At 36.9% G+C, this 57,671-nt stretch carries 45 protein-coding genes (1 of these 45 cut by a window edge); 23 read left to right on the top strand and 22 right to left on the bottom strand.

The window, feature by feature from the left end:
* Positions 1–83 precede the first annotated feature (83 nt).
* A complete protein-coding gene (gene gdhA / locus KFE94_09045) occupies positions 84–1,445 on the top strand; it encodes an NADP-specific glutamate dehydrogenase (GenBank protein UTW64832.1) in 1,362 nt (453 codons plus the stop codon).
* A gap of 128 nt (positions 1,446–1,573) precedes the next feature.
* Complete coding sequence (gene kbl, locus KFE94_09050) at positions 1,574–2,767, top strand: glycine C-acetyltransferase (protein ID UTW64833.1); 1,194 nt, start codon at positions 1,574–1,576, stop codon at positions 2,765–2,767.
* Positions 2,768–2,798: 31 nt separating this feature from the next.
* On the opposite strand, the gene KFE94_09055 is transcribed toward kbl, so the two are convergent.
* Genes KFE94_09055 through KFE94_09065 form a run of 3 tightly spaced genes read right to left on the bottom strand, consistent with a single transcriptional unit; the run spans position 2,799 to position 4,760 of the window.
* On the bottom strand, positions 2,799–3,467 hold the full coding sequence (locus KFE94_09055) for a hypothetical protein (protein UTW64834.1): 669 nt from the start codon (positions 3,465–3,467) through the stop codon (positions 2,799–2,801).
* The gene (locus KFE94_09060; GenBank protein UTW64835.1) at positions 3,467–4,216 is read right to left on the bottom strand and encodes an alpha/beta hydrolase; all 750 of its coding nucleotides are present in this window, start codon (positions 4,214–4,216) and stop codon (positions 3,467–3,469) included. Before KFE94_09060 ends, KFE94_09055 begins: the two co-directional genes overlap by 1 nt.
* A 55-nt stretch (positions 4,217–4,271) precedes the next feature.
* Positions 4,272–4,760 carry an LEA type 2 family protein gene (locus tag KFE94_09065; protein ID UTW64836.1) on the bottom strand — a complete coding sequence of 163 codons (489 nt, stop codon included), beginning with the start codon at positions 4,758–4,760 and terminating at the stop codon, positions 4,272–4,274.
* Positions 4,761–5,100: 340 nt separating this feature from the next.
* On the opposite strand from KFE94_09065, the gene KFE94_09070 reads away from it, so the two are divergent.
* Positions 5,101–6,027, top strand: a complete 927-nt coding sequence (locus KFE94_09070; GenBank protein ID UTW68246.1) for an Mrp/NBP35 family ATP-binding protein — start codon at positions 5,101–5,103, stop codon at positions 6,025–6,027.
* A 2-nt stretch (positions 6,028–6,029) separates the two neighbouring features.
* Positions 6,030–6,296, top strand: coding sequence for a NifU family protein (locus tag KFE94_09075; protein UTW64837.1), 267 nt, complete (start codon positions 6,030–6,032; stop codon positions 6,294–6,296).
* A 104-nt stretch (positions 6,297–6,400) separates the two neighbouring features.
* Here the strand turns inward: KFE94_09075 and KFE94_09080 are convergent, their stop codons facing one another.
* The 6 genes from KFE94_09080 to KFE94_09105 form a co-directional block, all read right to left on the bottom strand.
* Complete coding sequence (locus KFE94_09080) at positions 6,401–6,703, bottom strand: hypothetical protein (GenBank protein UTW64838.1); 303 nt, start codon at positions 6,701–6,703, stop codon at positions 6,401–6,403.
* Between the two features lie 183 nt (positions 6,704–6,886).
* Complete coding sequence (locus KFE94_09085; GenBank protein ID UTW64839.1) at positions 6,887–7,492, bottom strand: phosphatase PAP2 family protein; 606 nt, start codon at positions 7,490–7,492, stop codon at positions 6,887–6,889.
* Between the two features lie 38 nt (positions 7,493–7,530).
* Entirely contained in the window at positions 7,531–8,829 is a 1,299-nt protein-coding gene (locus tag KFE94_09090; GenBank protein ID UTW64840.1) for a TolC family protein, read from the bottom strand.
* Between the two features lie 19 nt (positions 8,830–8,848).
* The gene (locus KFE94_09095) at positions 8,849–11,995 is read right to left on the bottom strand and encodes an efflux RND transporter permease subunit (protein UTW64841.1); all 3,147 of its coding nucleotides are present in this window, start codon (positions 11,993–11,995) and stop codon (positions 8,849–8,851) included.
* Between the two features lie 3 nt (positions 11,996–11,998).
* Positions 11,999–13,117, bottom strand: coding sequence for an HlyD family efflux transporter periplasmic adaptor subunit (locus tag KFE94_09100; protein ID UTW64842.1), 1,119 nt, complete (start codon positions 13,115–13,117; stop codon positions 11,999–12,001).
* Position 13,118: 1 nt separating this feature from the next.
* Entirely contained in the window at positions 13,119–13,568 is a 450-nt protein-coding gene (locus KFE94_09105) for a MarR family transcriptional regulator (GenBank protein UTW64843.1), read from the bottom strand.
* Positions 13,569–13,721: 153 nt separating this feature from the next.
* Here KFE94_09105 and KFE94_09110 point away from each other — a divergent pair, with 153 nt between their 5' ends.
* Complete coding sequence (locus KFE94_09110) at positions 13,722–15,590, top strand: Nramp family divalent metal transporter (protein UTW68247.1); 1,869 nt, start codon at positions 13,722–13,724, stop codon at positions 15,588–15,590.
* Between the two features lie 28 nt (positions 15,591–15,618).
* Positions 15,619–16,350 carry a phosphodiester glycosidase family protein gene (locus KFE94_09115; protein ID UTW64844.1) on the top strand — a complete coding sequence of 244 codons (732 nt, stop codon included), beginning with the start codon at positions 15,619–15,621 and terminating at the stop codon, positions 16,348–16,350.
* 1 nt (position 16,351) lies between these two features.
* Here the strand turns inward: KFE94_09115 and KFE94_09120 are convergent, their stop codons facing one another.
* A complete protein-coding gene (locus tag KFE94_09120; GenBank protein UTW64845.1) occupies positions 16,352–17,641 on the bottom strand; it encodes an anthranilate synthase component I family protein in 1,290 nt (429 codons plus the stop codon).
* Positions 17,642–17,765: 124 nt separating this feature from the next.
* On the opposite strand from KFE94_09120, the gene KFE94_09125 reads away from it, so the two are divergent.
* Positions 17,766–18,437 carry an ABC transporter ATP-binding protein gene (locus KFE94_09125; protein ID UTW68248.1) on the top strand — a complete coding sequence of 224 codons (672 nt, stop codon included), beginning with the start codon at positions 17,766–17,768 and terminating at the stop codon, positions 18,435–18,437.
* Position 18,438: 1 nt separating this feature from the next.
* Here KFE94_09125 and KFE94_09130 read toward each other — a convergent pair whose 3' ends face one another.
* The 3 genes from KFE94_09130 to KFE94_09140 all read right to left on the bottom strand — a co-directional run bounded on the left by KFE94_09130 (position 18,439) and on the right by KFE94_09140 (position 20,972).
* A complete protein-coding gene (locus KFE94_09130; GenBank protein UTW64846.1) occupies positions 18,439–19,125 on the bottom strand; it encodes a M15 family metallopeptidase in 687 nt (228 codons plus the stop codon).
* Between the two features lie 62 nt (positions 19,126–19,187).
* Positions 19,188–20,204, bottom strand: a complete 1,017-nt coding sequence (locus KFE94_09135; GenBank protein ID UTW64847.1) for a cytochrome-c peroxidase — start codon at positions 20,202–20,204, stop codon at positions 19,188–19,190.
* Positions 20,205–20,216: 12 nt separating this feature from the next.
* Positions 20,217–20,972, bottom strand: coding sequence for a hypothetical protein (locus KFE94_09140; GenBank protein ID UTW64848.1), 756 nt, complete (start codon positions 20,970–20,972; stop codon positions 20,217–20,219).
* A 168-nt stretch (positions 20,973–21,140) separates the two neighbouring features.
* On the opposite strand from KFE94_09140, the gene tilS reads away from it, so the two are divergent.
* The 7 genes from tilS (at position 21,141) to KFE94_09175 (ending at position 40,811) form a co-directional block, all read left to right on the top strand.
* Positions 21,141–22,472: a tRNA lysidine(34) synthetase TilS gene (gene tilS, locus KFE94_09145; protein UTW64849.1), complete on the top strand. Its 1,332-nt coding sequence runs from the start codon at positions 21,141–21,143 to the stop codon at positions 22,470–22,472.
* A gap of 66 nt (positions 22,473–22,538) precedes the next feature.
* Entirely contained in the window at positions 22,539–23,216 is a 678-nt protein-coding gene (locus tag KFE94_09150; GenBank protein UTW64850.1) for a queuosine precursor transporter, read from the top strand.
* Positions 23,217–23,358: 142 nt separating this feature from the next.
* Positions 23,359–25,812 (top strand): thioredoxin family protein, encoded by a 2,454-nt coding sequence (locus KFE94_09155; GenBank protein ID UTW64851.1) that lies wholly within the window; start codon positions 23,359–23,361, stop codon positions 25,810–25,812.
* 102 nt (positions 25,813–25,914) lie between these two features.
* Positions 25,915–26,487 carry a D-sedoheptulose 7-phosphate isomerase gene (gene lpcA, locus KFE94_09160; protein UTW64852.1) on the top strand — a complete coding sequence of 191 codons (573 nt, stop codon included), beginning with the start codon at positions 25,915–25,917 and terminating at the stop codon, positions 26,485–26,487.
* A 212-nt stretch (positions 26,488–26,699) separates the two neighbouring features.
* Positions 26,700–36,536: a T9SS type A sorting domain-containing protein gene (locus KFE94_09165; GenBank protein UTW64853.1), complete on the top strand. Its 9,837-nt coding sequence runs from the start codon at positions 26,700–26,702 to the stop codon at positions 36,534–36,536.
* 168 nt (positions 36,537–36,704) lie between these two features.
* Complete coding sequence (locus KFE94_09170; protein ID UTW64854.1) at positions 36,705–39,206, top strand: gliding motility-associated C-terminal domain-containing protein; 2,502 nt, start codon at positions 36,705–36,707, stop codon at positions 39,204–39,206.
* A 69-nt stretch (positions 39,207–39,275) separates the two neighbouring features.
* Positions 39,276–40,811, top strand: coding sequence for a YifB family Mg chelatase-like AAA ATPase (locus KFE94_09175; protein ID UTW64855.1), 1,536 nt, complete (start codon positions 39,276–39,278; stop codon positions 40,809–40,811).
* Here KFE94_09175 and KFE94_09180 read toward each other — a convergent pair.
* From KFE94_09180 to KFE94_09190, 3 genes are all read right to left on the bottom strand, one after another.
* Positions 40,808–41,215 carry a 6-carboxytetrahydropterin synthase gene (locus KFE94_09180; GenBank protein UTW64856.1) on the bottom strand — a complete coding sequence of 136 codons (408 nt, stop codon included), beginning with the start codon at positions 41,213–41,215 and terminating at the stop codon, positions 40,808–40,810. The two genes, KFE94_09175 and KFE94_09180, sit on opposite strands and share 4 nt — an antisense overlap.
* Before the next feature lie 2 nt (positions 41,216–41,217).
* Entirely contained in the window at positions 41,218–41,736 is a 519-nt protein-coding gene (idi, locus tag KFE94_09185) for an isopentenyl-diphosphate Delta-isomerase (GenBank protein ID UTW64857.1), read from the bottom strand.
* Between the two features lie 72 nt (positions 41,737–41,808).
* On the bottom strand, positions 41,809–42,783 hold the full coding sequence (locus KFE94_09190) for a hypothetical protein (protein ID UTW64858.1): 975 nt from the start codon (positions 42,781–42,783) through the stop codon (positions 41,809–41,811).
* 41 nt (positions 42,784–42,824) lie between these two features.
* On the opposite strand from KFE94_09190, the gene KFE94_09195 reads away from it, so the two are divergent.
* Positions 42,825–43,013 carry a hypothetical protein gene (locus KFE94_09195; GenBank protein ID UTW64859.1) on the top strand — a complete coding sequence of 63 codons (189 nt, stop codon included), beginning with the start codon at positions 42,825–42,827 and terminating at the stop codon, positions 43,011–43,013.
* A 26-nt stretch (positions 43,014–43,039) separates the two neighbouring features.
* Here KFE94_09195 and purD read toward each other — a convergent pair whose 3' ends face one another.
* From purD to KFE94_09225, 6 genes are all read right to left on the bottom strand, one after another.
* Positions 43,040–44,314, bottom strand: a complete 1,275-nt coding sequence (gene purD, locus KFE94_09200) for a phosphoribosylamine--glycine ligase (GenBank protein ID UTW64860.1) — start codon at positions 44,312–44,314, stop codon at positions 43,040–43,042.
* Between the two features lie 146 nt (positions 44,315–44,460).
* On the bottom strand, positions 44,461–45,804 hold the full coding sequence (gene accC, locus KFE94_09205; GenBank protein ID UTW68249.1) for an acetyl-CoA carboxylase biotin carboxylase subunit: 1,344 nt from the start codon (positions 45,802–45,804) through the stop codon (positions 44,461–44,463).
* Between the two features lie 64 nt (positions 45,805–45,868).
* Entirely contained in the window at positions 45,869–46,393 is a 525-nt protein-coding gene (gene accB / locus KFE94_09210; GenBank protein ID UTW64861.1) for an acetyl-CoA carboxylase biotin carboxyl carrier protein, read from the bottom strand.
* Between the two features lie 101 nt (positions 46,394–46,494).
* Positions 46,495–47,493, bottom strand: a complete 999-nt coding sequence (locus KFE94_09215; protein ID UTW64862.1) for a ketoacyl-ACP synthase III — start codon at positions 47,491–47,493, stop codon at positions 46,495–46,497.
* A 214-nt stretch (positions 47,494–47,707) separates the two neighbouring features.
* Positions 47,708–47,899 carry a 50S ribosomal protein L32 gene (gene rpmF / locus KFE94_09220; GenBank protein ID UTW64863.1) on the bottom strand — a complete coding sequence of 64 codons (192 nt, stop codon included), beginning with the start codon at positions 47,897–47,899 and terminating at the stop codon, positions 47,708–47,710.
* 27 nt (positions 47,900–47,926) lie between these two features.
* On the bottom strand, positions 47,927–48,448 hold the full coding sequence (locus tag KFE94_09225) for a DUF177 domain-containing protein (GenBank protein ID UTW64864.1): 522 nt from the start codon (positions 48,446–48,448) through the stop codon (positions 47,927–47,929).
* A 144-nt stretch (positions 48,449–48,592) separates the two neighbouring features.
* Between KFE94_09225 and KFE94_09230 the strand changes: the two genes are divergently transcribed.
* The 8 genes from KFE94_09230 to KFE94_09265 all read left to right on the top strand — a co-directional run.
* Positions 48,593–49,504 (top strand): LD-carboxypeptidase, encoded by a 912-nt coding sequence (locus KFE94_09230; protein UTW64865.1) that lies wholly within the window; start codon positions 48,593–48,595, stop codon positions 49,502–49,504.
* Positions 49,504–49,866 carry a YraN family protein gene (locus tag KFE94_09235; GenBank protein ID UTW64866.1) on the top strand — a complete coding sequence of 121 codons (363 nt, stop codon included), beginning with the start codon at positions 49,504–49,506 and terminating at the stop codon, positions 49,864–49,866. The genes KFE94_09230 and KFE94_09235 overlap by 1 nt, the downstream gene beginning before the upstream one ends.
* Positions 49,867–49,994: 128 nt before the next feature.
* Complete coding sequence (locus tag KFE94_09240; protein ID UTW64867.1) at positions 49,995–50,984, top strand: rRNA pseudouridine synthase; 990 nt, start codon at positions 49,995–49,997, stop codon at positions 50,982–50,984.
* 32 nt (positions 50,985–51,016) lie between these two features.
* The gene (locus KFE94_09245; GenBank protein ID UTW64868.1) at positions 51,017–53,710 is read left to right on the top strand and encodes a hypothetical protein; all 2,694 of its coding nucleotides are present in this window, start codon (positions 51,017–51,019) and stop codon (positions 53,708–53,710) included.
* Positions 53,711–53,732: 22 nt separating this feature from the next.
* Entirely contained in the window at positions 53,733–55,301 is a 1,569-nt protein-coding gene (locus KFE94_09250) for a HAMP domain-containing histidine kinase (protein ID UTW64869.1), read from the top strand.
* A gap of 1 nt (position 55,302) precedes the next feature.
* On the top strand, positions 55,303–56,433 hold the full coding sequence (gene hemW, locus KFE94_09255; protein ID UTW64870.1) for a radical SAM family heme chaperone HemW: 1,131 nt from the start codon (positions 55,303–55,305) through the stop codon (positions 56,431–56,433).
* 34 nt (positions 56,434–56,467) lie between these two features.
* Entirely contained in the window at positions 56,468–57,223 is a 756-nt protein-coding gene (locus KFE94_09260) for a cyclase family protein (GenBank protein ID UTW64871.1), read from the top strand.
* A 10-nt stretch (positions 57,224–57,233) separates the two neighbouring features.
* On the top strand, positions 57,234–57,671 hold the 5' portion of the coding sequence (locus tag KFE94_09265; GenBank protein ID UTW64872.1) for an Lrp/AsnC family transcriptional regulator. The gene runs 36 nt beyond the window's last position; 438 of the gene's 474 nt are visible here — the first part of the coding sequence; the start codon lies at positions 57,234–57,236; the stop codon falls past the right edge of the window.

A 57,671-nucleotide genomic window follows, 5' to 3' on the forward strand; every position in this document is an offset into this window, starting at 1 on the left:
TCATAAAAATTTATCCTCAAAATTGAAAAAAATATGAATTTAAAATGATTAATTTTGCGCACTAAATTTTTAACAAACAAATAATGTCAGCAAATAAATACCAAGCTCAGATTGATGCATTCATGAGCACTGTTGCCGCTAAGAACGGGCATGAAAAAGAGTTTCTTCAAGCAGTTGAAGAAGTGATGGAATCAGTTATTCCATTTGTTGAGGAAAACCCTAAATATCAAGGGAAAGGTCTTTTAGAGCGAATGGTTGAGCCAGAAAGAGCAATTCAATTTAGAATTCCTTGGTTAGATGACGAAGGTAATATTCAGGTAAACCGTGGTTTTAGAGTTCAGTTTAACTCTGCAATTGGACCATACAAAGGTGGTATGCGTTTTCATCCATCTGTAAACCTTTCAATTTTGAAATTTTTAGGTTTTGAGCAAGTATTTAAAAACTCATTAACTACACTACCGATGGGTGGTGGTAAAGGTGGTTCTGATTTCGATCCTAAAGGAAAATCAGACAACGAAGTAATGCGTTTTTGCCAATCATTAATGACTGAATTATCTAAGCACATTGGTGCGGATACTGATGTGCCAGCTGGTGATATCGGTGTTGGTGGTCGTGAAATCGGTTACATGTTCGGTCAATACAAAAGATTACGTAATGAGTTTACAGGTATCCTAACTGGTAAAGGTTTAGAATTTGGTGGATCTTTGATTCGTCCGGAAGCTACGGGTTATGGAGCTGTTTATTTCATGAATGAAATGTTAATTAAAGCAGGAAAATCTTTCGAAGGTAAAGTGGTAGCAGTTTCAGGTTCTGGAAACGTGGCACAATACGCAATCGAAAAATTAACGCAATTAGGTGGTAAAGCTGTTACTGCTTCTGATTCTTCTGGTTGTATTTATGATCCAGCTGGAATCGATGCAGAGAAATTAGCTTTCATCATGGAATTGAAAAATGTGAAACGTGGTCGTATCAAAGAATATGCTGACAAATATGGTGTTCAGTTCTTTGAAGGAAAACGTCCATGGGATGTAGTAGAATCTGCTGATATCGCAATGCCATGTGCGACTCAAAATGAGTTAGACGCGGATAACGCTGCAAACTTGATTAAAGCAGGTATCATCGGTGTAGCTGAAGGTGCAAATATGCCTTCTACTCCAGAAGCAATTCACGCATTTGAATCAAACAATGTAATGTTTGCTCCGGGTAAAGCTTCTAACGCTGGTGGTGTAGCTACTTCAGGATTAGAGATGTCTCAAAACTCTCTACGTTTATCTTGGTCTTCTGAAGAAGTAGATACCAGATTACATAATATTATGAAAGCAATTCACGAATCTTGTGTAAAATATGGTACCAGAGAAGATGGTTCTGTTGATTACGTAAGAGGTGCAAATATTGCTGGTTTCGTAAAAGTAGCAGACGCTATGTTAGCTCAGGGAGTGGTATAACTCTTAAGGCATATAATATATTAAGAAAGAGACTCCTTTAGGGTCTCTTTTTTTATGCGCTAAACTCAGCTTGATCATGAATATTTGAACCGTAATCAGTTATATTTGTGAACCTCAAAACAAAGATTATGTACGGAAAATTAAAAGACTCTTTAACTCAGGAATTGGCTGAGATTAAAGATGCAGGATTATATAAAAGCGAAAGAATAATTACTACTCCTCAGGGGGCTGAAATAAAAGTAAGTACTGGCGAAGAAGTATTGAATTTTTGTTCGAATAATTATTTGGGTCTGTCCTCTCACCCACGAGTGATTGAAGCTGCACACAAAGCTTTGGATTCTCATGGATTTGGTTTGTCTTCTGTCCGTTTCATCTGTGGAACACAAGATATTCATAAGGAATTAGAAGGTAAAATAGCTGAGTTTTTAGGTACAGAAGATACAATTTTGTATGCTGCTGCTTTTGATGCCAATGGAGGTGTATTTGAACCTTTATTAGGGAAAGACGATGCGATTATTTCGGATTCATTGAATCATGCTTCTATTATTGATGGTGTACGTTTATGTAAAGCGCAACGTTTCCGTTATGCCAATAATGATATGGCAGATTTGGAGGCGCAATTAATCGAAGCTTCAAAAACTGCAAAGAATAAAATTATTGTTACTGACGGAGTATTTTCCATGGATGGCTATGTAGCGCAAATAGATAAAATTTGTGATTTAGCAGATAAATATGATGCATTGGTGATGGTAGATGAATGTCATTCAACAGGTTTTATTGGTAAAACCGGAAGAGGTACTCATGAATTGACCGGAGCAATGGGAAGAGTAGATATCATTACCGGAACTCTAGGAAAAGGTCTTGGTGGTGCAATGGGAGGTTTTACAACAGGTCGTAAGGAAATTATTGATATGTTACGTCAAAGATCTCGTCCGTATTTATTCTCAAATTCATTGGCTCCTGCAATTGTTGGTGCGTCTATTGAAGTTTTAAATATGCTAAGTGAGACAACAGAATTAAGAGATAAATTGCATGCCAATGTAGCTCAGTTTAAGTCAGGAGTTAAAGCTGCTGGTTTTGATATTAAAGATGGGGATTCTGCTATTGTTCCAATTATGTTATACGATGCACCTTTGGCGCAGAAGTTTGCTAACATGCTTTTAGATGAAGGTATTTATGTAATTGGATTCTTCTACCCGGTGGTACCAAAAGGGCAGGCTAGAATTCGTGTGCAGCTTTCTGCAGGACATGAACCGGAACATATTGATAAAGCCATCGCAGCCTTTACAAAAGTGGGTAAAGAGCTTGGCGTGATTTCGTAATCAAAAGAAATTTTAGTTGAGAATCCCTATCCTATTTGGATGGGGATTTTTGTTTTAAGTAAGTATATAATTGTTCAAATTTGGCTTTGTTTTGAATTAATTCACCTCCCGATATTTTGGCTTTTTTAATACTGTTCAGGTTTGGAAAACGTAGCTTGCCATTGGCTACAGAATACATCCATAACAAGTCTGCATAATTAAACATAATATTAGCCTTTTCAGCAAAGTTTGCGTTGGTGATTTTAAAACCCAGATTCTTTGCGGTACGTTCACTAAAGAAATAAGAACTCCCTGAAATCTCCACAGTATGAGGTAATTCCTCATTTTCTATAAGTTCAATAATCTTCAAGAGTCCGAGTAGGTAATATTGTAAGATTTGATTTTTTATTTCAGCTCCGGCTTTAGCATTAGATAAGACCATTAAATAATCAAATGAAGTGCCGTTATGCAGGTCATATTTTTTTGCTGAAGGGTTGTATACCAACAACATTGGTGAAAGATATTTATATGTCCCAATTAGAGTGAAAAAAGGAGTGAGTCCGAATTGCATAACTGGAGCCAGAATAGGCATGAGGAGGATATAGGCTAGAGATTTATCCAATGATCTATACCATAATGCACAAAAACCAAAAACGATAATGAGCAATAATAGAGCAACTGTCCATTGGTATAGTTTATTCTTTTGGTAGAATGGGTTCATTATAAGAAATGAAGTGTGAGGAATTCAGTTACTGCATTCCAATATTCTTGATTGCCTTGATTTTGCGACCACAAAGCTTTTGAGCCATGATACCCGTTATGGGTTGGTGTAAAAGTGACTTTTTCAGGAATCGGAATATTTTCATAAATAGGTTTCCATGAATTGACCTCACTTTTCGAAGATGTTATGAAAATTGGGCAATTCACTTCTATGGCATAATCTGCGATTTTCATAAAATCATATTCGAAATATTCACCTGGAGAGAAACATAATATTCCATCAATGTCAGCTGTATGTTTTTGCGCCAATATGAAATTTAATGAAGCAGAATAAGAACTTCCCCAAATAATGATTTTGCTATTTGGGTATTGACTTTTTGCATAGGCTAATGCGGCTTCTAAATCAGGAAGTGCATCTGGGTAACCGGTTGGAAGTTTATTGTCTACAGCTTGTTTATGGGTTTCATTTATAACTCCGTTAATCTGCCCACCTGAACGTTGATCGATCGCTAAACAATTGAATCCTAATGTGACCAATTTGGGTGCGATTTCGCGATATTCTCCACGGCTGTAACCTGCTTGATGAAACATGAGAATCACCGGATCTCCAGGGTTTGATTCATAAATATCCACATTAATATGTAACCCATCAGTACTATTAATGGTAGTGGTGGTAAATGGATTTGAAAATGAAAAAAGTGGAATGAATAGTGTCAGAGTCAGTATACCGAATAACGTTTTTATAGACATAATTTTTTACTTGTTTCAGGCTTCCAATTTAAGTAAAAAATCAGATCAATAGATTTTAAGAGGCGATGTTTTGTAAATCTTTCCAATGAATATTTTGCATGTGATCGATGTCAAAAGAGCGCTTAAAAAATCCCATAGACCCTCTGGCCTTACCTGAAACATGTAGTCGCAAGTTGTTTGTTAGAATTGCAAATCCAAGGGATGTAGCGATTTCGGCCATGCTTTTTTCCAGTTCCAGTTTCATTTTAAGATGAATTTGATGTTCACCGTTTTTAGGTAGTTCATATGGTTCCATTAAGGATGCTGTTCCCATTTTAATACTGTTAATAGAAATATCCACATCCGCATCAGTGAGTTTGATTTTCTGTTTGTTTGGATTATTGACTGTAAACTTTAGGATAATCTCGGCATCCTGCTCATGCATTTCGATCACTTCAATACCATCAAAAGAAGTGAGAGTAGGTTCTTGAAATGAACATGAGGTAATGTTCAAGACAATGAAAAACAATATTAAAATTCGAGGAAATACTTTGTTTATCTGCATGTGGCAATTTTAACGAAAATGGTAAAGTGATAATATTTACAAGGCGTTAAAATTTGTCAAGTAGCGGATAATTATCCGTTCTGATGTAAGAATTTGTAATTTATGGTTAAAAAAGTGTGTGGAACGAAACATATATCACTTTAGAATCATTCTAAATACTTTAATTTCGTTGCTCAAAATTTTGTGAGAGAAAATGATTACTGAAAATAGTGTAATGAAAGGGCTTTCCTATGTGATTGAGCCCGACTTGAAGAAGGATTTGGTAAGTGCAAATTTGGTTTCCGGGTTAAAGATTGAAGGAAATGTAGTTTCGTTTAATCTGAAAATAAATAACCCTGCAATGCATAGTAAGCAGAGAATGGAAGAAGCTGTTTTGCATTATTTGAAAATACATGTTTCTGAAGATGTTGAGGTGGAAATAGATTTTATTCCATTAGATAAGCACCAAAATAAAAGAGAGCCATCGCAAAGAAAGATGTTACACAGTGTCAAAAACATTATCGCTGTAGCATCTGGTAAAGGTGGTGTAGGTAAATCAACAATTACGGCAAATATTGCGGCAGGATTAGCGAAGAAAGGATATAAAGTTGGATTAATTGATGCGGATATTTATGGGCCGTCAATGCCATTAATGTTTGATGAAGCACAATCAGTTCCAGGTGGAATTTTAATTGATGGAAAGCAAAAGATGACTCCTGTTGAAAGTTCTTGGGGTGTGGATATCATGTCTATTGGATTTTTTGCACAAGCCAATCAAGCTGTAGTATGGAGAGGACCAATGGTAGATTCAGCATTGAAACAAATGGCAAATGATACCCACTGGGGAGATTTGGATTATATGTTGATTGATTTACCTCCAGGTACCGGAGATGTTCACCTAACATTAGTTCAAAATATTCCTTTGACTGGTATCGTAATAGTAAGTACACCGCAGCCTGTAGCTTTGGCTGATGCCAGAAAAGCAGTAGGAATGTTTAATATGGATGGAATAACTTCGCCTATTTTAGGTTTGGTAGAAAATATGAGCTATTTCGTACCGGAAGATATGCCTGAAAAGAAATACCATATTTTTGGTAAGGATGGTGCGAAGAATTTGGCAGAAGAATTAAATGTACCTTTGTTGGCACAAATTCCATTGGTAACCAGTGTTCGTGAAGCTGGTGATGCTGGGCGTCCGGCAGTATTGCAAAATGGAACTCCGCAAGCAGAAGCGTTCATGGATTTAGTAAATTCTGTAGAAAGTAAGGTTAACGAATTGGCAGAGTAGTCATGTCTGAGATCAAAGAAATAGAAGATAGAGTAAGAAATGTTTTAAATCAGATTAGGCCATATCTGATAGAAGATGGAGGTGATTTGGAACTGATCGAAGTATCAGAAGAGTTAGTGGCTAAAATCGAGTTAAAAGGAAACTGTACCAGCTGTTCTTTAAATAGTATGACATTTAAAAACAGTATCGAAGATTCTATATTTAGAGCGGTTCCTGAAGTGAAGAGCGTGGAAGCAATTAATTTCACGTTGATGAAACCTCAGATTTAAAACAGGTATAAGAATATGAAGAGGCTGAATTTATTTCAAGCCTCTTTTTTTGATATAAAAAAAGCTCCATAAAAGGAGCTTCAATTTTTTTAATTATACATTCATTAAGCTTGTAGCGCGAAGTCTACATTGATGTTTTTATGCGCCACATATCGGTCAATCCAATTGGCCTGACCAGCTAGAGGCATATTCCTTGCTTCTTCGTATCCAATTTCCAGTAGAACTGGATAATCTTCATTTTCATAATCTTTTTCTACGAAGTTTTTGAAGTCTACCTCAGTCAATCTTTCGACTTTAATAACTTCAAATTCTCTATGCTCAGTATACAATACAGAGTCGTCAGTGAGAACCATTAACTTAGGAGAATTAGAAAATATTGGTGCCGCATAAAAGAATCGTGCATTCATAGTGTTAGTGTTTATTAGTAAAAAATATTCTAAATTCTACTCTAAAAGTCATCCTAAAAGGAGTAGTGTTATACAAGTATACTTATTAAATATATTCCCCTCCAACTTTTATTTTTCGGTTAAAATAATTGACCAAATAGTGCTTAAGGCTAGAGAATTAGGGTCAAAACCTTTAACTATATATTAATCTTGAAGAACCCACTTTTTTTCGAAGTAGAAATAAACCGAACTGGCAATACACCCTGAAATGATTCCGATAACGGTTCCTCCTAAAATATCACCAGGATAATGAACACCTAAATAAATTCTGGAATAAGAAACTAAAGCTGCCCAGAAGATCATGAAGATCCACATTTTTTTGGATTTTAATAAAGAGGAAACGAACCATGCAATAGCAAAAGAATTAGCAGCATGAGAAGAAACAAACCCATATAAGCCACCCTTGTAAATGGAACCGTTAGGATCGGTAAGTAAGTGAACTTGTCCTAAAAGATCGGGAGAATGGGACGGACGTAGACGTTCAAAAAAAGGTTTAAAGAACCCGGATGAGATTTGATCCGCAAGAAGAATTGCCAAAGCAATCGAGCCAACTATAAGAGTGAACTGTTTGAGTGTCGTTACTCGGTCAGCTTTCTTTTTTTGAATAATTAGATATAAAAGGATTAGATAGAAAGGAATCCAGAAAGGCGCAGAGGACACCCACCACATAATAGAATCCCAAAAAGAATTGTGGAATCCATTCAACCATAGTAATAGTTGTTTGTCGTACGTGTCCAATGCTTCGATCATGCCCGCAAATGTGCAGAAAATAATTCAGTTGAGATCAATTAGAACTCTGCTTGGTTTAAATCGCCACTGATTTGTAACACGACCAATTCTGCATTTTTAGCGGAGTATTTTGCTTGATTTAATGCGAGTTGCGCATTCAGAAGATTTACTTGTGCCTGCCTGAATTCAATACTGGAAATTTGTCCTAATTTGTATTGATCGACACTTCTGTCAAAGTTGGTCTGTGCGGTTTGCAAATTCTTTTCCTGCGCGTCCTTTACAAAAAGTGCCGTTTGATATGCCGTCCACGCGTTACTCAGATTGCGTTCAATATTGAGCTTTTGTTTTTCTAAGTTGATGCTCTGGTTATCTAGTGCAATTTGGGCATTTTGTTTCTGAATACGTGTAGAACCACCATCATAAATATTCCAACTTAAAGTAGCTCCAACGGAAGGACCAATAGAAGAAGATTTATTGATGAAAGATGTAGCCCCCAAATAGTTTTCATTCCATCCGTAGTTGGCATTTAAATTCAATTTAGGGATGGCATTGGCACCAACTGATTTGATATCATAAGAAGCATTTTTCATGGCACTTTCTTCTTGTAAAATGGTAACGTTATTTTCTTTGGAGTGCACCAGTAAGGTTTCATACATCAATTGATCGTTATAAGTTAAAGTGGTATCTACACTGAAATTTATATTGACATCACGACCCAAAAGAAGATTTAAGTTTCTTTTTTCATTGGCTAGCAATTGTGTATTGGTCAAATAGGTAATACTATCATTATTGTAATCTACCTCAGCATTCAAAATATCTAGTTGTGTACCTTGTCCATAATCAAAATTGTATTGCGCTCTCTGCAATCTTATTCTTGAAATATTCAAGGTTTGTTTTTGATTGTTTACATCCTGTGTCAATCTTGCAATCTCATAGTACGAAGTAAAGATATTCAGGATGGTCGTTTCAACCATTTGACGTGCTTGAAGTTCTGAGATTCTATAATTTTCTTTTAACTTTTTATAAGTGTTACTTCTTCCAAAACCATCAAATATGGTGTACTGTAGACCCACAGATGCGTTGAGGCTTTGCGTTTCGTTATTGTCAAAGTCGTTTTCTTCACCTGATTTTTGTGTGACCGAACCTTCTGTATTAGAATAAGAACCACCGGCGGTACCACTTAAAGAAGGCAGGTATCTACTATTTTCAATACTGGCATTATTCATGGCAACATCCACATTGTTATTGGATAACTGAATGTCGAAGTTGTTTTCCATAGCTATGGTCACCGCTTCCTTTTTCTGAAGAAGTTCTTGCGCTATAAGAGGACTAATACTAAAAAGTATTAGTGAAAACATAATGGATTTAAAAAACATCTTAATCATGTTGTTCAGATTTTAATTCAATGACAGCACCTTCCACTTCTTCCGGTGAAGGTTTAATTCCGGTGGTATACCACTGCCATAAGACTTTGATATCATTACTCAATTTGAGCATAAGAGGCAACATTACCAATGTAAGTACTGTTGCTAATCCGATTCCATAAGCAATCGAAATAGCCATTGGAATCAGGAACTGTGCCTGACGACTTGTTTCGAAGATGAGAGGAGATAATCCAGCGATGGTCGTAATGGACGTTAAGAATATAGCCCGGAATCTTGATTTTCCCGCAGCAATAATAGCCTCATCGTATTTCATTCCTTCTTTAAGATAAGTGTTGAATTTGCTGATCAATACCAGGCCATCGTTTACAATAATTCCAATCAAAGCAATGATTCCAAGGAAGCTCAATACATTAATAGCAAATCCATGAATCCAGTGTCCCCAACCTACACCAATAAGCGAGAATGGAACCATTAGAAGTAATACGATGGGTTGATCAAATGATCTGAATGTAAATGCAATGACTACAAAAATTAAGAACAAGATCACCGGTAAAACCAAACCTGCAGAACCAGTCGTTTTTTCAGCTTCACGGTTTTGTCCTTCGAAAATGGCATTTACTCCGGGGTAACGTTCTTTCATTACCGGTAATAAATCAGATTTAATATCCGCCATCATGTCGGTAGCACTGGTGCTTGGATCTTTCAAATCCGAATCAATTCTAATTTCTCGCTTACCATTTAAGTGATTAATTGATATTTCCCCTCTTTCGATGGTATAATTTGCTACTTCACGAAGCGGCACACGGTCTCCGGAACCATTTACCAAACGCATGTCATCCAGTTGTTGGATTGAACTTCTTTCCTTCAAATCGTATCGGACCCAGACTTTAATCTCATCTTGTCCACGTTGGAAACGCTGAACCTGATGCCCAAAGAATCCACTTCTTACCTGACTGATGACATCATTTAATGTAAAACCCATTGCATAGGCTTCATCTTTTAAAGAGATATTGATTTCTTTGATCCCTTCCGGATCATTATCTGTAAGATCCTTTAACAAAGGGTTTTTCTTGAGCTCTCCTTTGATATAATCTTTAGCAGCTTTAAGTTCCTCAGTGTTGTTACTCATTAATGCCAACGAAACGGGTTTACCTCCAAAGTTTCCTCCTGATCCAAATTCAACAGCTTCTGCCTGATTGATATCTCCAACCATTTCGCTCAATGTGGTAGATACCACATATGATTTGAAGTTGCGTTTTTCTCCCGGGAGCAGGTTGATGTTTAAGGATGCTGTAGAACTTCCTGGTCCGATTCTTTTAATGACACTCTGAATAGGATCATCAATTTGATATTCTTCTTCTAATTTGTCATTCAGTAACCATGCTTGTTGCTCAATTTCAGAAATAATGGAATCGGTGATAACCTCATTGGTTCCTTGGGGCATTTTTAAAGTCACGATTACACGATCACTTGCAATTTGCGGGAAGAAAGTGAACTTAATAATTCCTCCACCGATGGCACCAAAAGTTAAAATCAACATGGCAATTGGTATTGCAAACCCGAGTAGTCTGTTTTTCATGAAGAATTCCAGATATGGACCATATAGTTTTTCTTTCATGAAATTCATGAAGTTGTCTGCCCATCTATTGAAACTATAAGTTTTTTGTTGATCCGTAAGTGCTTTGGAATGTGCTACGTGTGAGGGTAAAATCACTAAAGCCTCGATCAGAGAAACGGATAACGTAAGTACAACGATTATGGCTACTTCTCCAAAGAACTCACCTACACGACCATCTAAGAAGAAGAAAGTAGAGAATGCGATTAATGTAGTCAGAATGGCTGATGTAATCGCTGGTAAGACCTCTAAAGTTCCATCAATGGCTGATTGAATTGGTGACTTTCCTTTTTCGTGATGATGGTAAATGTTTTCAGCAATGACAATTCCATCATCGACCAGAATACCAATTACGATAATCATTCCGAAAAGAGATAGTACATTAATTGTAACATCAAAGTATCCGGCAAACATGAACATTCCTAAAAAAGAGATCGGTAAACCAAATGCGACCCAGAAGGCCAATCTAGGTTTTAAGAAAATCGCCAGAAAGAACAGTACCAATGCCATTCCTTGAAGTGCATTTTTGGTAAGTAGTTCTGTTCTTTGAATGATCGTCTCAGAAGCGTCTCTGGTCACATCTAATCTAACGTTTTGATGCGTTTCATTATAATGCTTGATATATGCTAATGTTTTTTCAGCTACTGTGATAAGGTCTTCACTATTGGTTGTGTTGACCTGAAATTTAATGGAAGGTTTACCATTGAAATAAGAACGATTTGGACTTTCAGACCATTTATCGGTCACGTGAGCCACGTCTTTTAAATATATTTTATTTCCGTTTTCAAGAGCTTTAACCACTACGTAATCCAATTCTCTACCATAATAAGATCGGTTTTTTACACGAATCAAAAACTCTTCTTCCGGAGTTTTGATGGAACCACCAGAAGATAGAATATTAGTTGCCGCTACGGCATTTGAAACTTCTCTAAATGTTAGATTGTATGCGCGAAGCTGGTCTTCATTTACGGCTATTTCGATTTCTTCATCAGGAAAACCACTCATTTCAACCTGAGAAATTCCATCTAAAGCTCTAATATCTGATTCGATATCACGACCCATTTCCTTTAAGGATTTAAGTGAAACATTGTCACCGCTTAGCACAAATGAAACTGCTTCAGTCCTGAAAATTTCCTTTGAAATAATAGGAGGTTCCATACCTACAGGAAATGATGGAACTTTATCTACCGCATTTTTAATATCATCTAAAACAGCAGAGACATCATAACCTTTAAGAACTTCTACCTTAATGCTTGCGTAGTTTTCTTGAGATGTCGAGGTAAATCGATCTACTCCGACCAAACCTTTAAGGTTATCCTCAATTTTTAACACAATACCTTCTTCCATTTCTGCTGGAGAAGCACCCGGATAGTTGATATTGATATTAATATTTCTAGACTCATTTAAAGGAAAGAAAGAGGAGTTTAGATTAGAAGCTCCCATCAATCCAAGTAAAACAAAGCCAACAATCACCACTGTTACGACAATGGGATATTTTATAAAGTGAATTATTATGTTACGCATAATTTACTCTTGAGTTTTAACTAAAACAGTCATTCCGGAATATGCGCCAGGAATAGGTTTGGTAATCATAAGCTCTCCATTTTGTACGCCCTGAATAATCACGTTTTTTCTGGATTTGTGGACTACATCAACATTTTTAAGCACAATTTGGGAATCGTTTTGAATCACATAAATCTGATGCTCGTCAACAAGTAGATTTCTTGAGATTTCAATGGCATTTAGTTTTTCCTGACCAGCAATAGTGGCTTCCAGGTACATTCCTTCTTTAAGATGTTCTCCACTTACTGCAACAAAGATTTGAACAGTCTGTGTAGATGGGTTTACTTTTCCATTAATTCGAGACACTTTTCCAGACCATGTTTGTGCTGGATTATCCGGATTAGAAACAATCACTTCTTTGCCAATTTGAATAGAGTTGATCAGGTTTTTGCTAATCGCTAATTCCAATTCATATACATCTGGATTGATAAACTGACCTAGTTTTTGACCATTACGTATGAGTGTCCCCGGGGTAACCAAAGCCTCCGTTAAAATTCCTGAATACGGTGCTGTTAGCGTATATTTTTTATAAATGATTTCCAGGTTCTTTGTGTTGTAATATGTGGTGTAAATGTTTTTGCCGGTAAGGAAGAATTTTTCCTTATCTGATCCAGGTTCTGGTAGAGGAGCAATAGGACCATCAATGCTAAAGTTCTTCAAATATTCATCCCATTTTGTATAAGCATCCGGATAATCCAATTTAAGATCTGGAAGAATACTCGTAATGAGGTTCTGTAAGACACTTTTCTGGGCTTGAAGATTGGCGCGGTAATCGTCATTTTTGATCTGAACCAATACTTCTCCTTTTTGAAATTTTGTGCCCGGTTTAAATTCTTTTGCCGTTGGTTGCATGACTCCCTGCACCTCTGCGTATAAATCTATTTGGTGTTTGGCAGTCAATCTTCCGCTTTCATTGATGCTAATTGGAATGATCTGATTTGAAACTGGAGAAACATAAGCGGTTGGTGTATTCTGGACAGCTTTAGGCGCTTTTTTCTTTTTGCTATTCGTTAAAGCTTTGGCTCCGTAAATAGCTCCTACCACTACAAGAATGGCAATTATTTTAGTGATTATCGGTCTCATATTAAATATTTGGAAACTGTTTTTTTTCTGATAATTTGGTTCGAATTTTTGTTAGTGTACATGTGAAGTTTTCACGTTCTTCATCCGTAATATCTTGTTCAATCTCTGAAATGATTTTTTGAATAATAGGTCTGGATTTTAAAATGTATTCCTTACCTAATGGTGTGATGTTTACAAGCTTATTTCTTTTATCAATGGGAGAAGGAGTTCTAGTTACAAGCCCTTTACGTTCCAAAGTATTGATGTTTCTTGTGAATGTGGTTTTGTCTCTCCCGGCAAGTTCGGCTAAAGAGCTTTGCGGTTGATCTTTGTTATTGTCAATAATTTTTAAAAAAATAAACTGAAGCTTAGTGAGCGGGATTCCAGCAAGTGCCAATTGATCTTCAATATAAAGCTGCAAGAATTTAACGGTTTTACCCAGTTGCGGTAAAATACTTTCTTCTATATCCATAATTAATAATTGCGGCAAATGTATGATTATTTAAATTAGATGTATATGCAACTAATTTTATTTAACAAATAATAAAACTTATTTACATATAGTTTTTTAGATGAGTCTAATTATATTTATTTGCACGATCAAAAAAATAATGGTGTGTCAGAAATAACTCCTTCATTAGAAGATATCAATAAATCAATAGATGCTCGCAACAAAAAGGGTTTCTTTAGAAAGCTGTTTGCATTTATGGGGCCTGCGTATCTGATTAGTGTAGGTTACATGGATCCTGGGAACTGGGCAACAGATATTGCCGGAGGTGCACAGTTTGGATATAAGTTGATTTGGGTATTGGTGATGTCCAATATCATTGCATTGTTATTACAAAGTTTAAGTGCACGACTGGGTATTGTTCGTGGACGTGATTTGGCACAAGCGTCAAGAGAAGAGTTTCCTAAACCAGTGAATTTAGGATTATACGTTTTGGCTGAAATTGCTATTGCATCTACCGATTTGGCTGAAGTTCTGGGAATGGCTATTGGTTTAAATTTATTATTTGATATCCCTTTATTATGGGGTGTGGTGTTGACCTTGTTTGATACTTTTTTACTGTTATTCCTGATCAATAAAGGAATGCGAAGAATGGAGGCTTTTATTTTGGCATTGATTGGAGTGATTGGAGCATCCTTTTTTGCCGAAATGATTTTTGCACAACCACATCTTCCATCCGTAATGGAAGGATTTATTCCATCCATTCCTAATACCACAGCATTGTTTATTGCCATAGGAATTATTGGTGCTACTGTAATGCCGCATAATTTGTATTTGCATTCTTCATTAGTGCAAACTCGAAATCATGACAAGACAGAAAAAGGGATGCGTACTGCAATTAAGTTCAATATCCTGGATACTACCATTGCATTGAATCTGGCGTTTTTCGTAAATGCAGCTATTTTGATTTTGGCAGCAGCTACATTTTATAACTCGGGAATGTATAATGTTTCTGAGATTGAAGATGCATATAAGTTTCTGGAACCTATGTTAGGAACAAAGTGGGCACCTATTTTGTTTGCGGTGGCATTGATAGCTGCGGGACAAAGTTCAACTTTGACAGGAACTCTTGCCGGACAGATTGTCATGGAAGGCTATTTAAATTTAAGATTTCAGCCCTGGGTGCGAAGAATTATTACGCGTGTAATTGCTATAGTGCCTGCGGTTATAGTAATTCTAATTTTTGGTGAAGGCTCTACAGGAACGCTATTGATTGTGAGTCAGGTCATTTTAAGTTTACAATTAGGGTTTGCTGTGATTCCTTTAATCCATCATGTAAGTGATAAATCTACGATGGGAACATTTGCTATTGGTCCATGGACAAAATTGGCTTCCTGGTCTTCTGCTTTGGTGATTGTGGCTTTGAATATTTGGTTAGTCATCGAAGAGTCATCAAACTTTTTAAGGGTTACCGAACACCCGGTTTTATGGGGGATTGTGATCACTATTCTTGCAATTTTGACCGTCAGTCTGTTAGTCTACGTAACGTTTGTGCCTATCTTTAAGCAACGCTCCATGCAAAAGCGTAGCGGAGTTCATCAGGAACAATTGCTTATTGATATTGATGCGCCAAAACAATACAATAAAATAGCAGTAGCAGTAGATTTTAGTACGGTTGATAACAAGGTGATTCAGCACGTGCTTACCGTAGCGAATAAAGACACGGAAATTGTCTTAATTCATATCGTGGAAAGTGTAGTGGCTCGAGTGTTTGGTGATACCGTTAATGATAGCGAAGCCCAGTCGGATGAGGTATTTCTGGAAAACTATAAACAACAAATAAGTGCACATGGATATAAGGTGCATACGGAACTGGGATATGGAAATCCAAAAACGACTATTCCGCAGATTGCGAACTCTTTTCATGCCGATTTGTTAGTTTTAGGGTCACATGGTCATGGTATTTGGGCGGATGTGCTGTTTGGAACAACTATTGATGCCGTGCGTCACAAAGTAGAAATTCCTGTATTTATTGTTCGGGAGTAGTCTTCTACTTTACGATTAAATACAGCAAATGAAAACCAATCGGATACTTTTATTTATAGGGATTCTGCTTAGTCTTTCCAGCTTCTATTTTGTGAAAGAAGCGGTGCATACGGTAGATGAATCCAAATTTATTTCCTATCAGGTAGATCCGGATAATATGGATTTACAGTTTTACTGGAAAGATGATCAGGGCCAGAATATCAAGAACTTTAAAAATCTCAAAACAAAATTGGCTGAAAACGATAAAGATTTAGTTTTCGCTATGAATGGCGGGATGTATTTGAAGGATCGGTCTCCACAAGGATTGTATATCGAAAAGGGCCAGCTTAAAAAAGCAGTGAACCAAAAGAATAGTGATTATGGGAACTTTTATATGAAACCAAATGGGGTGTTTTATATAACCGATTCTAAAGTTCCGGTAGTATGTGAAACTTCTCAATTAAAAGCTCTTCACGGAATCGAGTATGCAACTCAATCAGGACCTATGTTGCTCATTGATGGCAAACTTCATCCTCAATTTATAAAAGGATCTAAAAACTTGAATATTAGAAATGGCGTAGGGATTTTACCAAATGGGGATGTATTATTTGCTATGTCGAAGGAAAAGGTGAATTTTTACGATTTTGCGACCTTTTTTAAGCAAAATGATTGTCAAAATGCGTTGTATTTAGACGGATTCGTTTCCAGAACTTATTTGCCATCAGAGGACTGGATGCAACAAGATGGAAATTTTGGAGTAATCATTGGTGTCACTAATTAACTCAGTTGCCTGCCAAAACCTTTTTAATGGCATCTGCCTTGATTTCACATTCCTGATATTCATCTTCAGGAATGGAGTTATGCGTAATAGCACCTCCAACCATATATGAAAGATAGTTATTCAATTCATTGTATTGTAAGCTTCGGATAACCACATTAAAATCAAAATCACCTTCCGGAGTAATATAGCCCACAGACCCGGAGTAGATACCTCTTTGTGTATGTTCGAATTTTTCAATAAGATCCAGCGCCATAATTTTGGGAGCTCCGGTCATACTGCCCATCGGAAAAGCATTTTTGATGACATCTGTAAAATGGTACTCGGAATTCATTTCTGATGAGATCGTAGAGATCATTTGATGGACATTGGAAAAAGAATAGACTCCAAACAATTCGTCTACTTTAACACTTTGCTGCTTTGCAGTTCTGGAAAGGTCGTTCCGTACCAGGTCCACAATCATTACATTTTCAGTGCGATCTTTTTTGCTGCGATACAATTGATGCTTTAAATGTTCATCCAAAACAGGATCAGAACTTCTTTTAGCGGTTCCTTTAATTGGCTGAGAGATAATTTGGTTCCCGGTTTTTTTAATGAACCTTTCCGGGCTGGCACACATTAAATAGTTATGATTAAAACTATAAAAAGTTGAAAATGGGGTAGGTGATGTTTGTACCAATGCGGAGTACAATTCGAAAGGATTGGTTTGGATATTTTCCGCATAGAATTCCTGGCAAAAATTAGCTTCGTAAATATCCCCAATTTGAATATGATGCAATAGAGATTTTACTCCTCTGATATATTCTGCATGATGAATTCGAGATTGAATCTCAATTGGAGCACGATCCTTTTGTTGATTAATTGGTGTTTCTAAAATTTGATTGAGAATCTCCTCATGGTTTTCCTTAAGTGATGAGATAGTCAACAGTTCTCCCTGAATCGTAATTACAATTTCTGGCACAAAAAAATGAAGGTGCGGAACCCGATGATGATCTTCGTTTTTGGAAGACAAGTTTTCCAATTCATTTTTGAGGTCATAACTTAAATAACCGAATAACCAATCCTGATGTTTTTCATGGAAAAATTTCAATTTGTCAAAAGAGTTTTCATTAGATAGCAATTGATCGAATGCGCCAACTCCTATGATTAGATCATAAGATATCCCATTTGGATAATCTTGATTGTGAGTAGAGTGACTATCTAATATGGCGCAAGGTTTATGCGTAGATGCCCATTGGATTAAACGCTCTTTTAAAGAAGGTTTAAAAACATATTCCTTGCTGATTCTCTCCATTGGAACAAATATAGGTTGATACGAGTATATTCAAAGGATAGAACCATTAGTAACATCATATATCCATTGGTGTATTTGCATAGAGAAACGCCTGATCTTCATCTATTTTTGAAACATGGAATTGGTGATCGATCTAAAGGATATAAAACGTGAATTTGTTGTTGGGAAACAAATGGTAAGAGCGTTGCGGGGTGTTGACATTGAAATTCAGAAGAATGAATATGCTGCGTTGATGGGGCCTTCTGGATCGGGAAAGTCCACTTTAATGAATGTGATTGGTTGTTTAGATACACCAACTTCCGGTACGTATAGGTTAAATGGGAAGGATGTGAGTCGGATGATGGATGATGAATTGGCTGAAATTAGAAATATGGAAATCGGTTTTGTATTTCAGACATTCAACTTGTTACCCAGATATTCGGCATTAGAAAATGTGGCTTTGCCTTTGGTGTATGCCGGGTGGAGTAAGAAGGATCGTTTAGAGCGTGCGGCTGAAGTTTTGGAAATGGTGGGATTGGCGGATCGTATGGATCATAATCCGAATGAATTATCCGGAGGACAAAGACAACGTGTAGCCGTGGGAAGAGCTCTGGTAAATAAACCTTCCATCATTTTAGCGGATGAGCCAACAGGAAATTTGGATACCAAAACATCTCATGAAATCATGGCTTTGTTTAACGAAATCCATCAAAACGGAAATACTGTCATTTTGGTAACGCATGAGGAGGATATTGCTGAACACGCTAAACGTGTCATTCGTTTACGTGATGGAATAGTAGAGTCACAAGGGTTGTAGGTTATTCGATATCAAAATTGAAATAAGTATCTGGGAAAGGTTCATTCCTTAATGTAAAGTGCCACCATTCTTCATTATATGGCTTAAAGCCATATTTTATCATGATCTTTTGTAAAGTCTTTCTGTTTTTCTGAGCTTCCAGTGAAATAGCTGAGCTGGATGGCCAGGATTCAGGTCCAAAATAATCCCATGAAGTGCCCATGTCTAATTCATTTCCCTCAGAATCAACTAGTGTTAAATCTACCGTACTTCCTCTGGAATGTCCTGATTTGGATGCTATATATTGAAGTTTGAATAAATCAGACTTTTTGATGTTTGGATAGTATTTTTTCTTGGTTAACGTATCGTCTAAAACTTTTGCCCATCGAACGAAATGATCTACTGCTTTTTGTGGTCGATAAGCATCAAAAACTTTTAAGGCTAAGTTCTGTTGTTTCAATTCAGCCTGAACCTTTTGTAGTGAAGTTGTAGCCTCTAAACTCATGATGCCAACAGGCCTTAAATATCCATCAACAGGTTGTCCAACAAAGTTATCTACCCCGGCATATCTAATATCCAGAATGATATCGGGAATATGGTCCTGAATATATACAAAGCCCTGAGGTGGCTTTATTAGAATTTTAAAGCTAAGAATGGCCAGATATAAAAAGCCTATTAGAGTTAGATATACAACTGATCTTTTATGCATTGTTTGGGATTTTACTCGAAAATAACCCAAACAACTTGATTCTAAGAATAATCAAGGGAATATTAGAATGGACTAGCCAATTCAGGATTATTCAAAAACTCTTGATCTGTGAAGGTTTTTAAAAATGCGATGAGGGCCTCTTTTTCTTCCTGTGTTAGTGAAACACCTCCATTGTGTGCATAAACCATCAAAGGGTCAACGGTAGAGGTATTATGCACGCCTCCGCTGTAGAAATCGACAACTTCTTCCAAAGTATTAAACCTGCCATCATGCATATATGGTGCAGTGAGTTCAATGTTTCTTAAAGTTGGTGTTTTAAATTTTCCAAGATCTTTTGGATTTCCTGTGACCTCCATTAACCCGGCATCCGGGTTGGCATCCAGACCATTATTTCTTGGGGTAAAATCTGTAAGGAATATAGTGCCGTGACAATGAAAACAATCCGCTTTTTCAGTAAAGAATAACTGTTGTCCCTGAAGTTCCTGTTGCGTTAATAAAACTGCCCCGTTAATGAATTGATCAAACTTTGAATTGCCGGAGTTCATCGTTCGCGCAAATTGTGCCAACGCAAATGCAGCATCTTTAGAAGTAATAGAATCCACATTAAATGCTTTCTTGAAAAGTTCTCTATAGATCTTACTATTATTGAGTCGATCCATGTTGGTCTCAAAAAATACTTCGACTTCAAATATCATGACATCTTCCAATGTGCCATTAAAACCACCATTCCACATATAATTGGTCATCCATCCAAAATTGGCATGTGGTAAAACCTGTTGCGTTCCATTGTCAATTTGAAATGCTTGATCTTGATGATGACAACTGGCACAGGCACGGGCGCTATCTTTATCTAGAATACGATCATAGTATAATTTTCTGCCCAACGTAACCCCTTCAACAGTAAGTGGATTATTTTCAGGGATGACCATCTCAGGAAAACCCAGAGGTATTTTCAAATCATAAGGAGTCGTTTGATGTATGGTCGTTGGATAATCTGTAGGCTCCGGAATACTTCTTTTACAGTTGGACAAACTGATTACACCGAATAAAGCAATAAAAATGTATACAATTAATCTCATATCAAATGGTATTTAAGGATGAATGGAGGCGGTGAAAACATCATGTCCGTTTTTCTGAATGGTTTGTTGTGCCTCATGGTTTTGCATGATTGCAGCACCGAAATAAGAGAAGTCCCAGTTGACCGGGTTTTTGAACCAGTTTTGAATCTCCATGTTTAAATCGATTTGTACCTGATCGTTTTTCACCTGGAAGTTTGAATTGGCAAGTTGTATATGGATACTGTAGTCTATTTTATCTAAGCCTCCCGCGTGGAAATTGAAGAATTTTTTAATGCCATGATCTAAATACTGTCCTTCAAGTTTTTGATAATGGTAGCCTCCACCCATATTTTCAGGCCAAAACATCTGCATTTCGGGAGCTGTGGTAAACATATTGGATGTATTATCAGTATTGGTGAAACCAAATGTGAAACTGACACTCGAATATGAATCTTCCGGGATTAAATCTTTAAATATGTGAGTTAGAGATTCCGGAAGCTCCTGATCTACATAATGGAAATCTTTTAAAACTATGTCTGCCTTATTATCACGGTGAAAAGTGACTCTTGATATAAAGTATTTTATGGTGCGAATACTGAAAGTGTCGGTGTTTGAATTGACGTATTTAATGGTGTCCATTTCCACCGGATTATGGTTTAAAAGATGATTGAAATTCATTTTAACCATGATATTTGCAATCTCGTTAGGTTCAGGAATAGTATCTTTTTTACAATGGGAAAAGGTTAAAATACTGATGATAGCGAATAAACAAGTAAAACTTTTTTTCATGCTTTTGAATTTTAAAACTAGAAGCGATTCATCTTCAATGAAGTATGCCGGGTAAATGTGAAGAGGAAAAATGAATTATGAAATGACAAAAGTCATTAGGTTTTTGATGAAAATGGAATTTACAGTACTAATGAATCCTCAGGTTTTAGAATACATTTGTTAATGCATATGAAGAATTTACAGAAAAGCTTAAAAAGTATTTTGCAGGAATTGTGCTCTGGTAAGTCCATTCTGGTTGGAGTAAGTGGCGGTGCTGATTCTATGGCGCTTGCTGAAATTCTTCATAGAGCAGGTTATACCATTGAAATAGCCCACTGCCATTTTAATTTACGAGAGATTGATGCGGATTCTGATCAGGCGTTTGTGCAGAATTATGCGACTCAATTGGGTGTGCCTTTCCATACGATAAAGTTTGAAACTCAATCTTATGCGGATAAAAATCAAGTTTCTATTCAAATGGCGGCTCGTTCATTGCGTTATGAATGGTTTGAAAAAATCAGGGTAGAAAGAAGTTTAGATAAAATCGCAGTAGGGACCCATCTAACTGATAATATTGAGACTTTTCTATTGAACTCCATTCGAGGAACGGGATTGAGGGGACTTAGAGGGATTAAAATGGAAAATGGTCATATTATTCGACCATTGATCCAAACAACCAAGCAGGAGATTTATGATTATGTTAGATCTCAAGGATTGGATTGGGTAGAAGACCAATCGAATAAAAGTGTAAAATATCATCGCAACAAAATCCGTCATGATGTTTTACCGCATATGAAAGAGATTAATCCAAATTTGGAGCCCACGTTTAATCGAAATTTTAAACGTTTGGGAAGATTAGACGCGTTTGTAGAACAGGAAGTAGATCGAGTTTGGACATCCTGGGTGAATCATACTGATACCGCATTGGAGATTTCGATTTCAAAGATCAAAGCGCATGATTTTGCAGATGTAGTTCTAAATCGAAAGTTAGATGTATTTGGTTTTAATCCAACGCATGTGGATGATTTGTTGAATACATTAAACACAAATTTGTTTGTAGGAAAACAAATTAACTCTGATCAATATCTTATGACCGTTGATCGCGAGGTCATATATTTAAATTCAATTGAACCATTTGTTTTGGATCAGGAACTATTAATTGATCAAAATACTTCTAATTTGCAAGAACCATTACGATTGGAGTTTAAAAGGTCTAGCCGTAAAGATTTGAGTTTTAAAAGAGATCACTCTATAGCATATTTTGACCTGGAGAAACTCCGGTTTCCAATTAAACTCAGAAGGTGGCAAAAAGGAGATAGAATTCACCCGTTTGGAATGAAGGGCGTAAAAAAAGTTTCTGATTTGTTGATTGATAATAAAATACCCTTGCACAAAAAGGATCATGTTTGGGTGTTGGAGTCTCAAGAAGAAATTATTTGGGTTGTAGGTGTTCGAGCGTCTGAGCGATTCAAAGTAGATACAAATAGTAAAGATGTATATCAAATCAATATTTTGAAGTAAAGCTCGGATAGGGAGAACGGTTAGTGAAAAAATTACTTTCTTTACGTCTCAGGTCAATCAGAAAATATGAATCAGAAATTAAAGACTCAAGCAGATTTCTTGTATTTGACATTAGCTGCTTTGTTTATTGCCTCATTGGTTACCACGAATTTAATTGCGAATAAATTCGTTACGGTGGATTTAGGGTTTAAAGAATTTGTAATTTCTGCCGGCATGATTCCCTATCCATTTACTTTTTTGATTACGGATATACTTTCTGAGATTTATGGAAAGCGCAAAACAACTAACGTGGTAATTACTGGTTTTTTTGCCACACTATTTGTGTTACTGATCTTATGGTTAGGAAGTATATTCCCGGCTATTGAGCAGTCTCACGTCACCAATGAAGTATATGATACCGTATTTGCCAATTCTTATAGAGTGGTATTTTCTTCTATGTTGGCCTATTTAGTCGCACAATTTGCGGATCTAAGATTATTTCACTTCTGGAAGAATCTAACCAATGGTAAACATCTGTGGTTAAGAAATAATGCTTCAACTATAGTGTCCCAATTATTAGATACAATATTGGTTGTGGGAGTTTTGTTTATTGGAAAAATGACAGTCCCTGAAATGGCAGTTTTAGTAAAGGATGGTTGGATGTATAAAATTTTATTTGCCCTTGTAGATACCCCGGTGATGTATCTGGCGGTATTTGTTATCCGAAAGAAGTTTCAGCTGCAACCAAATGAGGAAATGTCGTAAGCCAGTCAGTTTTTATTCTATTCAAATCGTTATTTCGCCTGCAAAATAGAGGGAATTGACGTAGGTGTTAAAAGTCAGTTATTTGGGTTTCACCCATTGGACATATTTTATACATTTGGCGGACTTCAAAATAATCTAGATAATGGCTAAAAAATATTTTAAAATTTTTGCATTAAGCTTAGCAGTACTCTTTGTTGGGATTTCTAATCTTTCTGCTCAAGTGGTTAACCCTGTTAAGTGGGAGTTCAAAACAAAAAGTTTAGGTAGTAATGAGTTTGAGCTTCAGATTATTGGAGACATTGAGCCACATTGGCATGTATATTCTCAAACCGTTGGAGAACCGGTTATTCCGACATCCTTTATGTTTAAGCCATCTAAAGACTATGAATTAGTTGGTAAAACTGAAGAGCCTGAGGGAGTTACTGTGGATGATCCAGTGTTTCAAATGAAGTTGAAATACTTTGAGGATGAAGTGATTTTTAGACAAAAGGTGAAGTTGTTAAGCGCTAAAGCTACCGTTTTAGGTGATTTTGAGTTTATGACTTGCGATGATAAAACTTGTATTCCACCAGAAATTGTGGAGTTTGAGTTTAATCTTGAAGGAGATCGTAAAGAAACATCCGCAGAGCAACCTAAGGAAGAAAGTAAACCGATTACTATTTCAGTTTCAGGAGATCATCAACCTGAGCAAAATCAAGGCGTTTTAACTCCTGCAACATGGGAGTCTAAAGTAGTTGATCTAGGAGATGGTATGTATGAATTGCAGGCTATTGCTACTATTGATGAGCATTGGCATGTTTATTCAATGGATATTGATGGGCCACAAGCATCTGAGTTTAATATTTTGAAACCGGAGGGTTTAAAACCAGTTGAAGGACCAACAGAAAATGGGAAATTAATTGAGGAGATGGACCCTAACTTCGATATGGTTTTAGGATATTATGAAAATACGGTCACCTTTTCTCAAAAGGTAAAAGTAGAGGGCAGTCAAACCATTTTGGCAGAGGTTTACTTTATGGTATGTAATCAGGGTAAATGTATTCCACCAGAAGCAGTGGAGCTAGAATATAAGATTGGAGAGAAGAACGAAGTTGCCAATATTGATGGTAATGGAACTGAAGGGGCAGAAAAGGAAGAGGGTAGAAATTTATGGACACTGTTGCTGTTAAGTTTTGGAGGAGGTTTGGCAGCATTATTGACGCCTTGTGTGTTCCCAATGATTCCAATGACCGTAAGCTTTTTTACTAAGCAGAGTAAAACTAAAGCGGAAGGTATTAAGAAAGGAATTGTTTATGGTTCATCCATCATAATAATTTATGTTCTGTTGAGTGTTCCATTTCATATTTTTGATACCGTAAGCCCTGATATCTTTAATGAGTTTTCGACTAATCCGTATTTAAATTTCTTTTTCTTTTTAGTTTTTATAGTCTTTTCAATTTCATTTTTGGGAGCATTCGAAATTACCATGCCAAGTAGCTGGGTTAATAAAGCAGATTCGGCATCTGATAAGGGTGGTTTAATTGGAGTGTTTTTCATGGCTTTGACCTTAATTTTGGTATCGTTCTCTTGTACCGGGCCTGCAATTGGATTGTTGTTGGGAAGTGTACTGTCTACAGATGGTGGAGCCACAGCTCTATCTGTTGGAATGCTTGGATTTGGACTTGGAATTGGTTTGCCTTTTGGTTTGTTTGCTGCGTTCCCTGGATGGTTGAATTCATTACCAAAGTCTGGAGGTTGGCTGAATACGGTTAAAGTTATCTTTGGATTTGTTGAATTAGCATTTGCGTTTAAATTCTTATCTAATGCGGATTTGGTATTACAAGCACATGTTATAACAAGAGAGGTGTTTTTGGCTATTTGGATTGGTGTATTTGGTGCTATGGCCATGTATTTATTTGGAATGTTTAGGTTGCCACATGATTCACCATTAGAAAAATTATCTGTGGGTAGAGGTTTGTTTGCAATTTTTACTTTAGTCTTTACTATATATTTATTGCCAGGGCTTTGGGGAGCGCCTTTGAAATTAATATCAGGATTTCCACCACCAGCATTTTATAGTGAATCACCTAATGGTGTTGGTTTCAGTGGGAAATCTGCAGCAGTTATGAGTTCCGATGCTTCAAGTATTCCTGAAGGTACAGATCCAGATCATTGTCCACATAATTTGAATTGTTTTCATGATTATGAATTAGGTTTAGCTTACGCAAAAGAAGTAGGTAAACCTGTAATGCTTGATTTTACGGGATGGGCTTGTGTGAATTGTAGAAGAATGGAAGAGAATGTTTGGTCTGACCCACGAGTTTTGGAAAGACTAAGAAATGATTATGTTTTGATTTCGTTATATGTAGATGAAAAACAAAAATTACCTGAAGAAGATCAGTTTATTTCTGATGTAACCGGAAAGAAAGTAAAAACTGTTGGGAATAAATGGAGTGAGTTTCAAATCAGAAAATTTAAGTCTAATACGCAGCCATATTACGTAGTTTTAGACCATGAAGAAAAACAACTTCATGAACATGCGGCTTACGATCCGGATATTCCAAAGTTTATTGATTGGTTAGAAAGAGGAAAGAAAATTTTCGAAGAAGGAAAATAAAAACGAAGCCGAAATTGAATATTCAATTTCGGCTTTTTTGTTCTGGATCATTGACATAGATGAAATCTATTTTTGGTTAAATTTGCCGAAATAAATTAGAATATGAGCCAGGAATTTGTTCGCCAGATTTTTCAAGAATCACAAGATGTTTTAACCCAGTTTATGACGGATGAAACTAAATTATATGCGGTTGCACAGGCGGGCAAACTAATGGTAGAAGCTATCCAAAGAGGTAATAAGATCATTTCTTGCGGGAATGGGGGATCCATGAGTGATGCTATGCATTTTGCGGAAGAATTAACTGGTCGTTTTAGAGAGAATCGTAAATCATTACCAGCTATTGCGATATCTGATCAGGGCTATTTAAGTTGTGTCGCAAATGATTATGGTTACGATTATGTTTTTTCAAGATTTGTTGAGGGAATGGGGACCAAAGGTGATGTGCTTTTAGCCATTAGTACGAGTGGGAATTCTTCAAACGTAATTAATGCTGCTAAAGTCGCTAAAGAAAATGGAATTTCTGTGGTTGGATTAACAGGCAAAAAAGGTGGTGAATTGGCTGAGCTTTGTGATGTCGAGATCAGAGTTGACCATCATGGATATGCGGATAGGATTCAGGAAATACATATCAAGGTAATCCATTCACTAATAGGATTAATAGAGGAATCGCTTTAATTTGACTTTAGATAAAACAGGCAACCCGCATCATATTTAGGCGTTTGATTAAATTGTTAAATGTGATGAAATTTTAACCGTGTTTTCAAATTAATTTTTGAAACTCATTGATTAGGCGTACTTTCGTCTGTCTATTAACAAAAATATAAATATTTATCCTTGGAACTGGGTTTGGCATTTATATTGTTGCTGTAACTCGAAAACGACACATTATGAGGAAACTATACTTTCTATTTTTATCCGTAATCTTAATTTTTGGCATTCAAACAGGGTATTCACAATGCTCTATTCTGACCAATGCAATCCAACAAACCCCGACCCTGTCCGGGGGGAGTAGCTATACCAAATTTTCGGTTGCGCATAATCCGGTGAATAACGTTTATTATACCCTAAACGGTAATTACGTTCAAACACATAGTACATCAACAGGTGCGATGTTAACTTCTATGTATTCTTCCAACCTAAGATCAATTTGGTGGAACTCGAATACAAATGCATTAGAAGGGAATGGATATGGTTCGACTGGGATTGTTCAATTCACATTGAACGCATCTGGTTACCCTACTTCAAGATCAACATTGTTTTCCGGATCGAATCACCAACCGAATTCGAATTCTCAAGGAGCTTACGATAACGGGAATAATGAGATTTTCTATTTCTATAATGGCTATATCTATCGATATTCAAGAGTTACCGGGTTTTTACTTGGAACAACAGCAGTGAGTGGATTGCCGGTTACAGTAAGTAGTTTAACCAACTATAATGTCGTTTACACAGGGTGTTCAGGTAAAGAAGTTGGAGTGTATGATCGTGTAAATAGAAGACTATATTTTGTAAATAAATCAACAGGAGCTTATGTAGGTTATAGTCAACTTCCTGTAGGAACATCAACGCCATACTCATACTCTATATCTTTTGATGATGATAAGTTATGGATTTCAAATGGATATTCATGGACGGCTTATAAGGTATCTAACTATGGTCTTCAAACGTCTACCATATTAGGCCCATTTTGTGATAACTCAGCGGTGAGTGTAAACTTCACTGTGAACAGTTTAACTTTTAACTCTGGTAATGTATTTACTGCGCAGTTATCAGATGCCAACGGAAACTTTTCGAGTCCAACATCTATTGGTACCGTTACTTCAACAACAGCAACTACAATTTCAGCAACGATTCCAGCAAATACTCCAGCAGGAGGAAGTTATAGAATCAGAGTTGTGTCGTCTAACCCTGTTCAGGTAGGAGGTGATAACGGAACAAATATTACGATTAATGTACCGAATGTAAATCTGGGACCAAATGTGTCGATGTGTCCTGGAGATACAACAGTTTTAACCGCACCAGCTGGTGTTTTATCTTATAACTGGTCTAATGGGAGTATTAATCAGGTCATTAATGTTACATCAGCAGGAACTTATAGTGTGACGGTTTCAAACGGAGTATGTTCTAAAGCGGATACTATCGTAGTATCGACATTAACATCTCCATCTCCAACTTTACCGGATACGACTACTGTATGTGCAAATAGTACGATTTTAAACCCTGGGACATTTACATCTTATTTATGGAATACAGGAGCAACAAGTTCAACGCTTACTGCAAGTACTTCAGGATTATATAAAGTAACAGTTACTGGTTCAAATACATGTACAGCAGAAGATCAATCTTTTGTAAACTTATTGAAACCGGAAATTAATACTGGAGATACAGCGATTTGTGCAGGTGATACCGTAGATATGCAAACATTAACCGGATGTTATTTTGTATTGTCAAGTATGACCAATACCAATTACAATCAGGTGGGTGCAGGTAGTTATACTGGTGATGATAGAGGTGGTATTGCTGTGACACCATCCTATGTGTATTTAACAGGTGACAATGGAACAGCGAGATATTCTGCAAGTAACTTGTCTTCACCAATTCAGCTTTCTATTAGAGATGGAATGTTCAGTGATTTGTCAACAGGTCAGTTGTATTCATTTTGGAACTCGACTCAAAACAATTTTGGCCCGAATACAGTATACGTAAACAACATCAACTCTTTACGTTATATGGATGCTTCATTGAACTACACAGGAACGGTAATTCCATTAAGTCAGACTATTAACGCAGGGTATGGTTCTATGGTATTAGCCGGGTCAGGATATGTTGTACTATGGGCCGTAAACGATTATCATTTTTATAAAATTGAATTACCTTCAGGTCAGGTAACAGATTTAGGATCATACAATATGACTCCAGCTAGATATGGAGCTGAAAACTGGGCATCTTGGGGTATTGCAGAGTGTAATGGTACTGGATATAGTTTTGTGTTCAGAGCGAATGGTAATACCAGTTTAGGAACGAATGCCAATGAGATTACCAGATTTGATTTAACGACTACAACATTTAGTACCGCTTCAGCATTTACCGGACAGAACCTAAGTGATATGGCGAGTATTACGTATTCTCCTTGGCATAGTAGATGGTATTTCCACTCTGAGGGATACAACTTTGCAGGTTCTTATTCGGAAAATTTAGGTTATGCTGCAGCGAATCACAATGGAGCAGGAGGGAGTAACTCGTTTAATACATTTGCATGGAGCACTGGAGCATCAACACCTTCTATTAGCGTTTCTCCATCTACCACAACAAACTATTCTGTAACCGTTTCGCATGGTTCAATTTCTTGTTCGGATACTGTGACGGTTACCGTAAATGCAGTACCATCTTTTACCTTATCAGATACATCTACTTATTGTAATGCAGATTCGGTTCAGATTACAGCGACAGGAACGTATTCTTCATACGAATGGAGTACGGGCGCTACTACGCAGTCTACTTATGTTTCTAATTTAGGGACATATTTTGCCACGGTAACTAATTCAAACAATTGTTCGAGTTCGGACTCTACATATGTGAATCTATTAGATGCCAGAATCGATCAGGTAGATACGACCATTTGTTCATCAGATAGTCTAAGATTAGAAACCATGGGCTCTTGTGGGTTACAAGTGCAAGCTCTAACTCAGAATAACCTGACCAGTGCATATAATGTTTCTGGAGATGATAGAGGTGGAATTGCAGTAACTCCAAATTATGTATATGTGAATGGCGATAACTATTGTACAAGATATAATACAGCTTTAGGTGCTTCTCAAAGTTTTTCAAGACGTGATGGAATCTTTAGTGATTTAAATACGGGGCAGTTATATACATTATGGAGTACTGTGTATAATAACTTCTATTATAACAACAGTGTAATAGCGAATATCAACGCTATTAGAAAAATGGATGCGTCATTGAACTATGGTACAACCATTAATTTATCGCAATCAATTAATGCGGGATACGGGTCTATCATGTTAGCAGGAAACGGTTATCTGATCTTATGGGCGAATTATGACAACAACTTCTATAAGATTCATTTGGATGATGGATTTGTTGAGGTTTTAGGAAACTACGAATTAGATTATATCGATTATGGTTGTGAGAACTGGGCAACATGGGGTATTGCAGAATGTGGATCTAATGGACATTCAATAGTATTCAGAACAAACTACAACTTTGGTTCTGGAAATTACAATTCAATTGGACGATTTGTTATTTCGACAAGTACATTCGAAGAAGTTTCTTCATTTACTTATTTGAGCAATATTGATCTCGCTAACTTTACGTATTCTCCATGGAACAACAAATGGTATTTCACACATGAGTATTCGGCTACAGGTTTTGGTCAGTATTCTGAAAATGTAGGTTATGCTGACGCAGTCGTAAATAACTCAACCGGATTGAATGGTGGGGATTATCTATGGAGTACAACAGATACCACAGGGTTTATTGTTGTAAACCCAAGTACGACAACAAATTATAGTGTTACGGTGTCAAATGGATCTCATTCCTGTTCCGATACAGTAACAATTACTGTGATTCCTTCACCAACTGTTACAGATACTGCAAATGCATTATCATGTTATGGAGATACAAATAGTACAGCTACTTTAACCGTTTCAGGAGGAACAACACCATATTCTTATAACTGGTCAACTGGAGCCACTACAAGTTCGATTTCTAATCTTGGAACTGGAATGTATGTGTATACGGTAACAGGTGGAAATAACTGTCAGGTGATTGATTCGGTTGAGGTGACCAGTCCGACAGAAATCATTTCGACATCAACGATTAATTCTAGCGCTACTTGTTATGCCACCGCTAATGGTTCGGCTACAGTATCCGTAACCGGAGGTACTCCTGGTTATACCTATTTATGGCCTTCAGGATCTACAGATACAACTGACACACAAGTTTCAGGAGGTTGGAATGTAGTGACTATCACAGATGCAAATAGTTGTGTGGTGAATGATTCTGTATTCATGACATCTCCGCTTCAAATTGATTCTGCGGGACCGATTACATCAACAACGACATTCTATTGTCCTGGAACTTCTGGGAATTTAGTTGCGGCTAACTCAGGAGTAGGAACGGTGACAAATACGTATTCGAATACTTCAACAACGTTATCACCAACTCCATCTGCAACTTCTCCAATGTATTTTACTTTTAGTTCACTACCGACTACAAATGTAGCAGGAGGAACATTGAAGATTTATTTCCGTGGTGATTTTGATTCTTCAAATGAGTACCTGTACTTATATGATGAGAATGGTAGTTCAATCGGAAATACGTATTACCCATATTATGGTAGCTGTAATACATATACGGTTACAACGTTAACACTAACACAGTTGCAATTGCAAAACTGGTTAGCGGATGGGTCAATTACATTTCAAGCCACTCCAAGATATACGGTTAATGGAGGTACAACATGTCCGACTCAGGTATATATGGAGTTCACATATGATTATACAGAAAATGTAAAAACTTTTTGGTTCTCTTCAATTTCTACTGATACTACACAAGCTATTGGTTCGGGAGGAACATTAAATATTACTCCACAAACAACGACAACTTACTATGCAGCGAATTTCGCAAATGGTTGTAACAGTAGTTTTGATAGTATTACGGTAATTGTACCACCAGCACCGACTACATCATATGTGATGAGTCCAACATCAATTTGTCCGGGAGAATCAGCGACTATTAATGCTTATGGTGCTTCATCATATTCCTGGCCAAGTGATCCTACGATCTCAGGTTCGGGTTCAACTGCGACAGTGACTCCAACAACTACCACGGATTATTTGGTAACAATTACAAATGCATTCAACTGTTCGTATGTGGATACGATGACCATACCGGTATTGGATGCACCAAGTGGAAATATTCTTACGACAACCAACGTGTCGTGTTCTAATGCGAATGATGGACAAGCTGTGGTATATGCAACAGGTGGAACATCTCCATATGCTTATAGCTGGTCAAATGGTAATTCAGGAGCGCTACAGTTAGGATTGGGTGCTGGAACTTATTCAGTAACCGTAACAGATAACAATACATGTTCTGATACTATTGCCGTTACTGTAGGTGGACCAGTTCCAATGTATTTTAATGCAACAGTGAACAACGTACAATGTAATGGTCAGGGAAATGGATCAGTTACTTTAGCAACAACTGGCGGTACAGCTCCTTATAGTTATAGCTGGTCAACGGGGCAAACAGCTTCTTCATTGACTTCATTATCACCAGGTACATATTCTGTAACTGCTACGGATAATGTAGGATGTACTCATGATACAACAATTACGATTTCAGAACCTACAGCATTGGTAGCTTCAATTACCGGAACAACACCTGAGACATGTCCAGGTGTTGGTAATGGCTCGATTACTTCTGGTGTTACAGGAGGAACTACTCCTTACTCATATTCCTGGAGTAATGGTGGGGTAGCTGCAATGATGAATAATCTGAATGGTGGTTTATACAGTTTAACCGTTACAGATGCCAATGGATGTACCGCAACAACATCTGGTACGGTGACTACAATTCCGACTACATTATCTTTAAGTATTAATGGTGTGACGAATAACGTTTGTTACAATGGTACATCTGGTGCAGCGGTAGCAAATGGAACAGGAGGGTCATCTCCATATAATTACAATTGGTCTAATGGTTCAACAACAGCAAACCTGGCGAATGTTGCTTCAGGAACCTATTATGTTACGGTTACGGATGCAAACTCTTGTCAAAAAGTAGATTCTGTGACATTGACAGAGCCAACACAATTGGTTGTGACCAATAGTGTGTTCTCAAATGTAACTTGTTTTGGAACCAATACCGGTAGTGCAACGGTGACTGCTTCTGGTGCAACACCAGCGTATACCTATGCATGGCCAAATGGAGGAACTACATTTACAAATACAACATTATCTGCTGGAACACATATCGTAACCGTAACAGATGCTAATTCTTGTTCTGATACAACAACGGTAACGATTACTGAACCAACGCAAATGACAATGACAGCCATGGTAACGAATGTATCTTGTAACGGATTATCTGATGGTGCCATTGCGGTAATGGCTATGGGAGGAACTCCAACTTATAGCTATGCTTGGAATTCATCTCAAACCACAAGTACAATCACTGGATTAGCTATTGGAACATATACCGTAACCATTACGGATGGAAACAGCTGTGTAAAAGACAGTACGTTTACAATTACACAACCAAATACTTTAGATGCATCAATCAGTTCATCAACAAACATTGCATGTTTTGGTGATGCAACTGGATCAGCTGTTGCAACAGCAACCGGAGGAACGTCTCCTTATTCTTATGTGTGGTCAAATGCAGCAACTACTGCAACGAATTCTAATTTAAATGCAGGTTCATATGTGGTGACCGTAACAGATGCAAATGGATGTAATGACACAGCAAGTGTTGTGTTATCCCAGCCAGCAACACTGTTAAGTGTTTCTATTAGTGATACCACACATGTATTATGTAATTCAGCAACTACAGGTTCTGCAACGGCATTAGCTGTTGGAGGAGGAACACCTTATTCATATGCGTGGTCAAATGGTGTATTAGATTCAATTAATTCTAATCTGGCTGCTGGATCTTATGTAATAAGTGTAACGGATTCATATGGTTGTGTGAAAAATACGTCTGTGACGATTACGGAGCCATCAGCATTGTCATTAAGCGTAGGCGCATTAACTCATGTTTCGTGTAATAATGCCGGAGATGGTGCTGCGACTATTTATGCTACAGGAGGAACGATGCCATATTCATACTTATGGTCAAATGGATCAGCTACAAATACAATTTCAAGTGTTGGCCCGGGTAACTATGTGCTTACCGTGACAGATGCGAATAGCTGTTCTGATACAATATCGGTAACGATTACCGAGCCAACAGCATTAGATGCAGCAATCACAAATTCGCAAAACGTAGCTTGTAATGGTGCGGCAACCGGATTTGCTGTGGTAACAGGAACCGGAGGAACGATGCCATATTCATATTTATGGTCAACGGGTTCTACAACGGATAGTATTTACAATCAGTTATCAGGTTTCTATAGTGTAACTATTACAGATGCAAATGGTTGTGTGGATTCTGCATTAGCGAACTTAACGCAACCAACATCATTGGCATTGGCCCCAGGAACGATTACGAATAACTTATGTTATGGTGATGCATTGGGATCTGCACAAGTGGTAGCTACTGGTGGTGCTTCACCGTACAATTATAGTTGGCCAAATGGATCATTAGCGGATACAGCAAATGGTTTGGGTTCTGGAGCATATGTGGTAACTGTTACCGATGCAAATAACTGTCAGGACACTACATTAATTTCAATTACGGAGCCAGCGGAGTTAGTTACAACGATCGATTCTCAAAATGATGTGTTATGTAACGGAGATACAAATGGTCAGGTTATAGTGACAGTAACAGGAGGTGTTCAAAGTTATACTTACGCGTGGAGTAATGGTGACGTGGATACCGTATTAAATGATGTGGTCGCAGGAACCTATACAATTACGGTGACGGATAATAACAGTTGTATGGATACACTTTCTGTTACAGTAAACGAACCAGCGGCATTAGTAGCTTCATTATCTGCGACAAGTGCATTGTGTAATGCGGATACCAATGGAGTTATAGCTTCAACAGTAACTGGAGGGGTATTACCATATACTTATAACTGGTCAAATGGAGATACAACAGCAAATGCAGTCAATTTGGGAGCAAACACTTATACGGTAACAATTACCGATGCTAATGGATGTGCAGATACGCTGACAGAAGTAATTACTGAACCAGGAGTATTGGATATTACCGTTTCAAGTACAACTGATGTAGATTGTTTCGGTGATTTTACTGGTACAGCAACAACTTCTACAACTGGTGGAACCACACCTTACAATTATGTATGGTCTGGAGGACAAACTGTTGATAATCCAACAACTTTAGGTGCTGGATTAAACATAGTGACCATTACCGATGCCAATGGTTGTACAGATACAACATCAACAACGTTAGCAGCATTGTCTAATTTGGATCTTTCTTTAATCAGTATTACAGATATCCTTTGTAATGGGGATACTACCGCTGATATTACCGTAACCGCTACAGGAGGCGTTGGAACATTAAACTATACCTGGTCCGTTCCAGGATCTGATAGTGTATTAATGAATCAGGGAGCAGGTACTTATGTGTCTTATGTTTCTGATAACTTAGGGTGTATGGATACATTGAATTTTACAGTTACAGAGCCTGCCGCGATCGTTGGATATAGCGTAACTAATCAAGATCCATTATGTTTCGGTGACGCTACTGGTTGGGCTGAAGTGGCTGCTACTGGAGGTACAGGGACATTAAGTTATTTATGGCCGTCCGGTGATACTACAACTGCGGATTCATTCTTATTAAGCGGTACGCATGTGGTGACAATTACTGATACTAATAACTGTAGCAGTACTTATTCAGTATATCTTTCAGATCCGGTTCAATTAACGAATTCAGGTTTCAACGTTACGGATGTGACTTGTTATTTTGATGTAACAGGTACAGTCACGGTAAATCCAACCGGAGGAACATTACCATATGCTATGGCATGGTCAAATGGTCAGTCTGGAGCGAATGCGATTGGCCTTTCTGGAGGTGACTATGTGGTGACCGTAACAGATGCGAACGGATGTATTTTGATGGATACGGCAATAGTATCTTCAATTAATCCACTTGTTCCATCTATGTTGCCAGCTGATACATCAAATTGTGGATCTCCAATTGCGATTACAGCAAATTCAGCGTTTGTGAATTATAGCTGGTCCAATAGTCCGGTGACTTCGGCAACTGTTGTTGTGACAGCTTCAGATACTATTGCTTTTGCAGGTTTAGATGCAAATGGATGTACGACTTATGATACAGTGGTAGTAAATATCTATCCTGCAGCTTCAGTGAATCTGGGAAGTGATATTTCTAACATTTGTGAGGGTACTACTCAGAATATTGATGCTGGAAATGGATTTGCTTCATACATCTGGTCAAATGGTGATACGACATCGATGATCACGGTGACAACCAGTGGTAATTATGCGGTAACAGCTACGGATACAAATGGTTGTGAAGCCATGGATGATGTAGATGTATCTATGTGGGCACTACCGGTGGTGAATTTAGGTCCGGACACAGTATTATGTAAGAATCAGGGTGTGACTTCATACGATATTGATGCTGGTGCAGGATTTGTTTCATATCAATGGTCTTCTGGAGGATCGTCTCAAGTAGAAACAGTGACAACAGATGGTGATTATTCTGTAATTGTAGAAAATAGTAATGGCTGTTTTGGAACAGATACGATAAACGTAACATTCTCTATCTGTAGTGGAATTGATGAGCCTGGAACAGCATTAAGTATCTCTATGTATCCAAATCCAACTAATGATGATTTAAATATCAATTTAGAAGGATTTATGGGTGAGACTGTTGAGATTCAAATCATGAGTACAAACGGACAGTTGATTCAGACTAGAAAAATTGAGAGCAATAACCAAACAGAACTTAAGACCAAAATGGATTTAAGTCAGGTGTCTCAAGGTTTATATTTTGTAGTCATCAAATCCGGAGATCAAGTGAAAGTAGAAAGAATAACCGTCTACTAATCGCAATAATATATTAAACAAAAAAGGCTTCTTGTTTCAGGAAGCTTTTTTTGTTTTAGAGAGATAGTAACACCTTGGGGAAGCCGACTAAAAAGCAATTCATAATTATGATTATATTAGCGAGGAATTACATGTCCCGAGCTTGTAAGACTTTTATAATTATACGAGATGAAATATATACTACTACTGATTTTTTCGATTCTGTCCGGGTTTCTTTTGGCACAAGGTAAAATAGGTACAGTAGAGTACGAACAGTTAAAAGAAGCGGGTAAGCTGAATCCTGTTGGCAATTATAGAATTGTAAACTCTTCAACATCATCGAATATTGTGATTGCTCCTGATTTTGGACGAAACAGAAGTAGAGCTGCGGGAGATTGTAGTTGTTACATTGAACCGGATTCAACCTATACTTTGGCTGTGGGCCCGGATGACGATGGGAGTTCTCCATTGATTAACCTACCATTCAATTTTTGTTTTTATGGTACAAACAACAACTCGGTATATATAAATATCAATGGAAATGTTTCGTTCGGAACACCTTATTCCACTTTCTCGGGCACGTCATTCCCAAGTAACAACTTTGTTATGGTGGCTCCTTTTTGGGGAGATGTGGATACAAGGTTGGATGCTAATGGAGTTGCTGGTGGAGAGATTTGGTATAAAATCACACCAACAGCAATGATTGTTAACTGGGTGGATGTTGGATATTATAACAGAGAAAATGATAAGCGCAATACTTTTCAATTGATTATAACCGATGGTACCGACCCGCTAATTCCAAATGGAAATAATGTAGCCTTTTGTTATAAAGATATGCAATGGACTACGGGAGCAGCATCAAATGGAGTCAACGGATTTGGAGGGATTGCAGCAACTGTTGGAGCCAATTTAGGAAATGGTGTGGATTTCATTCAGTTTGGGCGATTTGATACCGCTGGAACGGCTTATGATGGACCATATAGCAACAATGATGGTGTTTCATGGTTAGATGATCAATCTATGTATTTTAATGCATGTAACAGCTCAAATACACCACCTATCGTAACCGGATTGAACTCTTGTGATACGATTGGTGTATGTAGAGGAGATACATTAAACTTTAATTTATCGTTTATTTCGCCAGAGCAAAACCAAATAACTGCGATTACTGTGAATACACCTTTCCCTGGACTCACAGTTGTAAATAATATAGCTGGAGTAAATGCATCATTAGATGCTTATGTAGTTGGTGGTCTGACAAATGTGGGATATCATAATTTACAAATCATGGCAATTGATAATGGGACACCTGCGGAAACAACATATGTGGATTTGGTCATATTTGTGGACAGTACAATTTTGAACCCGATTATAACTAGTAGTGATTCGACTTTATGCATTGGAGATTCAACCTTATTAGATGTAGGAACCGGATACGATAGTTATAAGTGGAGTACCGGAGCACTTGATACCAATTCAATTGTCGGTTATACCGGATTATATACAGTGACCGTTACAAAAGGGTTGTGTGAAAAGTCATCAGCGCAATACAATGTGGTAACCATTGACCCGCAACCGGTAATTAACGAAGATAAATTGTGTGCAGGAGATAGTTTGGAATTGTATACCTACCAACAGTATGATTCTGTGATTTGGAGTACTATGGATACCACAGATACCATAATGATTTCTTCACCTGGAACCTATAGTGTTCAGGTGATGTATTTCGGTTGTTTGGGGGTAGATTCTGTGAATATTGCCCAGGTCCCTTTGCCACAGCCAACAATTAGTGGTGATACTTTTTATTGTCATCAGGATAGTGTGTTATTAACCACTGAAAATTGGGTGTCTTACCTGTGGTCAAATGGTGATACTACAAGAACGATTAAAGCAGGAAGTGGGATGAATACGGTTACTGTTGTCGACACCAATGGTTGTAGAAATACTTCTGCTTCCTTTAATGTGATCCAATCTATTCCTGACGCTATTATATATGGAGATACAGTTATTTGTGATTCAAATCGAACTACTCTTGAAGGAGCAACGAACAATGTGACTTTTTTGTGGAGTACGTCAGATACAACAAGAACCATTACTGTAGATTCAGGAAGTTATGCTTTAACAGTTACAGATGTGTTTGGATGTATAGATTCGTCAAAAGTAACTGTAATTAAAGGGGTAAATCCTATTGCCCGGTTTGGTACAAATCCGTCAGGAGTCGCTATTGTTGGACAAGTAGTTAATTTTAATGACTCTTCAACGATCTCCTCTGGAGCAATTATCAATTGGCTATGGCAGTTTGGTGACGGAGATTCTTCTTTGGTTCAAAACCCTGCACATTCCTATTCAAGTACCGGAACTCAGAATATTGTTTTGTGGGTGCAAAGTGATTTGGGATGTTCAGATTCTACGCAAAGGTCATTACAAATAATTGAATCATTGGTGGGACCGAATATTATTACCCCAAATGGAGATTTTATTAATGACTTTCTAATTTTCCCGGCTTTAGAGTATTTTCCTCCCGCAAAGTTGGAGATATTTAACCGGTGGGGTGTGTTATTATATGAGTCTTATCCTTACTTAAATAATTGGGACGCATACCAAATTCCGGACGGAACATATTATTATATTTTGACAATACCTGAGATAGACCGTACCATTAGCAACAACTTTACGATTTTGAGAGAGTAAAGATTTTGAAGAATATAGTAACATAATCAGCTAAAATCTATATCTTGAGCATTCTAAAACCCAATACTTATGCTCGTAAAAACATATGGATCTGTCGTATATGGTATAGATGCGCAAAAAATCACTGTAGAAGTTAATGTAAGTGCCGGAGTCAACTTTTTTCTTGTTGGTCTTCCGGATAATGCGGTAAAAGAAAGTCAACAAAGAATAGATGCCGCTTTAAAAAACAATAAGTATAAGATTCCGGTCAAGGGAATTACCATCAATATGGCTCCTGCAAATATTCGTAAGGAAGGGAGTGCATATGACCTAACTATTGCGATGGGAATATTGGCTGCTACAGGACAAATAGATGCTCCGGATATTGATCAATACATTATAATGGGAGAATTGTCCTTAGATGGTGATTTAAGGCCTATCAGAGGCGCATTGCCCATTGCGATTCAGGCACAGTTAGATGGGTTTAAAGGATTTATTTTACCCTACGACAATGCAGAAGAAGCTGCAGTAGTGAAAGGTCTGGATGTGTATGGTGTGAAGAATATTCTGGAGGTTATTGATTTTTTCAGGTTTGGTAGTAATTTGGAACCTGTTCATATTGAATTGTCAGAAACGTTTAGTGTAGATAATCAAGTTTATAGTGTCGATTTTTCAGATGTAAAAGGACAAGAGAATGTAAAGCGAGGATTGGAAATTGCAGCTGCCGGTGGACATAATGTAATTATGGTAGGACCTCCTGGAGTTGGAAAAACTATGTTAGCCAAGAGGATTCCGACTATTTTACCTCCTTTAACTTTAGATGAAGCGCTTGAAACGACTAAAATTCATTCGGTTTCCGGATTATTGGACAAGTCTACTCCGTTGATCACGCAAAGACCATTTAGACATCCACATCATACGGTTTCTGATGTAGCTTTAGTAGGTGGAGGGTCAAATCCTAAACCGGGAGAAATTTCATTAGCACATAATGGAATTCTGTTTTTAGATGAGTTACCTGAGTTTAAGAGAACCGTATTAGAAGTCATGAGACAACCGTTGGAAGATCGATACGTAACGATATCCAGAGCAATGATTACCGTGGATTTCCCTGCTTCTTTTATGTTGGTAGCTTCCATGAACCCTTCACCAAGTGGCGATTTTTATGATCCGATAACTTCAACTGATAGTGAACAGTCGGTTCGGAGATATTTAAATAAAGTTTCAGGTCCATTAATGGACCGTATTGATTTGCATTTGGAAGTCAGCAGTGTGCCATTTGAAGAATTGAAGAACAGGGCAGAAGGAGAAAGCAGTCAATCAATTAGACAGAGAGTTGTGGCTGCAAGAAGTATTCAAAATAAAAGATACGAAGGTATTGAAGGAATATATTCTAACGCGCAATTGGAACCAAAGCAAATGCGTAAATGGTGTCAGATTGATGGAATGGGAGAGCAATTACTTAAGAATGCGGTAGAACGATTAGGCTTTTCCGCAAGGTCTTATAATAGAATTTTAAAAGTTGCCAGAACAATTGCGGATCTGGATGCTAGCGAGAAAATAAAATCTCAGCATATTGCTGAAGCGATACAATACCGCTCTTTGGATCGAGATGGTTGGTTGGGCTAGGCTGGGTATGAAACTGAATTTCTTTCGGTTTCAAACAATTGAATATGTAACTCTAAGTTTTCAGGAAGTACTTCTTCGATTAAATTATAGCAGACAATCACGATATTTTCTGCAGTAGGAATGAGGTTTTTAAATTCAGGTACATCAAGATTTAAGTTTTTATGATCCATTTTTTCGACAACCTTTTGATTAATGATGTCTTTTAGGATTTTCATATCGATAACGTATCCGGTATCCGGGTCAATTTCACCAGTAACTGAAACCACTAAATTATAATTGTGACCATGGTAGTTCGCATTATTACATAAGCCAAAAACAGCATCATTTTTTTCATTAGACCAATTAGGGTTGTAAAGTCTATGAGCTGCATTAAAGTGAGCTTTTCTACTAACGCGTACCTTCATAATTAAGATTTTGATAAATGGGTTTCTACTTCTTTTAATGCAATTTGAAGCCAAATGGTATATTTCTCCGGTTCAAGTTCAATATCTTTTTTCAGATCTTCAATACTGATGTACTTCCAATCGGCTACTTCTTCAGGATTCATTACAGGAGCATCATCATATTGACCAAAAATCACATGATCAAATTCATGTTCGGTTAATCCGTTTCCAAATTCTTTTTTATAAGTAAAACTGAAAACTTCATTTAACTCCACGTCAAATCCCATTTCTTCCTGAAGTCTTCTGTGAGCAGCATCTAATGTGGATTCACCGTCTCTTTGATGACTACAGCATGTATTGGCCCATTCACCTGCTGAATGGTATTTAGTATGTGCACGTTGTTGAATAAGTAGTTCACCTTTGGAATTAAAAACGAAAATGGAAAAAGCACGATGCAATAGGCCTTTTTCATGAGCTTCCATTTTTCCCATAAGACCAATTTGATTGTCTTCCTGATCTACTAAAACGACTTGTTCTTCCATGTGCTTGGTTTAATTCATGCAAAAGAACAGAATTTTGATGGAATCCACATGAAACGAAAAAGATAATGTGAATTATGTATATAAATAGCTGGAAACAAGACTTCCAATCAAGGCAATGAAAAATAGATCACTTATCCACCAACGTTTAACTTCCAGATGAAATATGGTAAAAAGCATAGATAGTGGAATAATAATTGCGTTAACCATATTGGGAAACGGAGCAGAAAGAAAACCGTTGAATATGATTCCCAGAATTAAATACCAGAAAGATAAGTGTAATGCTTTGCGAATCTTGATAATTGATTTTGATACTGTTCGAAAGTAGATGAAGGATTGAAGTAGAATAAGTCCAAGAATGGTATAGGTCGCATAAGCTGGTAGATAGTTTTTCAAATCTAAAGGTTGGAATTGGTCCGACCAATAACTGAAAATGTATTCAACTGGAAGAGAGAAAGAAAATACGATAGTATCAAAAAACAAGGCTGGAGTACCAAATCCAATGACCGCTATAAAAAAGTGTCTCCAAGAGGTTTGGTTGAGATAAATCAAGCTCCAAATGAGAATCGCCAGTAGAATAGCAGAAGGAAAATAAATCATAGAAGCCAGACCGATAAAAAATGAGGCGTTAAAAACAATACTCATAGGGAGCATTCCTTTAAATTGGGTCATGATAAGATGATAGCTGAGTAATAACAGCGGAACAGCAGTTACAAAAGGGGATAGAATTAGATTTTCCGGATAAAATGAGATGAAAATCCCAAAAAGAAAAAATAATAAATAATGAATGCCGGAAACCAGATTCAGATTTTGGACAATTCGATTAAAGAATAACCCGGAAAATAAAATATAGATGGTAGATGTAATATGGGAAATCCAGGGAAACCCAGAACCAAATTGGTTTAGAATATTGCTAGAAATGAGCTTATTGTCGAACGACTGTTCAGATTCATAAAAAAAACTAAAGAGAACAACCCTAAGAATAGTGATCAAAACGATAATTAAAATCCAAGATAATGGCTGACTTGTTCTAAAAATTCGTAGCAACATATTGAATTAATTATAAATTTGCGGTAATTAAAATTTGACAGATGAATTCAAGTGATTTTTGGTACGCGGTAGGAGATTTTTTTACAGAAACTTTTAAAATTCTTCCAGTCTTAGGTGACTTCGTTAACTGGCTTTACATTTCAATTATTACAATTGCACTGATTGTATGGATGTTTATGCAACAGAAGTATAATTCAGCTGAAATGAAAGAAAGTGGTAAATTAAAATAAATCACCACTTTCTTAAGATCTTATCTTTACTTTAGATCGAAACCTATATCAGTTCGATAATTTACTTTATCGAACTTAATTTTTTCTACGTTTTTGTACGCTACGTCCAATGCTTCGCTCTGTGAAGAAGCTAACCCTGTTACAGCAAATACACGGCCTCCATTAGTAATTACCTGATCATTATTATTGGTAGTTGTTCCTGCGTGAAACACTAACGTGTCAGTTTCATTTAAACCGGTAACAGTTTTTCCTTTTTCGTAAGCTTCGGGATAGCCTCCAGATACCATTACTACAGTCGTAGCGGTTTTAGGACTGATTTCAAATTCTTTATCAGCCAAATTGCCTTGAGCAACACCTTCGAATAAATCCATCAGATCAGAATTAATTCTTGGAATTACGGCTTCCGTTTCAGGATCACCCATTCTCACATTATACTCCACAACAAATGGTTCACCATCTTGATTCATCAAACCAATAAAGATAAAACCTTTATAATCAAAACCTTCTTTATTTAATCCATCAATAGTAGGTTTAATTACCTTTTCCTCTACTTTACTTAAGAACTCACCTTGCGCAAAAGGGACAGGAGAAATTGCTCCCATTCCACCGGTATTTAATCCGATATCACCTTCACCTATTCTTTTATAATCCTTAGCTTCAGGAAGAATTTTATAAGATTTACCGTCAGTAAGTACAAAAACCGATAGTTCGATTCCGGCAAGGAACTCCTCAATAACCACCTTTTTACTGGCTTCACCAAATTTGTTTTTAGCTAACATAGCTTCTAACTCCAATTTAGCGATCCCTAAGTGTTCCAAAATTAAAACGCCTTTACCCGCAGCTAGTCCATCGGCTTTAAGAACATATGGAGGATTTAAGCTTTCTAAAAACTCATAACCTTCATCGATATTTTCTGAGGTGAATGAAGCATATCTGGCAGTTGGAATATTATGACGCATCATAAACTCCTTTGAAAATTCCTTACTACCTTCCAATTTAGCGCCTAATGCATTTGGGCCAATAACAGGAATATTCTTTAATTCTGAATCCGATTCAAAGTAATCTCTAATACCTTTTACTAATGGATCTTCAGGTCCTACAACGACCATTTCGATTTGATGATTAAGAACTTCTTGCTTAATAGCATCAAAATCGTTTACACCTACATTTAAATTTATTCCAACACTGGATGTTCCCGCATTTCCAGGAGCAATATATACTTGATTTACTTTCTCACTTTGAGCTAATTTCCACGATAAGGCATGCTCTCTACCTCCTGATCCTATGACTAATACATTCATAAACCCCTCCTTTTTTTATTTACTACAAATTAAGAAAAAGAAAGGAAGAAATCTATCGGGTTGGAGGGTTTTTGTTGTACGTATTTTCATCAAATAAAAAAGGCATCTGAACTCAGATGCCTTTTAATTTATGATTTAAAATTTTACTAAGCTTTAGTAAAATCCCATTCTTCCAAGAAAGCAGTGGTAAACTTACCCTCTCTGAATTGTTCGTTTTTCATCAGTTTTTGATGGAATGGAATTGTGGTTTTGACACCCTCAATGATGTATTCATCTAATGCGCGTTCCATCTTCTCAATTGCTTCTTCTCTGGTTTGTGCTACAGAGATGAGTTTTGAAACCATTGAATCATAGAAAGGAGGAATAGTATATCCAGCATAAACATGAGTATCTACTCTAATTCCATGACCTCCCGGAGCGTGATATGATGTTACTCTACCCGGACTTGGTCTAAAGTTCGCATATGGATCTTCAGCATTGATACGACACTCGATCGCATGCATCTGTGGATAATAATTTTTACCAGAAATTGGCTCGCCAGCTGCAAGTTTGATTTGCTCTTTGATCAAATCATAATTAACAACCTCCTCTGTAATAGTGTGCTCAACTTGAATTCTAGTGTTCATTTCCATGAAATAGAAATCATGGTTTTTGTCTACTAAGAATTCTACAGTACCAACACCTTCATATCCAATTGCTTCTGCCGCTTTGATACCAGCTTTACCCATTTTCTCACGAAGTTTCGCATCGATAAATGGAGAAGGAGTCTCTTCAACTAATTTTTGGTGACGTCTTTGAATAGAACAATCTCTTTCTGATAAGTGACATGCTTTACCAAATTTATCACCCGCAATTTGAATTTCGATATGATGAGGTTCCTCGATGAATTTCTCAAGGTACATTCCATCATTACCAAAATTGATCATTGCTTCCTGTTTTGCAGATTCGAATGCAGATTCAATTTCATCTTCACTCCATACCAAACGCATACCTTTACCACCACCACCGGCAGTAGCTTTAAGCATTACAGGATATTTAGCTTTTTTAGCCTCTTTTTTAGCATGTGCTGCATCTTTTAAAAGACCGTCAGAACCAGGAATACAAGGAACACCTGCTTTTTTCATGGTCGCCTTAGCATTCGATTTGTCTCCCATACTATCAATCATCTCAGCAGAAGCACCAATGAATTTGATATCATGTTCTTCACATGTTTTTGAGAACTTAGAATTTTCAGATAAAAATCCGTAACCCGGATGAATCGCATCCGCATTAGTAATTTCACAAGCTGCAATAATATTTGGAATCTTTAAATAAGATTCAGCACTACTTGCAGGTCCAATACATACTGCTTCGTCAGCAAATCTTACATGTAAACTATCAGCATCTGCACTAGAATAAACAGCCACCGTTTTGATGCCCATTTCTTTACAGGTACGGATAACACGTAAGGCAATCTCCCCACGATTAGCAATCAGAATTTTTTTAAACATCTGATTCTTTTTTTTGTCCGTTTTACCTAATCCAAACATATATTTAGATTTAAGCGTTTATAAATTATGATGGATCAACTAAGAATAACGGTTGATCATATTCTACTGGAGAAGCATCATCTACTAAGATCTTAACAATTTTACCTGAAACCTCAGATTCTATTTCGTTAAATAGTTTCATCGCTTCAATAATACATGTTACAGATCCTTCTTTGATTTGATCTCCTACTTCAACAAATAAAGGTTTCCCTGGACCTGAAGCTCTGTAGAAAGTTCCAATCATTGGAGATTTTACAGTAATGTAATTATTTTCTTCTTCTTTTTTCTCAGCCGCTGCTGGTGCAGGCGCTGCTGCTGGTGCCGCTGGAGCAGGAGCAGGTGCTGCTGCTGGCGCAGGAGCCGCTACAGGCGCTGCCGCCATTGGTTGCATCATTGGCATTTGTGCCTGGATGATTTGAGGCTCAGCTTTACCTTTTGCAGGCTTATCAGATTTGATCGTGATTTTAAACTCTTCGGTTTCTAGCTCAACTTCTGAAACACCTTGTTTTGATACAAACTTGATTAACTGTTGAATTTTGTCTATATCCATAATTTAAAAATTTATGTTCAATTTTAATAAGGAAGGATAAAAGTAAAAATTTAACCCAATCTACAATTTTTCTATCCCTTTAATTTATAATCTGTTGATTTTTATTTGCTGTCGTAAGCCCATTTAAGGTAAATGGAACCCCATGTGAATCCACCACCAAAGGCTGCTAAAATAAGATTGTCACCTTTTTTAAGTTGTGATTCCCATTCCCATAAACAAAGCGGAATGGTTCCCGCTGTAGTGTTCCCGTATTTTTGGATATTGATCATTACCTTTTCAGGTTCAATCTCCATTCTTCTTCTGGTCGCTTCAATAATTCTTAAGTTCGCTTGATGCGGTACTAAATAAGATACATCTTCCGGCTTAAGATTGTTACGATCCATGATGTCTCTCGAAACATCAGCCATTTTTGATACTGCCCATTTGAATACTGGTTGTCCTTCCTGGTATACATAGTGTAAACGGTTGGCAACTGTTTCTTGCGTTGGAGGGTTGGCTGAACCTCCCGCTTTTTGATGCAGATGTTTCCATCCTACACCATCACTTTGGAGAATAGAATCTTGAATTCCGTAACCTTCAGTGTTTGCTTCTAACATAATGGCTCCACCACCGTCACCGAAGATGACACATGTAGTTCGGTCCGTATAGTCAATGATAGAAGACATTTTATCAAATCCGCAAACAATAACCTTTTTGTATTGACCCGATTCGATAAATTTTGATGCTGTAGCCAATGCATATAATAACCCTGAACACGCAGCATTGATATCATAGCCAAAGCCATTTTTTATACCGGCTTTGTGCATAGTTAGATTAGCAGCAGCAGGGAAAATTAAATCTGCAGTAACAGTAGCAAAAATGAGTAGCTCAACTTCATCTGGGTTGGTGTTGGTTTTTTCCATGAGTTCGATCACTGCAGGAGCAGCCATATCACTTGGACCCATGTTCTCACCCTTTAAAATGCGTCTTTCCTTTATCCCGGTTCTCGATACAATCCACTCATCTGATGTATCTACCATTGATTCCAATTCCTTGTTGGTCAACACGTAATCAGGTAGAAAACCCTGAATACCAGTAATCGCTGCCGTAACCTTGCCCATTATGAAGATATATTTGAATGCTTTTTAAGCATAATTCGGAGACGAAAGTATTTAAAACACTTAAAGTAAAAAATGTTTTGGCTTCATATTGCCATAACATTGTTGTTAAAAAACTTTGCTTTATTAGGTAGGCCTAATAAAATTAATTGCTCCAAACAAAAAAAGACCCGCATATTAAATGCAGGTCTTTGAATGAAATTCGTTAAAAGACTAATTATGCCATAGTTTCTTTTTCCATTACTACTTTTCCTTTGTAGTAAAGTTTTCCTTCAAACCAGTGTGCTCTGTGATATAAGTGCGGTTGACCAGTTGTTGAATCAATAGCAATTGTTGGCATTTCAGCATTGATATGCGTTCTTCTTTTATCTCTTCTAGTTTTCGAAATTTTCCGTTTAGGATGTGCCATAATATCTCGTTTTTAATCTTTAACTTCTTACTTTAACTTTTTTAATTTGTCCCATACTGATGGGGTTTCATCTTCTTCTTCAGATTCATTATTTTCAGGATGTAATCTATTTATTACCTCCGGATTACAATCATTTTCATCATGTACTTTTCTCAAAGGTAACTCTAATGCGATAAATTCATAAAGGTATGGCGCGATATCAATTTGATAAGCATCAAAACCCAGGACAACCATTTCATCATTAGATTCATCAGTAGCCTCACTAAATTTAACAATCAACTCTTTTTCCGTTTCAACCGGAATATCCATGCTTTCCAAGCATCGGTCACATGAACTATGGAGTGTCCCGTTTAACTTAAATGTGAAATCCATCATATTTTCTCTTTTTGATAAAAGAAAATCTACATGGATTTGACCACCAGTAACATCTTCAATACTGAATCGTTCAAAGAACATATCCACTATATCGAACTCATATTCATGAAGACCTGGTTTCAATCCAGAGAACTGGATAACAAACTGTTTTAGATATCCTTCTAGTTTGGTCATGCCTTCAATAAAGTAATATCGTCCCAAAAGTGGGCTGCAAATGTACAATCTTTTTTAGAAACTCAAAGTTTTTTGAATATCAGATTGTTATTGTAAACGAAATGGATGCACATTTTTACTTTTGTGCGTAACAATTGCAATTATATGGGTAAAAATATTTCACCTTTAGAGAAAGGAGATTTGGTTCTAATTATTACGCCAGCAAAGGCGATTGAGAAAAAAGATGTAGATGCTGCGGTTACACTTTTTGAGAATTGGGGGTTAAAGGTTGAAGTTGGAAAAAATGCTTTGGGAAAGCATCATTATTTTTCAGCAACCGACCAAAAGCGAGCTGAGGATTTACAATGGGCCTTAGATCATCCAAAAGCCAAAGCTATTGTATGTGCTCGTGGAGGCTACGGAACCATTCGAATTGTGCATCAGGTGGATTATGCAAAGTTTTCAGAACTGCCTAAATGGATGATTGGATTTAGTGACATTACTGTTTTACATAATAAGATGAATTGTGATTTAACGCTTCCATCAATACATGCGGTGGCGCCTCTATATTTTGATAGGTTAGATGAAGGTGGTGAAACGCTTATGACACTTAAAAATGCCATGTTTGGAGAATCCTATAGGATAACTTTCAATTCAGGCGCAAGAAGTGTAAATGGAAGAACGGAAGGTGAATTGATTGGAGGGAATTTGGCGATTTTAGAAAGTTTAATAGGGACAAATCTAGATATAGAAACAAAAGGGAAGATTTTGTTTTTAGAAGATGTTTCGGAGTACGCTTATAAATTAGATCGTATGTTATGGTCTTTGAAATATTCAGGAAAACTGGATAATTTGAAAGGTTTAATTATTGGAGGGTTTACAGATATTAAAAGTGCTGATGAAACGTTTGGCTGTACAGTAGAAGATTTAATACTTGAAGTGGTCGGAGATAAAAACTATCCGATAGCTTTTGATTTCCCGGCAGGACATCAATTAGATAATAGAGCTTTAATATTGGGTAAAACGCATGTTCTTCAAGTGGAAGGAGAATTTTCATTTTTAGAATGTATTGAGTAATGGCTTCTCACAATGAACTTGGTAAAGCAGGAGAAAAAGTAGTGCAGGAATATCTTGTCGCCAATGGATATTCTATTTTGGAGTTGAACTATCGATTTGGACGAGATGAAATTGATATAATCGCTCAAGAAAATGAGTTTATTGTTTTTATTGAAGTGAAGACGCGCGCAACCTGCTTTTTTGAAACGCCAGAACAAGCTGTAAATCTGCAAAAGCAGAAACGGATCATTCGTGTTGCAAATCAGTATTTAATTGAAAATGATTTGGATAATGAAGCACGGTTTGATATTTTTGGTGTAACAATTAATCATAGCGAACAAAGTATTAATCATATTAAGAGCGCATTTGTACCTAGATGGTGATGACCCGAGGTTAGGACAGATGTTTGAGATAGCCGTTTTTTAACACTCTATGACATAAATTAGACAAGGGATATACAAATTAAACGTATTATTGCGCGCTAAATAAACACATACCAAATTTTTGAATTATGAGTCGGGACGATTTTAATAGTACAGAAAATAATAGTGAAGGCAGACCTGCCGGACAGAGAAGACGAAGAATAAGAATTAGCCAGGATTTTAATGAGAGTGATAGCGGGGTGGATGGAAACAGATATTCTGCAGATTCTGGAGGTGAAAGAGCTTATACCAAGGTTGATAAAAACGGATACCATCATTATAGAAAACAAGGCTATAAACCACGTAGAAAACAAAGTTTTATTCCAAAAGCACAAGGTATAGAGCGTGCTTTTAATGAGAAAGACGGAGAAAGACTTAATAAATATCTTGCGAATGCAGGGATTTGTTCCAGACGTGAAGCGGATAAACTAATTGCAGCAGGTATTGTCTCTATTAACGATAATCCTGTTACCACTCTAGGTACCCGTGTGATGAAAGGGGATGTAGTGAAGTTAGCTGGAGAAGAGTTGAAGATGGAAAGAATGGTGTACGTGGTTTTAAATAAACCAAAAGATACCATTACTACGTTAGATGATCCTCAAGGAAGAAGAACCGTAATTGATATTGTTAAGAATGCATGTAAAGAGAGAATTTATCCGGTTGGAAGATTAGATAGATATACTACAGGAGTGTTATTGTTAACTAACGATGGAGAAATGGCGACACGTTTGACACATCCTTCATTCGGAATTACCAAGGTGTATAATGTGAAACTGGATAGAGACGTGACTCCGGAAGATTTAAAACGTGTGACTGAGGGAATTGAACTGGCTGATGGAGTGATCAAAGCCGATTCAGCATTTTACTATAAAGATGGAGTTAAAGACAGCGTGAGATTGGAATTGCACTCAGGTAAGAACCGTGTGATCCGTAGAATTTTTGAATCTATGGGTTATAGAGTGGTTTCGTTAGAAAGAATTTCATTCGCTGGAATTACTAAGAAAAAATTAGGAAGAGGTAAATTCCGTTTCTTAGACCCATTAGAAGTTGGTAGCTTGAAAATGTTAAAAAGCAATTAATACTAACTGATTTTTACTATCGTTATCGCTAGATGCGAATCATAAAAAGACTATTCATTTATACCACCATTATTGGAGCATTAATGTTTTCAATTTTGGTGGTTTTTGGTTTTATATACCAGGATAAAGTAGTCGAAACAGTTAAAGCAGAATTAAATAAAACCCTAAATGCGGAAATAAACGTACAAACCATTGATTTGTCTTTTGTTTCTGATTTTCCACAAGCATCGGTCAATCTAAAATATGTTGTTGGCTTTGAGTCTAAATCATACTCTAATAATCCTGATACACTTTTTGCATTCGAGCAGTTTGCATTATCGTTTAATGTCATTGATATATTTAATGGTCATTATGTATTAAATGGAATTCAAGCGGAAAATGGTAAGGTGAATTTGGAGATAGCTGAAAATGGGTTGGTCAATTATTCCATTTTTAAAGAAGATACTTCGCAAACAACAAGTAGTTTTCAAGTAGACCTAAGCCGAGTACAACTGAAAAATTGTGAAGTTGGATATAGAGACTTTTCAACTTCCGATAAATATCGTTTTATTTTTCCTAAGATTATCGCGAAAGGATCATTTTCGGATAAAGAAGTGCATACTGCGTTGTTTGGCTCTACCTATGTGAAAGAATTGCAATTAGATGAGACTTCCTATTTAGAAGGAGAAGATGTTCATGTAGACATAGGTGTTGAAATCAATTTAGAAACCGGGGCATTTCAAATTTCCAGAGGCTACCTTACTCTTAGAGATCAATATGATTTTAATGTGAAGGGAAAAACCGGGACGGATTCTTTTCATTATTCATTTGAGGCAAAAGCACTGGATTTAAATCAGGCTGAATCGTTAATTCCATCGAAACACATTAAGTTTATTAATACATATCAGCTGGATGGAGCTGTAGATATGAATCTGGATGTGGAAAGAAAAAAGGGTGCGACCAGACCTGAAATTGCTGGAAATTTTGAATTGAGTAGAGGAAGATTTAAGAACAAATCCACAAATATTTCTATAGATATTCCACATGCTAAAGGAACTTTTGATTTGGGGAAATCTAATTCACCAGTAACAACTACTTTAGATTTGGAGGAGTTTGAAATCATTACCAGTGAAGGAACCGTAAATGGAACACTAAATCTGAGAAATCTAAAACACCCAAAGTATAAGCTCGAAGCACAGGGAAATGTGGATTTATTACAATTGACGAAATTGGTGGATTTGGGTGAAGACTTCGCCATGTCGGGTACCGCGGATTTCAAAGCAAAACTAACAGGAACCATTCAAGAAATGGATTCTATTACCAGTCGTGATATTCAGACTATTCGTGGACAAGCTACCATTCAATTAAAACAGGCTGCTTTTGAAATAAAAGATATTCCGCAAATTAAAAATGTAAGTACACAGATTGAATTGAATCAGGATGTTGCGAATATAAAATCCTTTTCAGGTAATGTTTCTCAATCTGAAACGATGGCGAATATTCAAGTTTCAAATTGGTTGGGTTTTGTATTGGATCAAAAGAAGATGTTAGGATTGCGAGGCAATGTCGCAACTAAAGTCTTTGATAGTTCCCATTGGACATCAAAACAAGAGGAATCTAAAGGTTCTGAATTTGAACTACCTCGAAATATTTCCTATACGGGACACGTAGAGATTGGACGTTTTAAAAGTGAGAAAATTGAGTTGACCAATCTTCGGACTAACGTAGCTTATTATCCTCAAAAGTTGCGATTATCTGATACCTATGTGGATGGTTTTGGTGGTAAGATGTATTTGGATTTGCAAATGAATCAGGTGGCAAATCACATCTTGTTTGACGGGCATTTAAAAACGCAAAAAGTTCAAATTGAACAATTCATGAAAACTTTTGACAACTTCGGTCAAAAGACGCTGACCTATGAACATTTTAAAGGTGATCTGGATTGCAGTATAGATTTTCGTTTTAAGTCCGATCACTCATTTAAAGTGAATCAACGATCCATTTATGTAGATGGTGATTTGATTTTGGTAAATGGGGAATTAATAGAGTATAAGTTGCTTTATGATATTCCTAAAGACATTGAAAGCAATAAGATTATTGCGCTTTTTGTAAATCTGGATGCTTTTGAAAAAAGGTTACATCACATCAAATTTGATACAATCAGTAATCACATCACTATTCAAAATGAGATGATCAATATCCCGAGAATGGATATTCATTCCTCGGCTATGAATATTAGTATTCAAGGGAAACATAGTTTTGACAATGAGATGGATTATTACATGAATTTTAATCTCAAACAGGTTTTGAGTAAGAAGGAAAGAATAACCACAGAGTATGGATATATCAAAGATGATAATTTAGGAAATCGTATGGTATATTTACATGTGTATACTAAAAATGGTGAAATTGAAGTTGATTTAGATAAAAATGGATCTAAAAAACACAATCAGGCTAAAGTCCAGGAAGAACTGAACGAAGCCAAATCTGTCTTAAAAGAAGAACTTGGATTATTTAAAAATGATACCTCCGTTGTGGTTAAAGAAGAGGAGGAGATATTTGAATATGATGTAGATTTGGGTGAGTTTGGTGATACCGTGGTTGTGGACTCTGGCAATACCGAAAAGGACTCAGTAGTTGTAAAAAAGGATTCTTCATTGATCAATAAAATTTTAAAGAAGAAGAAAAAGAAGAAGAAAGAAAAGGAAGACTTTGAAGAATGGGATTTTGATGACGATGATTATTAAAATCAAACGAAAACGATAACATATGGGTGCATTAGTTAACAACAGTAATTTTTATTCACGTAAGGCCATTTGGAAAAGGGCTTTGGTGATGGCTGCCCTATTGATTATTGGCGTTTCATTTTTTTATTCCAGCAGATTAGTACGTCAGTTGTCTCAGGAAGAACGTAAAAAAATCAGGTTGTGGGCAGAGGCGATTCAAGGTAAAGCGGATCGATTGGTAAAAGCTCAGAATCTGTTTAAAGAACTGGCCGGGGAAGAAGAAAAAAAGATTAAACTGTGGGCGCAAGCTACGGAAACTTTATCCTCTGCAACCGGATCAAATGCCATTGGTAATTTGGCGATTGAGATTATTGAAGGTAATAATACGATTCCCATTATATTAACCAATCAACAGGGTGAAATAACCAGTTCGCGAAACCTGGAAGGCTTAATAGATACGACCATTCTTCAGGGTGAAGAGCGAAGCTGGGGGTATAGTCAAAATCAAATTTATTTGGATTCGGTGCTTCAGGTTATGAAGGCTCAGGGAAATCGAATAGATATCAATTATTTTGATGACGAGTACATTTACATGTACTATAAAGACTCCAGAATTTTAGAAGAACTCAGAAGAACATTTAACGAAATTCAAAGCAGTTTCGTGGATGAGATTATATCAATGGCGGCTTCTACACCTGTAATTTATTTGCAGGGAGATTCTGTAGTGGCTTCCAATAAAATTTCAACTGAAATCTTAACAGATCCGTCAAAGTTAGAAAGAGCTTTGAGAAATTTAAGTTCAGACAATGAGCCTATTGTGGTTGATTTGGAGTTTCAGGAAATCAACTACATCTATTATGGAGATTCGGATTTATTGAAAAAACTGAAGTATTATTCAATTGTTCAGATTGGTGTGGTCATTTTGTTTGTGCTTACTGGATACTGGTTGTTTAGTATTTTTAGAAGATCAGAGCAGAACAATGTTTGGGTAGGGATGTCTAAAGAAACTGCGCATCAATTGGGAACGCCTTTGTCTTCATTAATGGGATGGATGGATGTCTTGCGAATGAAGCACGTGGATGACAGCATTATCACTGAAATGGAGAAGGATGTGGAGCGTTTGAATATGATCACAGATCGATTCTCAAAGATTGGGGCGAAGCCGAATCTGGAGAATCAAAATGTGTATACGTCTCTAGAGAAATTCGTTAAATATTTTAGTACCCGTGCACCAAGGAAAGTGGAGATTGAGTTGAAAGGAATGAATAACGAGCATGTAGAATCTCCATTAAATGAACCTTTGTTTCATTGGGTTATTGAGAATCTGTGTAAAAACGGAATCGATGCGATGAAAGGAAAAGGTAAAATTACTATTGAGGTTTTAAGTGAAGCTGATAAAACTGTGGTGGAGGTGACTGATACCGGTAAGGGTATTCCATACAATAAGAGAGAAGAGGTTTTTCAGCCTGGTGTCACCTCTAAAGAACGTGGATGGGGACTTGGCCTTTCGTTATCCAAACGAATCATTAAACAATACCATAATGGTAAGATTTGGGTGAAATGGAGTGAACAAGATAAAGGAACCACATTTAGAATTGAGTTGAAGCAATAACATGGCTGGAATATATATTCATATCCCATTTTGCAAGCAAGCTTGCCACTATTGTGATTTTCATTTTTCGACAAACTTCAGAAATGTGGATAGTCTGGTTGAAGCCATTCTGGGAGAAATGAAATTGAGGAAAGATTACCTGAATGGAGAAAACATTCACACCATATATTTGGGAGGAGGAACCCCATCTTCTATACCTGTTGACTATGTTGGGGAATTGATATCAGAATCCAGAAGTTTATTTCATGTGGTGCCAGACGCTGAGATTACATTAGAAGCTAATCCGGATGATTTAACCGATGAGAATCTTAAAGCCTGGAAAGGTTTTGGTGTAAATAGATTGAGTGTGGGTGTACAATCTTTTTATGAGGCGCATCTCAAATTTATGAATCGTGCACATACCAGCAATCAAGCAGTAGATGGATTAAAACGCGCAAAAGCTTACGGGTTTGATAATATTACCATGGATTTGATATATGGAATCCCGGATATGACTATGGAGCAGTGGACCCATAATGTAGATCAATTTTTAGAATTGGATCTCCCGCATCTATCGGCTTATGGGTTGACGATTGAACCACAAACCCAATTTGGATACCTGGAAAGAGTACAGAACCTTAAAGTCGAGAAAGATCAAACGTACAATGCTCAATTGGATTTACTCATCCTAAAATTAGATCAAGCAGGTTTTGATCATTATGAGATATCTAATTTCGGAAAGAAGGGATATCATTCCAAACACAATACCTCATATTGGTTTGGGGTAAAGTATTTAGGATTGGGTCCGGCAGCTCATTCGTTTGATGGTGAGGTTCGTCAATGGAATGTAAATTCTAATATGAAATATACTCAGGGAATTCGTCAGGGAACATTAATGGGTGAAAGAGAAATTTTGAGTCAGACGGATAGGTATAATGAATATATCTTAACCCGACTAAGAACGCAATGGGGAATTGATGGGGAAGAAATGAGAGAAAAGTTCGGTACTTCAAATTTTGAGTTATTTGAAAGTCATATCGAAAAATATTTAAACTCCGGACATGTAAATCAGAATGGTCAAACCTATTTTTTATCCCAAAAAGGGAAGTATATGGCCGATAAAATCTCTTCTGATTTGTTCTTGATTGTATAAAAAATTATATTTTGCAGAGCTAAAATTTTTGCTCGTGCAAATTTCTCTTACACATAACAATGTAAATTATCTGGTAGATTTAAACCAATACCACGATATTTCTATTCCAATGAATGGAGATAAAAGCGGATTAAAAGCGTGGTATCTGGATGCACCAGAGATCGTTCCCGTAGTAGACGGAAGTTTTGTTGGAGAAGTTGCCCAGGGAAGTTCAGTAAATTTTAGAAATATCGGTTTTAATCCGCATGCGCATGTAACACATACAGAGTGTATGGGGCATATCAGTAAGGAAATATACTCTGTGAATGCCCATTTAAAAGAACATTATTTTGTTACTGAACTTATAAGTGTCAACCCGGAGATTGAAGGGGAAGATCGAATTATTAAAAAATTACAGCTACAAGAAAAATTAGGAGATAAAAAACCTAAAGCTGTTATCATTCGTACATTACCCAATAATGAATCTAAATTAACCATGAATTACTCGCATACAAATCCGGCTTATTTGGATGAAGCAGCTACGTTATGGTTGAGAGATATTGGTGTTGAGCATTTATTGATTGATATGCCATCTGTGGATAGAGAAGTAGATGCTGGAGAGTTAAAGTCACACAAAGCATTTTGGAATTATCCGAATACGGATCGATTGCATTGTACAATAACGGAATTCGTTTTTATTCCCAATGAGATACAGGATGGGATGTATTTAATGAATTTGCAGGTTGCTCCGTTTGAGAATGATGCCTCACCATCTAGACCCATTTTACATAAGATGACAGCAAAAAAATAAATATTGGAATATGGCAACTGAATATGCAATAGATGCAATTGACAAAAAGATTCTGGACGTGCTACAAGAAAACGGAAGGATCACAAATTTACATTTATCAAATCTGATTGGATTATCTCCGGCACCAACATTAGAGCGTGTACGAAAATTAGAAAAAGCGAAGATTTTAAAGAGCTATCATGCAGAGGTGGATGCAGCTAAGTTGGGTTATGATTTAAACGTAACCATTCAGGTAACTTTGGCACGCCAAATCGAGAATGCCATGCAAAAATTCACTTCTCAGATTCAACAAATTGATGAGATCATTGAGTGTGTTCAGGTTACAGGTGATTACGATTATCTATTGCGTGTGATTGTAAAAGATGTTGGGGGGTTGGATGTATTAATCAATCAGAAATTGAGTCACATTGAAGTGATTGGTCAATTAAAATCAAACGTTATTTTATCA

Source organism: bacterium SCSIO 12643, assembly GCA_024398135.1.
Taxonomy (GTDB): Bacteria; Bacteroidota; Bacteroidia; order Flavobacteriales_G; family Salibacteraceae; genus CAJXZP01.

Coding starts and splice junctions, on each gene's coding strand:
- KFE94_09175 (UTW64855.1), top strand. CDS start 39,276: ATGCTCGTAAAAACATATGGATCTGTCGTATATGGTATAGATGCGCAA.
- KFE94_09115 (UTW64844.1), top strand. CDS start 15,619: ATGAAAACCAATCGGATACTTTTATTTATAGGGATTCTGCTTAGTCTT.
- KFE94_09070 (UTW68246.1), top strand. CDS start 5,101: ATGCATAGTAAGCAGAGAATGGAAGAAGCTGTTTTGCATTATTTGAAA.
- KFE94_09100 (UTW64842.1), bottom strand. CDS start 13,117: ATGAGACCGATAATCACTAAAATAATTGCCATTCTTGTAGTGGTAGGA.
- KFE94_09065 (UTW64836.1), bottom strand. CDS start 4,760: ATGCAGATAAACAAAGTATTTCCTCGAATTTTAATATTGTTTTTCATT.
- kbl (UTW64833.1), top strand. CDS start 1,574: ATGTACGGAAAATTAAAAGACTCTTTAACTCAGGAATTGGCTGAGATT.
- KFE94_09225 (UTW64864.1), bottom strand. CDS start 48,448: ATGACCAAACTAGAAGGATATCTAAAACAGTTTGTTATCCAGTTCTCT.
- KFE94_09250 (UTW64869.1), top strand. CDS start 53,733: ATGGGTGCATTAGTTAACAACAGTAATTTTTATTCACGTAAGGCCATT.
- KFE94_09195 (UTW64859.1), top strand. CDS start 42,825: ATGAATTCAAGTGATTTTTGGTACGCGGTAGGAGATTTTTTTACAGAA.
- lpcA (UTW64852.1), top strand. CDS start 25,915: ATGAGCCAGGAATTTGTTCGCCAGATTTTTCAAGAATCACAAGATGTT.
- KFE94_09230 (UTW64865.1), top strand. CDS start 48,593: ATGGGTAAAAATATTTCACCTTTAGAGAAAGGAGATTTGGTTCTAATT.
- KFE94_09060 (UTW64835.1), bottom strand. CDS start 4,216: ATGTCTATAAAAACGTTATTCGGTATACTGACTCTGACACTATTCATT.
- KFE94_09245 (UTW64868.1), top strand. CDS start 51,017: ATGCGAATCATAAAAAGACTATTCATTTATACCACCATTATTGGAGCA.
- KFE94_09095 (UTW64841.1), bottom strand. CDS start 11,995: ATGCGTAACATAATAATTCACTTTATAAAATATCCCATTGTCGTAACA.
- rpmF (UTW64863.1), bottom strand. CDS start 47,899: ATGGCACATCCTAAACGGAAAATTTCGAAAACTAGAAGAGATAAAAGA.
- purD (UTW64860.1), bottom strand. CDS start 44,314: ATGAATGTATTAGTCATAGGATCAGGAGGTAGAGAGCATGCCTTATCG.
- KFE94_09130 (UTW64846.1), bottom strand. CDS start 19,125: ATGCATAAAAGATCAGTTGTATATCTAACTCTAATAGGCTTTTTATAT.
- KFE94_09055 (UTW64834.1), bottom strand. CDS start 3,467: ATGAACCCATTCTACCAAAAGAATAAACTATACCAATGGACAGTTGCT.
- gdhA (UTW64832.1), top strand. CDS start 84: ATGTCAGCAAATAAATACCAAGCTCAGATTGATGCATTCATGAGCACT.
- accB (UTW64861.1), bottom strand. CDS start 46,393: ATGGATATAGACAAAATTCAACAGTTAATCAAGTTTGTATCAAAACAA.
- KFE94_09105 (UTW64843.1), bottom strand. CDS start 13,568: ATGGATATAGAAGAAAGTATTTTACCGCAACTGGGTAAAACCGTTAAA.
- KFE94_09240 (UTW64867.1), top strand. CDS start 49,995: ATGAGTCGGGACGATTTTAATAGTACAGAAAATAATAGTGAAGGCAGA.
- KFE94_09135 (UTW64847.1), bottom strand. CDS start 20,204: ATGAGATTAATTGTATACATTTTTATTGCTTTATTCGGTGTAATCAGT.
- KFE94_09155 (UTW64851.1), top strand. CDS start 23,359: ATGGCTAAAAAATATTTTAAAATTTTTGCATTAAGCTTAGCAGTACTC.
- tilS (UTW64849.1), top strand. CDS start 21,141: ATGAAGAATTTACAGAAAAGCTTAAAAAGTATTTTGCAGGAATTGTGC.
- KFE94_09170 (UTW64854.1), top strand. CDS start 36,705: ATGAAATATATACTACTACTGATTTTTTCGATTCTGTCCGGGTTTCTT.
- KFE94_09190 (UTW64858.1), bottom strand. CDS start 42,783: ATGTTGCTACGAATTTTTAGAACAAGTCAGCCATTATCTTGGATTTTA.
- idi (UTW64857.1), bottom strand. CDS start 41,736: ATGGAAGAACAAGTCGTTTTAGTAGATCAGGAAGACAATCAAATTGGT.
- KFE94_09090 (UTW64840.1), bottom strand. CDS start 8,829: ATGTTTTCACTAATACTTTTTAGTATTAGTCCTCTTATAGCGCAAGAA.
- hemW (UTW64870.1), top strand. CDS start 55,303: ATGGCTGGAATATATATTCATATCCCATTTTGCAAGCAAGCTTGCCAC.
- accC (UTW68249.1), bottom strand. CDS start 45,804: ATGTTTAAAAAAATTCTGATTGCTAATCGTGGGGAGATTGCCTTACGT.
- KFE94_09140 (UTW64848.1), bottom strand. CDS start 20,972: ATGAAAAAAAGTTTTACTTGTTTATTCGCTATCATCAGTATTTTAACC.
- KFE94_09085 (UTW64839.1), bottom strand. CDS start 7,492: ATGATCGAAGCATTGGACACGTACGACAAACAACTATTACTATGGTTG.
- KFE94_09120 (UTW64845.1), bottom strand. CDS start 17,641: ATGGAGAGAATCAGCAAGGAATATGTTTTTAAACCTTCTTTAAAAGAG.
- KFE94_09180 (UTW64856.1), bottom strand. CDS start 41,215: ATGAAGGTACGCGTTAGTAGAAAAGCTCACTTTAATGCAGCTCATAGA.
- KFE94_09150 (UTW64850.1), top strand. CDS start 22,539: ATGAATCAGAAATTAAAGACTCAAGCAGATTTCTTGTATTTGACATTA.
- KFE94_09165 (UTW64853.1), top strand. CDS start 26,700: ATGAGGAAACTATACTTTCTATTTTTATCCGTAATCTTAATTTTTGGC.
- KFE94_09075 (UTW64837.1), top strand. CDS start 6,030: ATGTCTGAGATCAAAGAAATAGAAGATAGAGTAAGAAATGTTTTAAAT.
- KFE94_09235 (UTW64866.1), top strand. CDS start 49,504: ATGGCTTCTCACAATGAACTTGGTAAAGCAGGAGAAAAAGTAGTGCAG.
- KFE94_09215 (UTW64862.1), bottom strand. CDS start 47,493: ATGGGCAAGGTTACGGCAGCGATTACTGGTATTCAGGGTTTTCTACCT.
- KFE94_09080 (UTW64838.1), bottom strand. CDS start 6,703: ATGAATGCACGATTCTTTTATGCGGCACCAATATTTTCTAATTCTCCT.